This is a genomic window from Mycobacterium numidiamassiliense (genome assembly GCF_900157365.1).
Lineage (GTDB): Bacteria > Actinomycetota > Actinomycetes > Mycobacteriales > Mycobacteriaceae > Mycobacterium > Mycobacterium numidiamassiliense.
In genome coordinates this window covers 455969-511101 of the sequence record NZ_FUEZ01000004.1, presented here as the reverse complement: position 1 = coordinate 511101, position 55133 = coordinate 455969, and the positions used below count along the sequence as shown (strand labels likewise).

The 55133-nt window shown below is 66.6% G+C and carries 62 protein-coding genes and 1 tRNA gene (2 of these 63 running past the window's edge); 31 read left to right on the top strand and 32 right to left on the bottom strand.

Annotated elements, in window-relative coordinates; all coding sequences use genetic code 11:
- A protein-coding gene (acs, locus tag MNAB215_RS10870) for an acetate--CoA ligase (RefSeq protein ID WP_077078874.1) crosses the window boundary here: on the top strand, positions 1–383 show its 3' end. 1591 nt of this gene lie to the left of the window's left edge; 383 of the gene's 1974 nt are visible here — the last part of the coding sequence; its start codon lies beyond the left edge, outside the window; the stop codon is at positions 381–383.
- Positions 384–394: 11 nt separating this feature from the next.
- On the opposite strand, the gene MNAB215_RS10865 is transcribed toward acs, so the two are convergent.
- Entirely contained in the window at positions 395–1090 is a 696-nt protein-coding gene (locus tag MNAB215_RS10865; RefSeq protein WP_077078873.1) for a chymotrypsin family serine protease, read from the bottom strand.
- 186 nt (positions 1091–1276) lie between these two features.
- On the opposite strand from MNAB215_RS10865, the gene MNAB215_RS10860 reads away from it, so the two are divergent.
- Positions 1277–1801: a phage holin family protein gene (locus MNAB215_RS10860; protein WP_077081918.1), complete on the top strand. Its 525-nt coding sequence runs from the start codon at positions 1277–1279 to the stop codon at positions 1799–1801.
- Positions 1802–2761 carry an alpha/beta fold hydrolase gene (locus tag MNAB215_RS10855; RefSeq protein WP_077078872.1) on the top strand — a complete coding sequence of 320 codons (960 nt, stop codon included), beginning with the start codon at positions 1802–1804 and terminating at the stop codon, positions 2759–2761.
- Here the strand turns inward: MNAB215_RS10855 and marP are convergent.
- The 4 genes from marP to nth are packed head-to-tail and all read right to left on the bottom strand — an operon-like array spanning position 2754 to position 6118.
- Positions 2754–3947 (bottom strand): acid resistance serine protease MarP, encoded by a 1194-nt coding sequence (marP, locus tag MNAB215_RS10850; RefSeq protein WP_108637746.1) that lies wholly within the window; start codon positions 3945–3947, stop codon positions 2754–2756. The genes MNAB215_RS10855 and marP overlap by 8 nt on opposite strands.
- Before the next feature lie 5 nt (positions 3948–3952).
- Complete coding sequence (locus tag MNAB215_RS10845; RefSeq protein WP_077078870.1) at positions 3953–4729, bottom strand: NUDIX hydrolase; 777 nt, start codon at positions 4727–4729, stop codon at positions 3953–3955.
- 55 nt (positions 4730–4784) lie between these two features.
- Positions 4785–5420 carry a TlpA family protein disulfide reductase gene (locus tag MNAB215_RS10840; protein ID WP_077078869.1) on the bottom strand — a complete coding sequence of 212 codons (636 nt, stop codon included), beginning with the start codon at positions 5418–5420 and terminating at the stop codon, positions 4785–4787.
- 17 nt (positions 5421–5437) lie between these two features.
- A complete protein-coding gene (gene nth, locus MNAB215_RS10835; RefSeq protein ID WP_108637608.1) occupies positions 5438–6118 on the bottom strand; it encodes an endonuclease III in 681 nt (226 codons plus the stop codon).
- 161 nt (positions 6119–6279) lie between these two features.
- On the opposite strand from nth, the gene MNAB215_RS10830 reads away from it, so the two are divergent.
- Entirely contained in the window at positions 6280–6690 is a 411-nt protein-coding gene (locus tag MNAB215_RS10830; protein ID WP_077078867.1) for a hypothetical protein, read from the top strand.
- Positions 6691–6787: 97 nt separating this feature from the next.
- Positions 6788–7462, top strand: coding sequence for a cAMP-activated global transcriptional regulator CRP (crp, locus tag MNAB215_RS10825; RefSeq protein ID WP_044508824.1), 675 nt, complete (start codon positions 6788–6790; stop codon positions 7460–7462).
- Positions 7463–7618: 156 nt separating this feature from the next.
- On the opposite strand, the gene MNAB215_RS10820 is transcribed toward crp, so the two are convergent.
- Genes MNAB215_RS10820 through sp36 form a run of 3 tightly spaced genes read right to left on the bottom strand, consistent with a single transcriptional unit; the run spans position 7619 to position 9046 of the window.
- On the bottom strand, positions 7619–8410 hold the full coding sequence (locus MNAB215_RS10820; protein ID WP_077078866.1) for an MBL fold metallo-hydrolase: 792 nt from the start codon (positions 8408–8410) through the stop codon (positions 7619–7621).
- Positions 8411–8415: 5 nt separating this feature from the next.
- The gene (locus MNAB215_RS10815; RefSeq protein WP_077078865.1) at positions 8416–8871 is read right to left on the bottom strand and encodes a RidA family protein; all 456 of its coding nucleotides are present in this window, start codon (positions 8869–8871) and stop codon (positions 8416–8418) included.
- 13 nt (positions 8872–8884) lie between these two features.
- Positions 8885–9046, bottom strand: coding sequence for a Sp36 family protein (sp36, locus tag MNAB215_RS10810; RefSeq protein WP_005138621.1), 162 nt, complete (start codon positions 9044–9046; stop codon positions 8885–8887).
- Between the two features lie 130 nt (positions 9047–9176).
- Between sp36 and bagA the strand changes: the two genes are divergently transcribed.
- Together bagA and bagB are read left to right on the top strand one after the other, a co-directional pair.
- Positions 9177–10199 (top strand): ATPase BagA, encoded by a 1023-nt coding sequence (gene bagA, locus MNAB215_RS10805; RefSeq protein ID WP_077078864.1) that lies wholly within the window; start codon positions 9177–9179, stop codon positions 10197–10199.
- On the top strand, positions 10196–11353 hold the full coding sequence (gene bagB, locus MNAB215_RS10800) for an ATPase BagB (RefSeq protein ID WP_077078863.1): 1158 nt from the start codon (positions 10196–10198) through the stop codon (positions 11351–11353). The genes bagA and bagB overlap by 4 nt, the downstream gene beginning before the upstream one ends.
- 285 nt (positions 11354–11638) lie before the next feature.
- On the opposite strand, the gene MNAB215_RS10795 is transcribed toward bagB, so the two are convergent.
- On the bottom strand, positions 11639–11989 hold the full coding sequence (locus MNAB215_RS10795; RefSeq protein WP_077078862.1) for a WhiB family transcriptional regulator: 351 nt from the start codon (positions 11987–11989) through the stop codon (positions 11639–11641).
- 386 nt (positions 11990–12375) lie between these two features.
- Here MNAB215_RS10795 and ponA2 point away from each other — a divergent pair, with 386 nt between their 5' ends.
- From ponA2 to MNAB215_RS10770, 5 genes are all read left to right on the top strand, one after another.
- Positions 12376–14802: a transglycosylase/D,D-transpeptidase PonA2 gene (gene ponA2, locus MNAB215_RS10790; RefSeq protein ID WP_077078861.1), complete on the top strand. Its 2427-nt coding sequence runs from the start codon at positions 12376–12378 to the stop codon at positions 14800–14802.
- Positions 14803–14857: 55 nt separating this feature from the next.
- Entirely contained in the window at positions 14858–15817 is a 960-nt protein-coding gene (locus MNAB215_RS10785; RefSeq protein WP_077078860.1) for a metallophosphoesterase, read from the top strand.
- On the top strand, positions 15814–16920 hold the full coding sequence (gene cds1, locus MNAB215_RS10780) for an L-cysteine desulfhydrase Cds1 (protein ID WP_077078859.1): 1107 nt from the start codon (positions 15814–15816) through the stop codon (positions 16918–16920). The genes MNAB215_RS10785 and cds1 overlap by 4 nt, the downstream gene beginning before the upstream one ends.
- A 60-nt stretch (positions 16921–16980) precedes the next feature.
- A tRNA-Pro gene (locus MNAB215_RS10775) sits at positions 16981–17057 on the top strand.
- A 416-nt stretch (positions 17058–17473) separates the two neighbouring features.
- A complete protein-coding gene (locus MNAB215_RS10770) occupies positions 17474–17935 on the top strand; it encodes a hypothetical protein (RefSeq protein WP_077078858.1) in 462 nt (153 codons plus the stop codon).
- A 1-nt stretch (position 17936) separates the two neighbouring features.
- Here the strand turns inward: MNAB215_RS10770 and MNAB215_RS10765 are convergent, their stop codons facing one another.
- From MNAB215_RS10765 to MNAB215_RS10755, 3 genes are read right to left on the bottom strand one after another with little or no spacing between them, the layout of a single operon-like run.
- Positions 17937–19307 (bottom strand): cytochrome P450, encoded by a 1371-nt coding sequence (locus tag MNAB215_RS10765; protein ID WP_108637607.1) that lies wholly within the window; start codon positions 19305–19307, stop codon positions 17937–17939.
- Positions 19298–19678: a thiol-disulfide oxidoreductase DCC family protein gene (locus MNAB215_RS10760; protein ID WP_077078857.1), complete on the bottom strand. Its 381-nt coding sequence runs from the start codon at positions 19676–19678 to the stop codon at positions 19298–19300. The genes MNAB215_RS10765 and MNAB215_RS10760 overlap by 10 nt, the downstream gene beginning before the upstream one ends.
- Before the next feature lie 49 nt (positions 19679–19727).
- Positions 19728–20030 carry a DUF4193 domain-containing protein gene (locus tag MNAB215_RS10755; protein ID WP_077078856.1) on the bottom strand — a complete coding sequence of 101 codons (303 nt, stop codon included), beginning with the start codon at positions 20028–20030 and terminating at the stop codon, positions 19728–19730.
- Between the two features lie 194 nt (positions 20031–20224).
- Here MNAB215_RS10755 and MNAB215_RS10750 point away from each other — a divergent pair, with 194 nt between their 5' ends.
- Positions 20225–20899: an HAD family hydrolase gene (locus MNAB215_RS10750; protein ID WP_077078855.1), complete on the top strand. Its 675-nt coding sequence runs from the start codon at positions 20225–20227 to the stop codon at positions 20897–20899.
- A 14-nt stretch (positions 20900–20913) separates the two neighbouring features.
- Here MNAB215_RS10750 and MNAB215_RS10745 read toward each other — a convergent pair whose 3' ends face one another.
- Positions 20914–21417 (bottom strand): DUF6328 family protein, encoded by a 504-nt coding sequence (locus MNAB215_RS10745; RefSeq protein ID WP_077081916.1) that lies wholly within the window; start codon positions 21415–21417, stop codon positions 20914–20916.
- 95 nt (positions 21418–21512) lie between these two features.
- Positions 21513–21881, bottom strand: coding sequence for an STAS domain-containing protein (locus tag MNAB215_RS10740; RefSeq protein ID WP_245830247.1), 369 nt, complete (start codon positions 21879–21881; stop codon positions 21513–21515).
- A gap of 152 nt (positions 21882–22033) precedes the next feature.
- Here MNAB215_RS10740 and MNAB215_RS10735 point away from each other — a divergent pair, with 152 nt between their 5' ends.
- The 6 genes from MNAB215_RS10735 (at position 22034) to MNAB215_RS10710 (ending at position 27684) form a co-directional block, all read left to right on the top strand.
- On the top strand, positions 22034–22945 hold the full coding sequence (locus MNAB215_RS10735) for an STAS domain-containing protein (RefSeq protein ID WP_077078853.1): 912 nt from the start codon (positions 22034–22036) through the stop codon (positions 22943–22945).
- A 22-nt stretch (positions 22946–22967) separates the two neighbouring features.
- Positions 22968–23357, top strand: a complete 390-nt coding sequence (locus MNAB215_RS10730; RefSeq protein WP_077078852.1) for an STAS domain-containing protein — start codon at positions 22968–22970, stop codon at positions 23355–23357.
- The gene (locus MNAB215_RS10725; RefSeq protein WP_077078851.1) at positions 23347–23757 is read left to right on the top strand and encodes an ATP-binding protein; all 411 of its coding nucleotides are present in this window, start codon (positions 23347–23349) and stop codon (positions 23755–23757) included. Before MNAB215_RS10730 ends, MNAB215_RS10725 begins: the two co-directional genes overlap by 11 nt.
- Before the next feature lie 2 nt (positions 23758–23759).
- Positions 23760–24386: a SpoIIE family protein phosphatase gene (locus MNAB215_RS10720; protein ID WP_077081915.1), complete on the top strand. Its 627-nt coding sequence runs from the start codon at positions 23760–23762 to the stop codon at positions 24384–24386.
- A complete protein-coding gene (locus MNAB215_RS10715) occupies positions 24383–26608 on the top strand; it encodes a SpoIIE family protein phosphatase (protein WP_077078850.1) in 2226 nt (741 codons plus the stop codon). The genes MNAB215_RS10720 and MNAB215_RS10715 overlap by 4 nt, the downstream gene beginning before the upstream one ends.
- A 116-nt stretch (positions 26609–26724) precedes the next feature.
- Positions 26725–27684 (top strand): iron-containing redox enzyme family protein, encoded by a 960-nt coding sequence (locus MNAB215_RS10710; protein ID WP_425436438.1) that lies wholly within the window; start codon positions 26725–26727, stop codon positions 27682–27684.
- On the opposite strand, the gene MNAB215_RS10705 is transcribed toward MNAB215_RS10710, so the two are convergent.
- Genes MNAB215_RS10705 through MNAB215_RS10685 form a run of 5 tightly spaced genes read right to left on the bottom strand, consistent with a single transcriptional unit; the run spans position 27632 to position 30672 of the window.
- A complete protein-coding gene (locus MNAB215_RS10705) occupies positions 27632–27886 on the bottom strand; it encodes a CDGSH iron-sulfur domain-containing protein (protein WP_077078848.1) in 255 nt (84 codons plus the stop codon). The two genes, MNAB215_RS10710 and MNAB215_RS10705, sit on opposite strands and share 53 nt — an antisense overlap.
- Positions 27883–28539, bottom strand: coding sequence for a HemK2/MTQ2 family protein methyltransferase (locus tag MNAB215_RS10700; RefSeq protein ID WP_077078847.1), 657 nt, complete (start codon positions 28537–28539; stop codon positions 27883–27885). The genes MNAB215_RS10705 and MNAB215_RS10700 overlap by 4 nt, the downstream gene beginning before the upstream one ends.
- Positions 28540–28594: 55 nt before the next feature.
- The gene (locus MNAB215_RS10695) at positions 28595–29149 is read right to left on the bottom strand and encodes a type 1 glutamine amidotransferase domain-containing protein (protein ID WP_077078846.1); all 555 of its coding nucleotides are present in this window, start codon (positions 29147–29149) and stop codon (positions 28595–28597) included.
- Between the two features lie 32 nt (positions 29150–29181).
- The gene (locus MNAB215_RS10690; RefSeq protein ID WP_077078845.1) at positions 29182–30168 is read right to left on the bottom strand and encodes an LLM class F420-dependent oxidoreductase; all 987 of its coding nucleotides are present in this window, start codon (positions 30166–30168) and stop codon (positions 29182–29184) included.
- A 39-nt stretch (positions 30169–30207) separates the two neighbouring features.
- Positions 30208–30672 carry a GatB/YqeY domain-containing protein gene (locus MNAB215_RS10685; protein WP_077078844.1) on the bottom strand — a complete coding sequence of 155 codons (465 nt, stop codon included), beginning with the start codon at positions 30670–30672 and terminating at the stop codon, positions 30208–30210.
- Between the two features lie 65 nt (positions 30673–30737).
- Here MNAB215_RS10685 and MNAB215_RS10680 point away from each other — a divergent pair, with 65 nt between their 5' ends.
- From MNAB215_RS10680 to MNAB215_RS10660, 5 genes are read left to right on the top strand one after another with little or no spacing between them, the layout of a single operon-like run.
- On the top strand, positions 30738–32006 hold the full coding sequence (locus MNAB215_RS10680) for a DUF7847 domain-containing protein (protein WP_165691634.1): 1269 nt from the start codon (positions 30738–30740) through the stop codon (positions 32004–32006).
- Between the two features lie 13 nt (positions 32007–32019).
- Positions 32020–32673: a DUF4129 domain-containing protein gene (locus MNAB215_RS10675; RefSeq protein ID WP_077078843.1), complete on the top strand. Its 654-nt coding sequence runs from the start codon at positions 32020–32022 to the stop codon at positions 32671–32673.
- Positions 32655–33824, top strand: coding sequence for a DUF4350 domain-containing protein (locus MNAB215_RS10670; protein ID WP_077078842.1), 1170 nt, complete (start codon positions 32655–32657; stop codon positions 33822–33824). The genes MNAB215_RS10675 and MNAB215_RS10670 overlap by 19 nt, the downstream gene beginning before the upstream one ends.
- Positions 33821–34798 carry an AAA family ATPase gene (locus MNAB215_RS10665; RefSeq protein WP_077078841.1) on the top strand — a complete coding sequence of 326 codons (978 nt, stop codon included), beginning with the start codon at positions 33821–33823 and terminating at the stop codon, positions 34796–34798. Before MNAB215_RS10670 ends, MNAB215_RS10665 begins: the two co-directional genes overlap by 4 nt.
- Positions 34798–36132, top strand: a complete 1335-nt coding sequence (locus MNAB215_RS10660) for a DUF58 domain-containing protein (protein ID WP_077078840.1) — start codon at positions 34798–34800, stop codon at positions 36130–36132. Before MNAB215_RS10665 ends, MNAB215_RS10660 begins: the two co-directional genes overlap by 1 nt.
- Before the next feature lie 13 nt (positions 36133–36145).
- Here MNAB215_RS10660 and MNAB215_RS10655 read toward each other — a convergent pair whose 3' ends face one another.
- Positions 36146–37147, bottom strand: a complete 1002-nt coding sequence (locus MNAB215_RS10655) for a stage II sporulation protein M (protein WP_077078839.1) — start codon at positions 37145–37147, stop codon at positions 36146–36148.
- A gap of 77 nt (positions 37148–37224) precedes the next feature.
- Here MNAB215_RS10655 and MNAB215_RS10650 point away from each other — a divergent pair, with 77 nt between their 5' ends.
- The gene (locus MNAB215_RS10650) at positions 37225–38109 is read left to right on the top strand and encodes an RDD family protein (protein ID WP_077078838.1); all 885 of its coding nucleotides are present in this window, start codon (positions 37225–37227) and stop codon (positions 38107–38109) included.
- Positions 38110–38120: 11 nt separating this feature from the next.
- Here the strand turns inward: MNAB215_RS10650 and MNAB215_RS10645 are convergent, their stop codons facing one another.
- Positions 38121–38513: a hypothetical protein gene (locus tag MNAB215_RS10645; RefSeq protein ID WP_077078837.1), complete on the bottom strand. Its 393-nt coding sequence runs from the start codon at positions 38511–38513 to the stop codon at positions 38121–38123.
- A 183-nt stretch (positions 38514–38696) separates the two neighbouring features.
- On the opposite strand from MNAB215_RS10645, the gene MNAB215_RS10640 reads away from it, so the two are divergent.
- Entirely contained in the window at positions 38697–39416 is a 720-nt protein-coding gene (locus MNAB215_RS10640; RefSeq protein WP_077078836.1) for a PadR family transcriptional regulator, read from the top strand.
- Between the two features lie 47 nt (positions 39417–39463).
- Here MNAB215_RS10640 and glpK read toward each other — a convergent pair whose 3' ends face one another.
- Positions 39464–41026: a glycerol kinase GlpK gene (glpK, locus tag MNAB215_RS10635; protein WP_165691564.1), complete on the bottom strand. Its 1563-nt coding sequence runs from the start codon at positions 41024–41026 to the stop codon at positions 39464–39466.
- Between the two features lie 93 nt (positions 41027–41119).
- On the opposite strand from glpK, the gene MNAB215_RS10630 reads away from it, so the two are divergent.
- The gene (locus tag MNAB215_RS10630; protein WP_077078834.1) at positions 41120–42592 is read left to right on the top strand and encodes a glutamate-cysteine ligase family protein; all 1473 of its coding nucleotides are present in this window, start codon (positions 41120–41122) and stop codon (positions 42590–42592) included.
- Positions 42593–42611: 19 nt separating this feature from the next.
- Complete coding sequence (locus tag MNAB215_RS10625; protein WP_077078833.1) at positions 42612–43292, top strand: class I SAM-dependent methyltransferase; 681 nt, start codon at positions 42612–42614, stop codon at positions 43290–43292.
- 31 nt (positions 43293–43323) lie between these two features.
- On the opposite strand, the gene egtE is transcribed toward MNAB215_RS10625, so the two are convergent.
- From egtE to MNAB215_RS10575, 10 genes are all read right to left on the bottom strand, one after another.
- The gene (gene egtE / locus MNAB215_RS10620; protein WP_077078832.1) at positions 43324–44466 is read right to left on the bottom strand and encodes an ergothioneine biosynthesis PLP-dependent enzyme EgtE; all 1143 of its coding nucleotides are present in this window, start codon (positions 44464–44466) and stop codon (positions 43324–43326) included.
- Positions 44463–45428, bottom strand: coding sequence for an L-histidine N(alpha)-methyltransferase (gene egtD, locus MNAB215_RS10615; RefSeq protein WP_077078831.1), 966 nt, complete (start codon positions 45426–45428; stop codon positions 44463–44465). The genes egtE and egtD overlap by 4 nt, the downstream gene beginning before the upstream one ends.
- Positions 45429–45442: 14 nt before the next feature.
- Positions 45443–46126: an ergothioneine biosynthesis protein EgtC gene (gene egtC / locus MNAB215_RS10610; protein WP_077078830.1), complete on the bottom strand. Its 684-nt coding sequence runs from the start codon at positions 46124–46126 to the stop codon at positions 45443–45445.
- Positions 46126–47436 (bottom strand): ergothioneine biosynthesis protein EgtB, encoded by a 1311-nt coding sequence (gene egtB / locus MNAB215_RS10605; RefSeq protein WP_077078829.1) that lies wholly within the window; start codon positions 47434–47436, stop codon positions 46126–46128. Before egtB ends, egtC begins: the two co-directional genes overlap by 1 nt.
- Complete coding sequence (gene egtA / locus MNAB215_RS10600) at positions 47433–48722, bottom strand: ergothioneine biosynthesis glutamate--cysteine ligase EgtA (protein ID WP_077078828.1); 1290 nt, start codon at positions 48720–48722, stop codon at positions 47433–47435. Before egtA ends, egtB begins: the two co-directional genes overlap by 4 nt.
- Positions 48723–48893: 171 nt before the next feature.
- Entirely contained in the window at positions 48894–49541 is a 648-nt protein-coding gene (locus MNAB215_RS10595) for a sensor domain-containing protein (RefSeq protein ID WP_077078827.1), read from the bottom strand.
- 20 nt (positions 49542–49561) lie between these two features.
- On the bottom strand, positions 49562–49993 hold the full coding sequence (locus MNAB215_RS10590) for an organic hydroperoxide resistance protein (protein WP_077078826.1): 432 nt from the start codon (positions 49991–49993) through the stop codon (positions 49562–49564).
- 50 nt (positions 49994–50043) lie between these two features.
- Positions 50044–51492: a catalase gene (locus MNAB215_RS10585; RefSeq protein ID WP_077078825.1), complete on the bottom strand. Its 1449-nt coding sequence runs from the start codon at positions 51490–51492 to the stop codon at positions 50044–50046.
- A 133-nt stretch (positions 51493–51625) separates the two neighbouring features.
- Positions 51626–52156, bottom strand: coding sequence for a hypothetical protein (locus tag MNAB215_RS10580; RefSeq protein WP_077078824.1), 531 nt, complete (start codon positions 52154–52156; stop codon positions 51626–51628).
- 228 nt (positions 52157–52384) lie between these two features.
- A complete protein-coding gene (locus MNAB215_RS10575; protein WP_077078823.1) occupies positions 52385–52768 on the bottom strand; it encodes a hypothetical protein in 384 nt (127 codons plus the stop codon).
- Between the two features lie 430 nt (positions 52769–53198).
- Here MNAB215_RS10575 and MNAB215_RS30505 point away from each other — a divergent pair, with 430 nt between their 5' ends.
- The 3 genes from MNAB215_RS30505 to MNAB215_RS10565 form a co-directional block, all read left to right on the top strand.
- On the top strand, positions 53199–53321 hold the full coding sequence (locus tag MNAB215_RS30505; RefSeq protein WP_281253309.1) for a hypothetical protein: 123 nt from the start codon (positions 53199–53201) through the stop codon (positions 53319–53321).
- A 1-nt stretch (position 53322) separates the two neighbouring features.
- The gene (locus MNAB215_RS10570) at positions 53323–54450 is read left to right on the top strand and encodes a polyprenyl synthetase family protein (RefSeq protein ID WP_077078822.1); all 1128 of its coding nucleotides are present in this window, start codon (positions 53323–53325) and stop codon (positions 54448–54450) included.
- 149 nt (positions 54451–54599) lie between these two features.
- A protein-coding gene (locus MNAB215_RS10565; RefSeq protein WP_077078821.1) for an MMPL family transporter crosses the window boundary here: on the top strand, positions 54600–55133 show its beginning. 1725 nt of this gene lie beyond the right edge of the window; the window shows 534 of its 2259 coding nt (coding positions 1–534); its start codon is at positions 54600–54602; the stop codon falls past the right edge of the window.

Sequence of the window (55133 nt, the reverse complement as noted above, 5' to 3'; positions counted from 1 at the left end):
ACGACGTGATGAACGTGTCCGGGCATCGGCTTTCGAGCGCCGAGCTGGAGTCGGCGCTCGTCGGTCACTCCGGAGTGGCCGAGGCCGCAGTGGTCGCAAAGAAAGATGAGACCACGGGCCAAGCCATCTGCGCGTTCGTCGTAATGTGCGCCGAGTACGACGTGCACGACGGCACCGTCGACGAGTTGCGCGGTCACGTGGCCGTGGAGATCTCACCGATCGCCAAGCCACGCGAGATCCACGTCGTGCCGGAGCTGCCCAAGACCCGCAGCGGCAAGATCATGCGCAGGCTGCTGCGCGACGTCGCCGAAAAGCGGGAGCTGGGCGACACGTCGACGCTGCTGGACCCCACCGTGTTCGACGCGATCCGCGCCGCCCAATAGCGCCGGGCGGGTCAGGCCGGCACCGGGACGAAACCCGCACCCGGACGATGCTTGGCATTGATGTCGGCCAGGATGGCGGGAAACGACATCACCACCGCCGGAGTGTGCAGCGGGATGTACTTGATGACGCAGGTCGGCAGGTTGTCGCTGAACGCGCCGTGGATCATGCCGACCAGCAGATTGTCGACCGTTACCGGCCCGCCCGAGTCACCCGGCCGGCCGCAGACCTGCATGACGAGCGTGCCGGGGTCCTGGCCCATCCCCCAGGTGACGCCGCAGGAGTTGCCGGTGGTGCGACCCTGCTTGCAGGCGATCTGGCCGAACACCGGATTCGGGCCGACGCCGTTGATCAGGAAGCCGTTGTAGTTGGCCACCGGCGCGACCTTGGCGGGGTCGAACTTGATCACCGCGTAGTCGAGGGCGTCGTTGCCGGCGACCATGACACCGAGTTGCCCTCGGCCTTCGGCGGCCTCGGCGGCGATCTGCGCCCCGGGTCCCCCGCAGTGTGCGGAGGTGAAGCCGATCAGTTCACCAGCGGCATCGGAGCCGATGGTCGTCAGCGTGCACATCGTGTCGCCGTTGATGACGATGCCGGCCCCGCCGCCCATCGGCACCCTGTCGTCGGCGCCAGCTTTGCCGGGCAAACCCTGCACACCCAGCAGGACCGCCACCAGCCCCGCCACCAACCAGCGTCGCGCCTCGCGCAAAGCGAAACTCCTGTCAGCGGAATGTCGGAGCAACAGGAGCGCCAGTCTAAAGGATCACCAGAGCCCTTCTGGTGCTGTGCAAATAGCGTCAGCCGAAGAAAACGGACAAAAAGGCTGGCCTCGTCTGACATTGCACCGCATGGCAACATGAACCGCGACGACAGCGAACCCGAGAGGACCGCGCCTGTGAGCAAAGTGGACCGCACCAACGGTGTGCCCAGCACGCTGACCACGATTCCGTTGGCAGACCCGCAGGCCGGGCCCGCTGAGCCGTCGATCGGGAACCTGATCAAAGACGCGACCACCCAGATGTCGACCCTGGTGCGCGCCGAGGTCGAACTTGCCCGCGCCGAAATCACCCGCGACGTCAAGAAGGGCCTGACCGGCAGCGTCTACTTCATCGCCGCGCTGGTCGTGCTGTTCTACTCCACCTTCTTTTTCTTCTTCTTCCTCGCCGAGCTGCTCGACACATGGCTGTGGCGCTGGGTCGCGTTCCTGATCGTGTTCGCGATCATGGTCGTGGTCGGGGCGGTGCTGGGGCTCTTGGGCTTCTTGAAGGTGCGCCGCATCCGGGGACCGCGGGAGACCATCGAGTCGGTCAAGGAAACCCGGACCGCGCTCACCCCGGGTCACGACAGGGCCGCAGTACCCAAGCTCACGGCGCCGCAGAGCGCCCCCGACGCTCCCGCCACCGATCCGTCAGGTTGGTAGATGTCAGCACCGGACCCGTCGGTCACCCGCATCGACGGGCCGTGGCGGCATTTGCACGTGCATGCCAACGGCATCCGATTCCACGTCGTCGAGGCACTGTCCCAGGACGCAACCGCACCGGCCACGTCACGGCCGCTGGTCATGCTGCTGCACGGCTTCGGCTCCTTCTGGTGGACCTGGCGCCATCAGCTGCGCGGGCTGACCGGTGCGCGCGTGGTCGCCGTCGATCGGCGCGGCTATGGCGGCAGTGACAAGCCGCCCCGCGGCTACGACGCCTGGACCATGGCCGGCGACACGGCCGGACTCATTCGCGCCCTTGGGCATTCGTCGGCGACGCTGATCGGCCACGCCGACGGCGGGCTGGCCTGCTGGACCGCGGCGCTGCTGCATTCCCGGCTGGTCGCGGGCATCGCCCTGATCAGCTCTCCCCACCCGGCCGCCCTACGACGCTCCGCGCTGCTGCGTCGCGACCAGGGTTACGCGCTGCTGCCGAACCTGCTGCGCTACCAAATGCCGCTGTGGCCGGAGCGCCTGCTGACCCGGGATAACGGGGCCGAGATCGAGCACCTGGTCAGCAGCCGCAGCAGCGCCAAATGGGTTGCCTCCGAGGACTTTTCGCAAACCATCGGCTACCTGCGGACGGCGATCCAGGTCCCGGGTGCGGCGCACTGCGCGCTGGAATACCAGCGCTGGGCGGTGCGCAGCCAGCTGCGCGGCGAGGGTCGGCGTTACATCAAGTCGATGTCTCAACAACTCGGCATGCCCCTGCTGCACCTGCGCGGCGACGCCGACCCCTATGTGCTGGCCGACCCGGTCGATCACAGTCAGCGGTATGCGCCGCAGGGCCGTTACCTATCCATCACCGGCGCAGGACATTTCAGCCACGAAGAGGCGCCCGACGAAGTCAACCGGCTGCTGACGAGGTTCCTCGAGCAGGTGCACGGACCCCGCGTCAGCTGACGCAGGCCCCGGTGCCCACCTGCTGGGTGTCACCGATCCGGGAAAGCTGGCCGGACACCTCGCCGGCGGTCAACACGAAACCGGTATCGGGATCGTCGACGGCAGCGCCGAAGACCACCCCGAGCACATGGCCGCTCATGTCGATCAGCGGTCCGCCCGAATTGCCTTGCTCCACATTGGCTCTGATGGTGTAGACGTCGCGGGTGACCGGCGCCGGATCCCGGTAGATGTCGGGTCCGCTGAGTTTGATCGCCTCGCGGATCCTGGCCGGTGTCGCGGTGAAATTGCCGCCGCCGGGATAACCCAGGACGACGACATCGGCGGCGGATTTCGCCTCGTTCTCGGCGAAGGCCAGCGGCTGCGGCGGCAGATTGGGGACGGCGAGAATCGCGATGTCGACCGACGGGTCATAGGACACCACGGTCGCGTCGAGCGGGTTGCCGCTGGCGTACACCTGCACGCTGCTGGACCCGGCCACCACGTGTGCGTTGGTCATCACCCGGTCGGGCGCGATCACGAATCCGCTGCCCTCCAACACCTTTTGGCAACTGGGCGCTACGCTGCGCACTTTGACGACACTGGGTGCGACGGACATCACGACGGGGTTGGTGGCCAGGGCCGGGTCGGGCGAGGCGACGGGAATCACCGGAGTGCGGCTGAAGGGTTCCAGCACGGCCGGCAGCCCGGAAGTGTTCAGCAGCGCCGAGAGTCGCTTGGGGACCGTCTTCAGCCAGGGCGGTGCGACTTCGTTGACCCGGGCCAGCACCTGCGAACCCCGAACTGCCGCAGCCAATTCGGGCTGATCCTTCGACTGCGTCAACGGCGTCGCGAGCAACCACGCCGCGGTCAGCACCACGACGAGCTGAACGCCCACACCGATCACCGAGTCGATGGTTCGGATGGTGCGGCTGTGGATCGCGCCGCGCACGGCCCGCCCCAGCACCACGCCGGCGACCTCGCCAACGACGACCAGCGCCAGAATCAGGAATAGCGCGGTGAACAGCTTGGCGCGCGGCGCGGCGATGTGGCTGACGATGTGTGGCGCCAGCAGCACTCCCGCTATCGCGCCGAGCAGCACGCCGATGAACGAGAACAGCGAACCCACTGCGCCCGAACGCCAACCCGAGATCGCCGCGATGAATGCGACGGCCAGCACCGCGACATCCAGCCACTGAGACGGAGTCATCGAGTTCATCGTGCGCCACCGTGCTCCCCGACCAGCGTCATCGCGTCGTCCAGCTCGCGCAGGTCGCTGGTGTCCCACGGCTTTGCCCAGCCGGCGACGTCGAGCACCGCAGAAATCACCTGGCCAGTGAATCCCCAAACCAACATCTGATTCAACAGAAACGCCGGGCCGGCCCAACGCCGCCCGAGATCGCCGCGGTACACCATCAGGCGGTTGTCCGGATTGATGAAGGCGCGCACCGGAACCCGCGACACGATCGCCGTCTCGGCCTCGTTGACGACGGCCACCGGCCCGGGATCCGGCGAATACGCCAATACCGGGACGACCTCGAACTGCGATGGCGCGATGAAGGTCCGCTCCATGACGACCAACGGGTGCAGCCGGTTGACGTCGATCCCGGTCTCTTCCTGCGCTTCCCGCAACGCGGTGGCAACGGGCCCGTCGTCGGTGGGGTCGGATGCGCCGCCGGGAAACGCCGCCTGGCCCGCGTGGTGACGCAGCGACGACGCGCGCACGGTGAGCAATAGGTCGGCCTCGTCGGGAACGCCGGCGTCGGCCGGCCCGGACTCCGGGCCCGAAAACAGCACCAGCACAGCGGCCTCCCGCTCTTCGGCCACTCCTTTGGCGCTGCTCAGCATCTCGAGCACGTCCGGCGGTAGTCGGCGCCGTAGCGCCTCGGGGATCTGACTCACGTTGTCCACCAACGGACGCAGCCACGACGGGCTGGCGTCAGGCGTCAGAGGAACCGTTCCCCGCGCGCGGGCGGTACCCCCAGCACTCACCGGCGCCTCCTTGTCGGGCCCAACTACTCAGCCTGTTTCGGGCCGCCGAGCTCGCTCATACGTCGTTTCCGACCGCCGCGGCGATCTCGTCGGCACTCGCGAAATCACGCAGCAGCGTCTGCGCAACGCTACCGTCCGACCGCAGGACCACCGTCGCGGGCACCACATTTGCCACCCGCAATGCCGACGCGATCAGACGGCGGCCGTCCTGCAGGGTGGGCAGCCGAACGCCCAGCTCCGCCAGCCGAAGCAACGCGGCCGCTTCGTTCTCGTCTTGATGCACGGTCACCACCAACACGTCGGGCCCGACCCGGCGCTGATACTCGGCCATCGCGGGTAATTCGGCCGTGCACGGCGCACACCAATAGGCCCACAGGTTCAAGACCACGCGCCGCCCGGCCAGCGCCGGGGCGACATCGACGGTCGATCCGTCGGCGGCGCAGTCCACCAGCACACCGCGCAGAGCCGCCGGGCCGGGGCCGCTGCCGGCGGTTGGGCAGGGCGACAGCCTCGCCCGCTCCCGCGGCCCGGCGAGCGCGGCCGGCGTGTCGGCGTCCCGATGTTGACGGGCGTTCGTGGGCCCGGTGTCGGCGGACTGCGAGGAGCCGTCGCGCAACTGCAACACCAACGCCACCGCGAGCACTGCCACCACCGCCAGGATCGCGATGGTCCAGCGGGCTCTTCGAGTCACCCTCGCCCGACCCGGCGCTACAGCCCGGCCAAAGCCAGCAGGTGCTCGGTTTCGGGGCCCTGCACGAGCGGCGCGGCAAGCAGCGGGTCGGTGGGACCGAGGCCATAGGACGGGCAGTCCTTGGCCAGTAGGCAGACACCGCACGCGGGTTTACGGGAGTGACACACCCGGCGGCCATGAAAAATCACTCGATGGCTCAGCAGCGTCCACTCTTTGCGTTCGATCAGCTCGCCGACGGCGTGCTCCACCTTGACCGGATCCTCGTCCTCGGTCCAGCGCCAGCGGCGCACCAGCCGTCCAAAATGGGTATCGACCGTGATTCCGGGGATGCCGAAGGCGTTCCCCAAGACGACGTTTGCCGTCTTGCGTCCCACCCCGGGCAGCGTCACGAGTTCATCCATGGTCGAGGGCACCTCGCCGCCGAATCGTTCGACCAGGGCTTGCCCCAGGCCGATCAGCGAGCTCGCCTTGTTGCGAAAGAATCCGGTGGGGCGGATCAGCTCTTCCAGTTCGGCGCGATCCGCTTGCGCATAATCCAGCGCCGAGGTGTAGCGCACAAACAACGCCGGCGTCGTCAGATTCACCCGTTTATCGGTGCTTTGTGCCGAAAGAATGGTGGCCACCGTCAGTTCCAGCGGGGTCCTGAAATCCAGCTCGCAGTGCGCGTCTGGAAAAGCCTGCGCCAGTGTGCGATTCATGCGCCGTGCGCGACGCACCAATCCGGCATGAGTTTCGGATGCCCAGCGCCGCGCAAGTGCGGGATCGGGCTTGGCCGGCGCCGATCTAGCGCGTCCAGACGCCTTTGCCGCTGTCACCTACGACAGAGTACTGATTTCGTGACCTCGCTGAGACCTTGGGCATGTTTACTCTCCTTGTGTCATGGTTGCTGGTAGCCCTCATACCCGGGCTACTCATGCTTGCGGCGCTGGGCCTGGGCCGGCTCGAATCCGAGCTTGCCCGTGAGTCGGTCACGGCGGCCGATGTCGACGAGTTTCTCGAGCATGCGCAGGCCGTCGATATGCGGACGCTGGCCAGAGAAGGCATTACCGAGGCGCTGGAATACCTGCATCAACGCCAGGCCCAGCAACTCGCCGCCGCCCCGCCGCCCCGGGTGCTGACCGGACGGCATCACGCCGAGTCGGTGTTTGCCATCGGCCTCGCCGACCCCGCTACGGGCAGACTGATGCCGATGCAAGTACACGCGCATTCGCGCGTCAATCCGCAATACAATCCGCAATATGGGGCGACTAGACACGTCAATCGTGTGTAGCGTTGGCACGTTGGACAACATTGGCCTACCTCTATGCTCACTAATGGCTAAGCGGTTGGCCTGCCATATCACATCGTTGGAAAGCTGAAGAGGCAACGTGGACGAGATCCTGGCTAGAGCAGGAATCTTCCAGGGGGTTGAACCCGGTGCAGTCGCAGCACTGACCAAGCAACTACAACCCGTCGACTTCCCCCGGGGACACACCGTTTTCGCGGAAGGGGAGCCGGGCGACCGGCTCTACATCATCGTCTCGGGAAAGGTGAAGATCGGCAGGCGATCACCCGACGGCCGGGAGAACCTGCTGACGATCATGGGCCCGTCCGACATGTTCGGCGAGTTGTCGATCTTCGACCCTGGGCCACGGACGTCCAGCGCCACCACCATCACCGAGGTGCGCGCGGTGTCGATGGACCGCGACGCGCTGCGGGCCTGGATCGCCGACCGCCCCGAGATTGCCGAGCAACTGTTGCGGGTGTTGGCCCGCCGGCTGCGGCGGACCAACAACAACCTGGCCGACCTCATCTTCACCGATGTGCCCGGCCGGGTCGCCAAGCAACTGTTGCAGCTCGCTCAGCGGTTCGGCACGCAGGAGGGCGGCGCCATGCGGGTCACCCACGACCTGACCCAAGAGGAGATCGCCCAGCTGGTGGGCGCTTCCCGGGAAACCGTGAACAAGGCGCTGGCCGATTTCGCCCACCGCGGCTGGATCCGGCTCGAAGGCAAGAGCGTGCTGATCTCGGACTCCGAAAGGCTGGCGCGCCGGGCGCGATAGGCACGGCTGATGCAGTCACACCAGTCACGTGGGTACCGCCGCGGCTCCCATCATCCGGCCCGAGAACGTGATATCGCCTGCGCTATCACGTTTCAGAACCGCCTCGCGCTTCCAAACCCGGGGCCTATGTGGCAGTTGTGACTCGCGCGATCACCGCTAGCGGCGCAGGTAATCCAGCTGCGCCTGCACGGACCACTCGGCCGCGTCCCACAATTTCTCGTCGACGTCGGTGTAGACGTGTTCGACGATCTGGCGCGCGGTCGCGTCGTCGCCAAGCTCTGCCAACGCGGCACACACCTGGTCCAGGCGTTGCTGGCGATGCGTCAAGTACTCGGAGACAACGGCTTCCAGGTCGGCCAGATCCGGCCCGTGCCCGGGCAACACCGTGCGACGGCCCAAGCCGCCCAGCCGCCGCAGCGATTCCAGGTAGTCGGCCAGGTTGCCGTCTTCGTTGTCGATGACGGTGGTGCCCCGCCCCAACACTGTGTCCGCGGTCAGCACGGCGTCCTCTAGAACGAAGGACATCGAGTCTGCGGTGTGGCCGGGTGTCGCCATCACCTTGATTTTCAGGCCCGCGGCATCGATCACCTCGCCGTCGATCAATTCGCCGCCGAGCCCGCGCAAAAAGCCGCTGCCCGCCGAGCGCACCGTCGCCCCGGTCAGGTCGACCAGCTTGTCGATGCCATCGGTGTGGTCGCTGTGCCGATGGCTGATCAGCACCAGCGCGATGCGGCCCAGCGCGGCGACGCGCGCGATGTGCTCGTCGTCGTCGGGCCCGGGGTCGATGATCACCAGCTCGTCGCTGCGCGGGCCCCGCAGCACCCAGGTGTTGGTGCCCTCCAGGGTCAGCCACCCGGGGTTGTCGGCCAGCAGGACCGAGGCCGTCTCGGTAACCGCCCGCAACCTGCCGTATGCGGGATGGGTCGACGACTCCGCAGCCTCACTCACGGTCGTCAGCCGACCTCCACGATCAGCTCGACTTCCACAGGTGCGTCAAGTGGGAGCTCGGAGACCCCGACCGCCGAACGCGCGTGGGTGCCGTTGTCGCCGAACACTTCAGCGAGAAGGTCGGAAGCACCGTTGATGACGCCGGGCTGTCCATTGAAGCCCGGAGCGGAGGCGACGAACCCGACGACCTTGACCACTTGAGTCACCGAGTCGATCCCCACCAGGGAATGGACTGCCGCTAACGCGTTGAGCGCGCAGAGCCGCGCGAGCGCGTTGCCCTCCTCGGGGCTGACCTCGGCGCCGACCTTGCCGGTGCCGGCCAGCTTGCCGCTCTCCATCGGCAGCTGCCCCGCCGTGTAGACCAGGTTGCCGGTGCGCTTTGCCGGAAGGTAGGAAGCCAGCGGCGCAACAACCTGCGGAAGCGAAATACCGATCGCCTCGAGCCGGGCTGACGCAGTCATGGATGCGGGCTCCCTACTTCGGGCGCTTCAGGTAGGCCACGTGCTGCTCGCCGGTGGGCCCGGGCAGCACCGCCACCAGCTCCCAGCCGTCGGCACCCCATTGGTCGAGGATCTGTTTGGTGGCGTGCGTCAGCAGGGGAACCGTGGCGTACTCCCACGTGGTCGGTTGGCTCATGCCGCGAGCTTATCGGTCGCTGCAGAACGCTGAGGCACGGCTCTGACCAACCCGGTGGCCAGCTCATTGGCCGTGTCGCAGGTACTCCACCCGATTTGCGGGGGCCGCGAAGCACTGGGGCTAGCATGCGATGGTGGCAACCATATCGAGCGGCGGTAGCTCCGTCGGCTGGCCGGCACGTCTGTCGAAGGCCCGCGTGCATTTCGTGACTGGCAAAGGCGGCACCGGTAAGTCGACGATCGCGGCCGCGCTGGCCCTCACCCTGGCCGCGGGGGGCCGCAAAGTCCTGCTCGTCGAAGTCGAGGGGCGCCAAGGCATCGCGCAGCTCTTCGACGTTCCGCCGCTCCCCTATGAAGAAGTCAAGATCGCGACCGCCGAGCGGGGCGGCCAGGTCAATGCTCTGGCCATCGACATCGAGGCCGCGTTCCTGGAATACCTCGACATGTTCTACAACCTCGGTCTCGCCGGCCGCGCGATGCGCCGCATTGGCGCGGTCGAGTTCGCCACGACGATCGCGCCCGGCCTGCGCGACGTGCTGCTCACCGGCAAGATCAAGGAGGCGGCGGTGCGCCTCGACAAGAACAAGCTCCCGGTTTATGACGCAATTGTCGTCGATTCCCCACCGACGGGCCGGATCTCACGCTTCCTGGACACAACGAAGGCAGTATCCGACTTGGCCAAGGGCGGGCCGGTGCACTCGCAGGCCGACGGCGTGGTGAAGTTGCTGCACTCCGACCAGACCGCCATTCACCTGGTGACCCTGTTGGAGACGCTGCCGATACAGGAGACGCTGGAAGCCATCGAGGAACTTTCCGAGCTGGAGCTGCCGATCGGCAGCGTGATCGTGAATCGCAACATCCCGTCGTATCTGGAACCCGGCGATCTGGCCAAGGCCGCCGAGGGCGATGTCGACGCGGACTCGGTGCGGGCCGGGTTGAAGATGGCCGGAATCGAGCTCGACGACGCCGACTTCGCCGGCCTGCTCACCGAGACCATCCAGCATGCCACCCGCATCACCGCACGGGCAGAGAGCGCGCAACAGCTCGACGCGCTCAAGGTGCCGCGGCTGGAGCTGCCCACCATCTCCGACGGCGTCGACCTAGGCAGCCTCTACGAACTGTCGGAATCTCTTGCGCAGCAAGGAGTTCGATGAGCGTCACACCGACATTACTTGACATGGCTGCGATCTTGGCCGACAGATCCAACCGGGTCGTGGTCTGCTGCGGCGCCGGCGGCGTCGGCAAGACCACCACTGCGGCCGCGATGGCGCTGCGAGCGGCCGAATATGGCCGCACCGTCTGCGTTTTGACGATCGACCCGGCCAAGCGACTGGCTCAAGCGCTGGGCGTCAACGACCTCGGCAACACCCCGCAACGGGTCCCGCTAGCACCCGAGGTGCCCGGCGAGTTGCACGCCATGATGCTGGATATGCGTCGCACGTTCGATGAAATGGTGCTGCAATACTCCGGCCCGGAGCGGGCACAGGCGCTGCTGAACAACCAGTTCTACCAAACGGTCGCCACGTCGCTCGCCGGGACGCAGGAGTACATGGCGATGGAGAAACTCGGCCAGCTCCTGGCGCAGGACCGCTGGGATTTGATCGTGGTGGACACGCCCCCGTCGCGCAACGCGCTGGACTTCCTGGACGCGCCAAAACGCTTGGGCAGCTTCATGGATAGCCGACTGTGGCGGCTGCTACTCGCGCCGGGCCGGGGGATCGGGCGATTGGTCACCGGCGCAATGGGTTTGGCCATGAAGGCGCTGTCGACCATCATGGGCTCGCAACTGCTCGGTGACATCGGATCTTTCGTGCAATCACTGGAGGCCACGTTCGGCGGTTGGCGCGAGAAGGCCGACCGCACCTATTCACTGCTGAAACGGCGCGGTACCCAGTTCGTGGTGGTGTCGGCGGCCGAGCCCGACGCATTGCGTGAGGCGTCGTTCTTCGTCGACCGGCTGTCGCAGGAGAGCATGCCGCTGGCGGGGCTCATCCTGAACCGCACCCACCCGATGCTGTGCTCGCTACCGGTCGAGCGCGCGGTCGACGGAGGCGAAACGCTGGGGGCCGACGCAGACTCCGAGGCCGCGGCGCTGGCCGCGGCGGTGCTGCAGATCCATGCCGACCGCGGTCAGACCGCCAAGCGGGAGGTGCGGCTGCTGTCCCGCTTCACCGGAGCCAACCCGCATGTGCCGGTCCTCGGGGTGCCGTCGCTGCCGTTCGATGTTTCGGACCTGGAGGCTTTGAGTGCACTGGCCGACCAGATCACCGCGGTCGGCGACGATGCGGCTCGCGCGGCAGGCGACTAACAAAGCCCCCAGCCCGGGCCCGGTCGGCGACGACGCGGCCCGCGCAGTAGGCAGCCGAAAAACCGCTGCCTAACCCGCATCTCGGTAACGAACCCGTTCTCGGCCGCGAATTCCTATCCAGTACAAGGCAGTCGGGCTCGCCCGTTTTATTAGGCACCGTTCAGCGCGGGGCCGTGACGGCCTGCGCTGTAACAGAATCGTAATGATGAAGAGCGACCGGCCGGAGCGCCTCGCGCCGCAGACCGACCTACCGCAACCGTGCGGTAGATGCGGTCCTGACGGGAGCTAGCTGACGCCGCGGTTCCTGCGCTTGTCGAAGAAGTCCGACCACGACACGACGTCAGGGTGCTGCTTCAGCAGGGCCCTGCGCTGGCGCTCGGTCATACCGCCCCAAACGCCGAACTCGACCTTGTTATCCAGCGCGTCCGCCCCGCATTCCTGCATCACCGGGCAATGGCGGCAGATGACGGCCGCCTTACGCTGGGCAGCGCCCCGGACGAACAATTCGTCGGGGTCAGTGGTCCGGCATAACGCCTGGGAAACCCAGGCAATCCGCTCTTCTGCGTCAACACTGCGGAGCACCCCCTGTGCAGCCGAAATGTTCGTCCGACGAGCAACCGATCGTGTAACTGACACGAGCTGTTCCCTTCCTCCCGGTCGCGGCTTGGCGACCGCCCTCCTCGGGTACAAACCCTCGTTTGCGATCCACGCCACACTGTGCAGATCCGTGTTACCTGAATCTCACCGTCTGTATAAGTTAGGTGGTCAGGTGGCAATTGCGCAACAGTCTCATAACGCTTTTTTTGGGACGCGCGTCCCGTCTCGTACATCAGCGTAAGACCAGACGTCTCGTTGAGTAACCAATTTAGGTGGCGGAAGAGTAAAACGAGCACGAACAACGCGGCCGAAAACGACAAATTTGCTGGTCACGAGGGCCGTGACGGCTACGGTCACCGCGTCTTGATCCGAGCTGGTAAAACGACGGCGCAGCCTGCCAATGGCGGGCCGCTACTGTAGTACGCATGTCAGACCGCCCGCCGGCAGTCCTCACGGTCCTCAAATTGGCCGGATGCTGCCTGTTGGCCAGTGTGGTCGCGACGGCGATGTTGTTCCCGTTCGCGGGTGGGCTGGGGCTGATGTCCAACCGCGCGTCCGAAGTCGTCGCCAACGGGTCGGCCCAGCTTCTCGAGGCTCAGGTGCCCGCGGTGTCGACGATGGTCGACTCGAAGGGCAACGTCATCGCGTGGCTGTATGAGCAGCGTCGGTTCGAGGTTCCCGGCGACAAAATCGCCAACACCATGAAGCTGGCGATCGTCTCGATCGAAGACAAGCGATTCGCCTACCACAACGGGGTGGACTGGAAGGGCACGCTGACCGGGCTGGCCGGCTACGCGTCCGGTGATGTGGACACCCGCGGCGGTTCGACGATCGAACAGCAGTACGTGAAGAACTATCAGCTGTTGGTCACCGCCAAGACCGACGCCGAAAAACACGCGGCCGTCGAGACCACGCCCGCACGCAAGCTGCGCGAGATCCGGATGGCGCTCACGCTCGACAAGACCTTCACCAAACCGGAGATCCTGACCCGCTATCTGAACCTGGTCTCGTTCGGCAACGGCTCGTTCGGCGTCCAGGACGCCGCGCAGACCTACTTCGGCATCAACGCATCGGACCTGAATTGGCAGCAGGCGGCGCTGCTGGCCGGCATGGTGCAGTCGACCAGCGCGCTCAACCCGTACACCAACCCGGACGGCGCGCTGGCCCGGCGCAACCTGGTGCTGGACACCATGATCGACAACCTGCCCCAGGAGGCCGACGCCCTGCGCGCCGCCAAGACAACGCCGCTGGGGATCTTGCCGCAGCCCAACGAGTTGCCACGCGGCTGCATCGCGGCAGGCGACCGCGCCTTTTTCTGCGACTACGTGCAGTCCTACTTGTCCCGGGCGGGGATCAGTAAGGAACAGGTGTCCAGGGGTGGCTACCTCATCCGCACGACGCTGGACCCGGACGTCCAGATCCCGGTCAAGACGGCCATCGACAAATTCGCCAGTCCGAGCCTCCCAGGCATCTCGAGCGTGATGAGCGTGATCAAGCCGGGCAAGGATTCGCACAAGGTGATGGCGATGGCCAGCAACCGCACCTACGGGCTGGACATCGACGCCGGCCAGACGATGCGCCCGCAGCCGTTCTCACTCGTCGGCGACGGCGCGGGATCGGTGTTCAAGATCTTCACCACGGCCGCCGCCCTGGACATGGGCATGGGCACCAACGCCACGCTCGAGGTGCCATCGCGGTTCCAGGCCAAGGGCCTGGGCTCGGGCGGGGCCAAAGGATGCCCCAAGGACACCTGGTGTGTGATCAACGCCGGTAACTACCGGGGTTCAATGAACGTGACCGATGCGTTGGCCACCTCGCCCAACACCGCATTCGCCAAGCTGATCTCCCAGGTCGGCGTGACGCGCACGGTCGACATGGCGGTCAAGCTCGGGCTGCGGTCCTATGCCGACCCGGGGACCGCGCGCGACTACAACCCGGATAGCAACGAAAGCCTGGCCGACTTCGTCAAGCGGCAGAACCTCGGGTCGTTCACCCTGGGCCCCATCGAGGTGAATGCCCTGGAGCTGTCGAACGTCGCGGCCACGCTGGCCTCCGGCGGCACGTGGTGCCCGCCGAATCCGATCGACAAGCTGATCGACCGCAACGGCAACGAGGTCGCGGTGACGACCGAGACCTGCGATCAGGTGGTGCCCGAGGGGCTGGCCAACACCCTCGCCAACGCGATGAGCAAGGACGCCAGCGGCGGCGGCACGGCGGCGGGCTCGGCCGGGGCCGCGGGCTGGGACCTGCCGGTGTCGGGTAAGACCGGCACCACCGAGGCCCACCGCTCCTCCGGCTTCGTCGGCTTCACCAAGTACTACGCGGCGGCGAACTACATCTACGACGACTCGACCACCCCGACGGATTTGTGCTCGTCACCGCTGCGCCATTGCGGCGAGGGTGACTTGTACGGCGGTAACGAGCCGGCGCGCACCTGGTTCACCGCGATGAAGCCGATCGCGACCGCGTTCGGACCGGTGCAGATGCCGCCGACCGACCCTCGCTACGTGGACGGATCACCGGCGGGCCGGGGGCCCAGCGTTGCCGGTCTCGACCTGGACGCGGCGCGCGCCCGCCTCAAGGGTGCGGGCTTCCAGGTCGCCGACCAACCGAACGCCGTCAACAGCACCGCCAAGGCCGGCGAAGTGGTCGGAACGATGCCGACCGGGCAAACAATCCCGGGTTCGATCATCACGATCCAAACCAGTAACGGCATCCCGCCCGCTCCGCCGCCACCGCCGGACGGAGTGCCACCGCCGATCGGATCGCAGGTCGTCGAAATTCCGGGCCTGCCGCCGATCACCATTCCCTTGCTGGCTCCACCACCGCCGCCGCCGGGCGGCCCGCCGTAAGAACGCGGGGGCGCGAGAGGCGTCCTGAGTCTTCAACCGGCAGTACGCTGCATGCATGGCTGATGTTCTGCCCACCCTGATACGAGCCGGCGCCGTCGCGCTCGGTTCTGCCGTCGCCGGCGTCGGTTATGCGGCGGTCGTTGAGCGCAACGCATTCGTCCTGCGCGAGATCACCATGCCCGTGCTGACCCCGGGTTCCACCCCGCTTCGAGTGCTCCACATCAGCGATCTCCACATGCTGCCCAACCAACGCCGCAAACAGGCCTGGCTGCGCGAGCTGGCCGGCTGGGAGCCCGACCTGGTCGTCAACACCGGCGACAACCTGGCCCATCCCAAGGCGGTGCCCGCGGTCGTCCAGACGTTGGGCGATCTGCTTTCGCGGCCGGGTGTGTTCGTCTTCGGCAGCAACGACTACTTCGGGCCGCGGGTGAAAAACCCGTTGAACTACGTCACCAATCCGTCGCATCGCGTCCGCGGTGAGCCGCTGCCCTGGCAGGACCTGCGGGCGGCATTCACCGAACGCGGCTGGCTCGACCTCACCCACACTCGTCGCGAGTTCGAGGTGGCCGGCCTGCACATCGCCGCCGCCGGAGTGGACGACCCGCATATCGATCGGGACCGCTATGACGCCATCGCCGGCCCGGCCAGCCCGGCGGCCAACCTGCGGCTGGGCCTGACGCACTCCCCGGAGCCACGGGTGCTGGATCGCTTCGCCGCCGACGGCTACCAGCTGGTGATGGCCGGCCACACGCACGGCGGGCAGTTGTGCCTACCGTTCTACGGCGCCCTGGTGACCAACTGCGGTCTGGACCGCACCCGGGCGAAGGGGCCGTCGCGCTGGGGCGCCAACATGGCCTTGCACGTCTCCGCGGGGCTGGGCACTTCGCCGTTCGCGCCGGTGCGTTTCTGCTGCCGCCCCGAGGCGACGCTGCTGACGTTGATAGCCGCCCCGATGGGTGGGCGAGACTCCGCCATCGAGTTGGGCCGCTCGCAGCCAACTGCCTCGGTGCGGTGAGCGATCGAACCCCGATCGCGGACCGCAGCCTGTCAAGGAGCTGGACCGACGACGCAATTCGGCTGATCGAGGCCGACACCCGGCGCAGCGCCGACACACACCTGCTGCGTTATCCGTTGCCGTCGGCGTGGGGTGCGGACGTCGGCAGCGCGCTCTACCTCAAGGACGAGACGACGCATATCACCGGCAGCCTCAAGCACCGGCTGGCGCGCTCGCTGTTCTTGTATGCACTGTGCAACGGATGGATCGGCGAGGGCACCACGGTCGTCGAGGCGTCGTCGGGTTCCACGGCGATATCCGAGGCGTACTTCGCGTCGCTGCTTGGCCTGCCGTTCATCGCCGTGGTTCCGGCGACCACCAGCTCGTCGAAGGTGGCGCTCATCGAATCCCAAGGCGGCCGTTGCCATTTCGTACAGAACTCGAGTGAGGTGTATGCCGAAGCCGAGCGCTTGGCGCGAGAGACCGGCGGGCACTATCTCGACCAGTTCACCAACGCCGAGCGTGCCACCGATTGGCGTGGCAACAACAACATCGCCGAGTCGATCTTCGCCCAGATGCAAGACGAGCAGTATCCCGTCCCCGAGTGGATCGTGGTGGGCGCCGGCACCGGTGGGACCAGCGCGACCATCGGGCGCTATATCCGCTACCGGCGACACGCGACCCGGCTGTGCGTGGTGGATCCGGAGAATTCGGCATTCTTTCCCTCGTACGCCGAAGGTCGCGACGACATTGTCATGGCCGCGTCATCACGAATCGAAGGCATCGGTCGGCCGCGCGTCGAGCCGTCGTTTCTGCCCGACGTGGTCGACCGCATGGTCTCGGTGCCCGACGCCGCGTCGATCGCGGCCGCGCGGCATGTCAGCACCGTGCTGGGACGCCGGGTGGGGCCGTCGACGGGCACCAACGTGTGGGGCGCCTTCGGCCTGCTGGCCGAGATGGCCGCGGCGGGCCGTCACGGCTCGGTGGTCACACTGCTCGCGGACAGCGGCGACCGCTACTCCGACAGCTACTTCAGCGACGAGTGGGTCAACGAGCAGGGGTTCGATCTCACCGGCCCGGCGCGGGCGCTGGTCGAATTCGAGCAAGACTGCACCTGGAGCTAGACATTGGCCTGCGGTTTGGCACCTTAATGGCCCGGTGCGATAGGCTGTCGAAGCTTCAGGCGGGGTGTGGCGCAGCTTGGTAGCGCGCTTCGTTCGGGACGAAGAGGCCGTGGGTTCAAATCCCGCCACCCCGACCATTGTCACAGCTGGTATCCGGTCAGCGAATCAACTGCCCGCCGGGTAGACCGGCACACCGCGAGAATCTTGCAGAAACGCGCGCAGCGCGCCGGATATGCGGACGCGACCAAGTCCGGACGCGACGTGCGGGCGACCGTCGCTCGCCTCGGGTGATCGGCTGAGTGACGTGGTGACGGCTTGCGGTTCCATCGCGGCCTCCGGTAGCCAAATCGCACGCTTGGTATCGATACCGTCAGCGTGCGGCCCACGCCTGGAGGGATTCTCAACGGTTTCGCAATGAGCGCGTTTCTGGTCGAGTCGCTGCGGCAGGTACCCGGCGTTAGACTTTGCTGGCATGGCGCTGGTGAGACCATCCTCCGAAGAGAGGGGCCCCGATGGGGCGCGCCGAGATGACTTTCCCCATCACCCAACTCTGGTGGAAATCGCGCAGCGGCAGCGGGAGATTGAGGCCTGGGAGACGTTGAACGCCGACGGTTACCGGTTCGCCAAATCGGGCGCCATTGTGGCCTTTGTGGTGACCGCCGTTGCGGTGTTTCTCACCGTCACCCCGGTGCCCCCGAACTGGCCGTGGAACGTTCCCATGTCCATACTGGCCATCTTCGCGGCGGTCGCGATGGTGGTATGTGGCCTGCTGTGGCTCGATCAGCCCCGCGTCGGCCCCCGCCCCGAGTTGCTGGGGATCGTGCCGTTCTCCCGGGCCGAAAACCTGCATCTGATGGGCGAGCAGGCGATCGAGCCCTACTACGCCTCGTGTCCCTGCCCCGGATGCGGCGACGAATGTACGCATTTGCTCCGCAGAACCGCCGATGACGAGCCGCAATGGGCGGCCGTCACCCGGCACTGCCGAGTATGCGAGCGGGAGTGGGCGCAAGCCTGAATTATATTGGTAGGCAGCGTGTCTCGCGCGGCCGGAATCGCACCCGGGTTCCGTGGGCAGGTGCCAGCATTATCGAGCGCCGCACGATCTTTTCAGGCCTTTCGTCGACGGCGCTGAATTCGCCTTCTCGCAGTAGGACATGCGTGACGGTGATCAGCTCGCGCATGGAGAAGCTGGCGCCCAGGCAGCGTTTGATGCCGCCGCCGAATGGAACCCACGCATACGTCTGCGGTCGCGTGCCCAGGAATCGCTCGGGCCGAAACTCATTCGGATGCTCGTACATGCGTGCGTCGCGGTTGATGGCAATGATGTGGACGACGATTCGGGTGCCGGCGTCGACGCGGTAGCCGCCAATGGGAAACGGTTGAGCGGCAACGCGAGCGGTGAAGGGCGCGGGCGGACGTATCCGTAGGGTCTCGTTGATCACCGCGGTGGTGAACTCTTCGCCCCCGCTCCTGGCTTCGGCTTGCACCCGTCGTAACGCGTCGGGATCGTGCAGCAGCAGGTCGAAGGCCCATGCCAGGGTGGTCGCGGTGGTTTCGTGGCCGGCCAGCATCAGGGTGATCAGGTCGTCGCGAATCTCGTTGTCCGACAGTGGCTCTCCGTCGTCGCCGCGCGCGCACATGAGCAGGGCCAGAACATCGAGTTGCCGGGTCAGATCCGGATCATTTCGGCGCTGCGCGATCAGCGGCATCACGACGGCGTCTATCGCCCTGTTGGCCCGTGCCCGCTGCGGCCAGACCCGCAGTGCGCCCGCGCGGCGCAGTGCGTATCGGACGGTCAGCTGCTCGGAAACCCCGAGGTTCAACAGCCTTTCGAATGGCTGGCCCAATCGGCGCACCTCGTCGGGATCATCGACGCCGAAGATGACCTTGACGATGATGTCCAGCGTCAAAGAGCGTGCGGCCGTGAGCATTTCGAACGGGCGGTCGACGGGCCAGCTGCGCGTCGCCATGCGCGCAGAGTTCTCCATGATCGGCACGTAACTGCTCAACGCGGCGCCGTGTAGCGCAGGTGTCAAGAGTCGGCGCCGCCGAAGGTGCTCGGGCTCCTCCTGGACGAACATCGATCTGGACCCGTAGATCGCGGCCGCGGGTCCCACGCCCTCCCCGCCGAGCAGGACATCGGGCGCAGCGGTGAAGACCTGCTTTACCAACTCTGGATCGGACACGATCGCGACGTTGCCCAGACTGAGAATGGGCATCGTCATTATCGGTCCGTACCGGCGTATCAACCGCAGCATTCGACGCTCGCCACCCACCAGATAGGCCAGCGCATACGCCGCGGCGAAAGCTACCCGAAACGGGCGCGGAGCGGGCAAACCGGGTGGCCGGCGTACGGCATTGCGGTCGGCCGGGGCGATTACGCGCACCGCTCAGGCTGCGCCTCGCAGAGCGGTGTCACGCCGCGAAAGTGGTATCGGTGCGTCGCCACCCAGCGGTAGACGACGTTCTGCAGCCAACCAACGCCGGGAATTCGATAGATCCACAACGGCAATCGGGTGCCCAGCGCCGCGGACAACGCGGCATTCATCGCGAGGGCACCGGCGAAGATCTCCCCGGAAGAGTCCAGCCACCACGCCGACTCGGAAAACCGGCCGTCGGTGCTCCGGAGCAGCTCGGCGATCGCGGGTGTCTGGAACGGTTCGATTCGTAGCTGGCCCGTCCGATCCCACCGGGCCAGCCGGTTGACCGCCCGGGTGCACATGCCGCATCGGCCGTCGAACGCCAAAATGCCGGGCATACCGAGATTTTACGTCCGCACTGCCGGCTACGGCTATCGCCGGTTTCGGTTACGCGCAGTCAGCGCACACCGCCAGCCCAGAGCCAGTGGTGCGCATGCGGCTGCGGTGCTGCACCAGGAAGCAGCTCGAGCAGGTGAACTCGTCGGAGCGCTGCGGGATCACCGTCACGGACAGTTCTTCGCCGGACAAATCGGCATCGGGCGCCTCGAAAAAGATGACCTCACTGGGATCTTCGTCGGTGACCGCCGCGGTCGCGCTGGGCAGGTTGGATGCCAGCTCCCGTATCACGGACGGGTCGGAGACCTCGGGGTCGGGCGCGCGGCGTGCGTCGTAATCAGTTGCGGTCGCCATGGGTGTTCCTCCCTACTCGGTACCGGGTTGACGCACTTCCCTGTACTCACCCGTGGCAGAGTCGATACCCCGTTCGGGTACGCCCTACACGCGTTGAATTAATAAGATTGCGTGTCCGACAATTCTCGTCATCTGGGCCGTCGCTCGCCCGGATAAAACGTGTCAGCCGGCGCCGGGCCGGGTATGTCCCATCGATGAATTCCCCAGCGGTGTTGTTCGACGTCGACGGGACGCTGGTGGACTCCACCTACCTGCACGTCTACGCGTGGCAGTGCGCCTTTGATGACGTGGGCGTGCCAATTTCGGCCTGGCAGTTGCACCGTTGCATCGGCATGGACGGCTCAATGCTGGTGCGCACGCTGTCCCACGACGCGCCATCCGAAGTGCAGGACCGGCTCAGCGATGCCCACGGCCACTACTACCGCGAAGTCTCATCACGGCTGGCTCCACTGCCCGGTGCACGGGAATTGCTGCACCGCGTAGCCGATTTGGGTCTACAGGTCGTCCTGGCCAGCTCGGCACCCGACGACGAACTCGACACCCTGCGCAAGGTGCTCAGTTGCGACGACGTCATTGCCGAAACCACGTCATCGCGTGACGTCGACACCGCCAAACCGGATCCCGGAATCGTGCAGGTCGCGCTGGACCGAGCCGGTGTCACTGCCGAACAAGCCGTGTTTGTCGGCGATGCCGTGTGGGACGCGCAGGCCGCCGCCTCGGCGGGGTTGCCGTGCATCGGGCTCCTGAGCGGCGGCATCTCCGCGGCTGAGTTGGCGGCAGCAGGTGCGGCACCGATCTTCGCCGACCCGCAGGATCTCCTCGATCATCTGGATTCCACCCGGATCGCGGCACTGACGACCCGGCGCTGACTCGTTTCGCGGCTCTACTCGACGCGGCTGCCGCGCAGCTTCAGCGGCAGGATCAGCCAGAACACCGTGAACAGCAGGAGCGCACACGCCCCGGCGGCCAGGCCGGCATGCCGGCCGGAAACCGCCGCGAAAATGATGACCGTCATCCCGCTCATCGCGAATCCCAGCAGCGCCAGCCCGGTAAAGGCGCACCGGTGTGCCGCCAACACCACCACCTGCAGCAGATGGCGCCGGAACAGCATTCGGTGCATGGCCACCGGCGCGATGAGCAGCACCGTCGCGGCCACCGAGCATCCCACCGTCGCGAGGTAAACCATTCGCATGGGCTGGCTGAGGATGTCGAAACGCTGCTGAAACGGCAGGGTCAGTAAGAACCCGGTGAGCAGTTGCACCCCGGTCTGCACCACGCGCAGCTCTTGCAAAAGGCTGTTCCAGTTGCGGTCCAGCCGTTCGATCTCGGTTTCGCCGCGTTCGGCGCGATCCCATTGCTGGTCGTCTTGCGGATGATCGACATCCATGGCCGTGATCATCGCACCGCGGCCGGGGGTAATCCCCGAGGCACGGCCTTTCGCTCACGACCTGACGTAACTCGGGCAGGTCATGCCGGCCGGGCCTAGCGGTTGAGCTTGCCGTCCCGGACGCCGGTCAACGCGTCGTCCAACGTCGGGTACAACGGGAACGTCTTGTCCAAACCGGTCAGGTGAATGGGGCGTCGTGTCGCCGGTCCACGCGCGACCACTCCGAACTCAGTCGTTTCACCGAGCTTCTCGTAGGTCGCCGCGAGAATTTTCAGCCCGACCGAGCCGAGAAACTCCACCCCAGACAGATCGATGACCAGCGCCGTCGGCCCTTCGGCAACCACCGCACTGATCGCTTGCTCGAGGGCGGGTGCGGTGACCAAGTCGATTTCACCGCTGACACTGACCACGGACACCCCATCGTGGTCCGCAACCAACGTGGTAATCGAATCAGGAGCTGACAATGGCGATCCTTCGTCTGGGCCTTAAGTGTGGTGCAAGCCTAACCTGCCTGGCGAACTGCGAGAAGAAGAAGACCTCAACACCTGCCTCGCGACAAGCCAGGCTAGTCTCCCCGTAGAACGTGCGCACTGCGACGCGGCACTCGGGAGGCCAAATGTCAGATTCGCCGTCAGACTTCATCGGCACCGGCACTACGACTCAGACGACTCAGACGACCAGCATCTCCAGTGAAGGTCTGCTGCCCCAGCTCGTCCAGCACCTGCGCCAGAACCGGACCGTTTTGCGCGAAGAGTGGGCCCGCCGGATCACCGAGGCCGAACTGCTGACGGCGATGACCCCCGAAGAGCTGTTCTCCGAAGCCACAGCGGTCTATGACAACTACGTCGAGGTGCTCGAGACCGGTAGCGTCGAGGCCCTGCAGGCGTATGCACGGGATCTGTCGGAACGCATCATCCCGCGAGGCGTAGAGACGGACGAGGTGCTCGGCATCGTGCTGCTGCTGCGCGACGTGCTCGCGCGCTCGTTGTTCGAGAAGTATCAGACCGACTTCGAGATGCTCAACCGGGTTTTGGACGCCTACGAGCCGGCCGCCAACCGCATCGCCAACACCGTGGGCGTCAGCTTCGTCCAGGAACGCGAGCGCATCATCCGCCAGCAGCAGGAGGCCATCCGCGAGCTGTCGACGCCGGTGCTGCAGGTGCGTGAACAGCTGCTGATTCTGCCGATCATCGGTGTGCTGGACAGCCAACGGGCCCGCCAGGTTACCGAACAGCTGCTGCGGGCCATCCGCGCGAACCGCGCGAAAGTGGTGGTCATCGACATCACCGGTGTGCCGACCATCGACTCCACGGTGGCTAACCACCTGGTGCAGACAGTTGATGCGTCCGGCCTGATGGGCGCGAGCGTGATCATCACCGGCTTGTCGTCGGAAATCGCCCTGACGCTGGTAACTATCGGACTGGACCTTTCGAAGATGAACGCCGTCGGTGACTTGCAGGGTGGCATCGAGGAAGCCGAGCGCCTGCTGGGCTACGAGGTCACGCGCACCGGCGAGCAGACCGGGTGAAGACAACTAGCACGGGCCCCGTATGCCAGTACCGATCCTGAAACAGGGCGCGATCCTTATCGCGACGGTGCAGGCCGCGCTCTCCGACTCCGACACCGAACGACTGCGCTACGACCTCATGGAGCAGGTCAGCCGCTTCCGTGCGCAGGGCATCATTGTCGACGTCACCGCCATCGACGTGATGGATTCCTTTGCGGCCCGCTCACTGCGGACCATCGCGCACATGACGCGGCTACGCGGAGCGCACACCGTCATCGTCGGGTTGCAGCCGGAGGTGGCCTTTGCGATGGTCCAACTCGGGCTGGCGTTCGACGACATGCACACCGCGCTGGATCTCGAAGAAGGCCTTGCCCTGCTGAATCGCCAGGGTGGACCGGGCAAATCAACGATCGGGCGCGACGGTGGCGTGTGACATCGTCGTCGACATCAAAAACCCCGACGACATCGTCAAAGCCCGCAAAGCCGGGCACCAGCTCGCCCTAGAGCTCGGATTCTCGCTGACCGACGTCACCATGATCGCCACCGCGATCTCCGAGATCGCGCGAAACATCACCAGCTACGCGGGCCGCGGTGCGGTACAGGTCGCGGTGGCCGAGCGCGAGGGCCGCAAGGCGTTGGTGGTCCGCGCCGAAGACGACGGCCCGGGCATCGCCGACATCGAACGGGCGATGGAGGACGGCTACACGACCGGTCGCGGACTGGGCCTGGGCTTGCCAGGTGCGCGACGTTTGATGGACCGGTTGATCGTGGAATCGTCGCTGGGCCACGGAACCGTTGTCGAAATGTGGAAATGGGTTCCGGCCCGTAAATGATCGTGCGTGCGAATGGCCGGCTTGGCCCGATCGAATGGGCGACCGCGGGTCGTCCGTTACCCGGCGAGCGCGAATGCGGTGATCAGCCGCTCGCGATCGGCATCGACTGCGACGCCGCCCTGTTCGGTGTGATCGACGGTCTCGGACACGGGCCGGAGGCGGCGGCCGCAGCCGTGCGCGCCGTCGAGACGCTGCAACGGGCGGCGGGCGAACGGATCGAGGTGTTGGTACAGCTCTGCCATCGCGTGCTGACCGGAACCCGGGGAGTCGCGATGACGCTGGCACGGGTGGACTTCGAGAGCCACACCCTGAGCTGGACCGGGGTCGGCAACGTCAGCGCAGACCTGGTCGTCAAGGACGTGACGGGCATTCACATCCGATCGAGCGTGCGGCTGGCCGCTGGCATAGTCGGCTACCGGATTCCGGAAATCCGTCCGGCGCAAGTTGTTTCGCTTCGCGCTGGCGATCTGATCGTGATCACCACCGACGGCATCGACGAGGACCACCTCGACCACATCGACTTCGCCACGCCCGCCACGGCGATCGCCGAAGAAATGCTAGCCAAGCACGCCAAGGAATCCGACGACGCCATGGTGCTCGCCGCACGTCACCGAGGAACATTGAAATGACCGGCACGGCGGATTTTCGCGCTCAGTATGTCGTTGCGCTCCGGAACTACCTGGCCGCACGCGACGAGGACAGCCTGGGCATCGCCCACGAGCTCGGGCGCCAGGCGCTGCAGGACCAAGTCAGCATGCTCGACATCGTCGAACAGCACGTCCAACTGGTCCTCGAGGTGTCGAAGGACGTCCACACCGACGCACCGGTCGCACTGGAATTCCTGTTGCAGACACTTGCCCCACTGGACGTCGCGACCCGCGGATTTCTCGACGGCACCAAACGCTACGCCGAACAACGGGCCCGCGCCGAAGGCCTCGCCGACCGCGACAAATTCCGTACCGCCCTGGTGAATTCGTTGCAGGAAGGATTTTTCGTCGCCGACCATGCGGGCTCGGTGATCGAGATGAACAAGGCCTTCATCGATATCCTCGGCTATCCCGAAGAGGATTTACCGTATCGCTGGCCGCACCCGTGGTTGGTCGACAAGCAGACCGCGCAGCAACAACAATCCCGAGCCCGCAGCAGCGGCGGCGCCGAATACGAGACCCCGATCCGGCATCGCGACGGCCATCTCGCGTGGGTGACGGTGACCATCAACGCGGTTAAGGAAAACGACAGCGACCGCCAGGTCTATGTCGGGACGATTCGCGACATCACTGCCGAACGGGCTTTTGCCGCAAGGGAATCCGCGGTGCTGCGGCTGGCTACTGCCGTGGCGGTGGCCAAAAGTGTGGCCGAGCTGCTCGCGATCACCCTCGACGAGTGCCGGACGGCCGCCGATGTGCAACGCGTGGTGGCCGTCTCGTGGCCGAGCGGTGAGGGCGAACCGACCGTCCAGGTGGCGGGCGAGCCCGCGGTATCGACGTGGCGTGATCTGGATCCGTGGTTGCGCAACACCTTTTCCGACGCGCGACACCAGCTGCCGCTGACGGCCAAGACCGTCGAGCGGCCGGGCAGTCCGGGCAAGGCACAGGGATTGGTCGCGGTGCTCTCCGGGAGCGGGGACCTCGCGTTGTGGCTGGAGCTGAAAACGCCGCGCTGGATCAGCTCAGAGGATCGGCTGTTGGTCACGGTGCTGATCGGGCACCTGAGCCTGGCCATGCAGCACGTTCGCCAGTTCGAGAGCGCCAGGGAGACGTCGCTGACCTTGCAGCGCGCCATGCTGCCGCCCGTGGAACCTCCCTCCGGGTTTGCGGTGCGCTACGAGCCCGCCGTCCCGCCGCTGGAGATCGGCGGCGACTGGTATGACGTGCTGCCGATTGGCGACCAGCGGATCGGGATCGTCGTCGGCGACTGCGTGGGCCGCGGTCTGCCGGCGGCGGCGATCATGGGTCAGCTGCGCAGCTCGGCGCGAGCGCTGCTGATCAACGGCGCCGAACCCGCACGCCTGCTCGAGCAACTCGACTCGGCCGCCTCGCTCATTCCAAATGCCTACTGCACCACGGTATTTCTTGCGGTGCTGGATACCGATACGGGGACCTTGCACTACAGCAATGCCGGTCATATGCCCGCCATCATCGCCAGCCCCGAGTCCAGCACGTCGCAGCTCAACGACGCCCTGTCGGTTCCGCTCGCGGTCCGCCGCGACCAACCCCGCCCGCAGGCCTCCTGCGTGCTGGCGTTCGGATCGACGCTGATGCTGTTCACCGACGGCCTGGTCGAACGTAAGCATGAGTCGATCGACGACGGAATCGACCGCGCGGGAGCGGTTTTAGTGGAGACGTCGCAGTTGCCCCTGAGCGGCATCGCGGATGTGATGTTGCGCGAGCTGTCCCCGGCGGCTGGGTACGACGACGACGTCGCAATGGTGTTCTACCGTCGCCAGCGACCGCCGCTGCGGATCGAAAGTGCCGCCGCCGCTGATGAATTGGCAGACGTCCGGCATCGGCTTGCCGACTGGCTACGCGAAGCTGACGTCCCAGGTACCGCGATCGACGACATCGTGCTGGTCATCAACGAGGCCTGCACCAATTGCGTCGAGCACGCCTACCGCGGACACGACGTCGGTACCATGCTGCTCGAGGTGAAAATCGTCGACGCCGAGATCCAGGCGCGGATCACCGACTCCGGTTCCTGGAAGACGCCCAAGATCAACCCCGGCAACAGCGGGCGGGGTCTGGTGCTGATGCGGATCCTCAGCAACACGATGGAGATCACCAGCAGCCCGACCGGGACGACGATCGAGATCACCTTCCGGCCGCCGGCCGGGGCCGAGCCGGTCGAGGACTGATACTCCCAGCGGCGTTCCACAGTTTGCCTTGCCCCCATCGTGGTAAGTACTCAGACGTGACACGTACATCGATCACGGTTGAACCCCGTCTACCAGCGGCACAAGGACCGCTGTCGATGGCTGTGCGTCGCGCCTTGGCCGGGCCGCCGTCACACGAGCAGCTCGCTAGTGTCGTCGCATCCGTGCGTGACTCGGATCCTTATGGGCTGGACCTGCAGCTCGCCTTGTGCATGTGCTACGAGCTGCACTACCGCGGATTCGCGGGGGTGGACCCGACCTGGGAGTGGAACCCCGAACTGCTGCGCCTGCGCGCCGAACTCGAGCGTGCATTTTTGGCGGGGGTGCGCCGCGACGTCGGTCCCATCGAACCCGACCACACCTCGGCACGGGAAATGGACGCGATCTCCATCGAACCGGTGGACGGCGCCGGCCCGTCCTATCACCTCCGCGATCGGGGAACCTGGCCGCAAATGCGCGAATACTTCGTGCACAGATCCCTGTATCACCTCAAAGAGGGTGATCCGCACGCCTGGGCGATTCCGCGGCTGACGGGCGGCGCGAAGGCCGCGTTTGTGGCGATCGAATTCGACGAGTACGGCGCGGGCCAACCCCAGCGGCTGCATCAGCAGCTCTTCGCCGATCTGCTGGAAGCGGCAAATCTGGACTCGAGCTATCTCGGCTACCTTGACGCGGTCCCCGCCGAGGCGCTGGCGGCGGTGAATTTGATGTCGATGTTCGGCCTGCACCGGCGGCTGCGAGGCGCCGCGATCGGCCACTTCGCGTCGACGGAAATCACCTCACCGCCGGGCTCGCAGCGGATGGTTCAGGCCCTGCATCGGCTGGGCGCACCGATGGCCTGCGTCGCGTTCTACGGCGAGCACGTCGAGGCCGACGCGGTGCACGAACAGGTGGTGCGCCTCGACGTGGTCGGCGACCTGGTTGCCCACGAACCGAAGCTGGATCACGATGTGGTGTTCGGGATTCGGGCGCACGCGGTGGTCGAAAATCGCTTGGCGGACAAGATCATGGGGTGTTGGAACCTGGATCAGCCGTCGTTGCGGGTGCCGTTGAGTTAGCTTCTGGGGCAACAGCTTCAGCAACGCGGCAGCGCCGGTGGCTGGTGTCGCAGAGGGGGTATTGCTTACTTCGCCCGCAGCCGCAGATGGCCACCATGAAGCGGTCGGACTCTACGACCCGGCCGTCGGGCACCTCGATGCGCACCGGACCCGGTATCAGCACGGGACCTTTGGGTATCACGCGTACCCGCATACCCGTCATGGCTTGTCCGCCCGGATTACCACTAGTTCTTCCTCGCGGCATCCGCTCCGCAGCAGGCCGATCTGCTCCAGCCACCGTGCCCGTGCCGATAGCACTGGGCCAAATGGAATCCACTGAGAAGCAACGACTTCCGCGGACAGCCCGGTGGATCGCAGCGTGTCGAGCGAACGTCGAGTACCGGCGAAGGCCGACTGCACCAACAGCAGAGAACCGCCGTCGCACAGCAGCTTTGACACCGATGCGCACAGCGGATCCAGCACCATTCGGCCGTCGGGGCCGGCGTTGAACGCCCACGATGGCCCTGCGCCGGGTGGGATCATCTCGACGTCGCCGTCGGCCGGGGTGGGCACGTACGGCGGATTGGACACGACGACGTCGAACGGTGCGCTGTCGAATGCATCCGTCCACGACCCTTCCCGCACGTCAACGTCCACTCCGGCACGGGCCACGTTGGCGCGTGAACACCGCACGGCATGCGCGCAAATGTCGAAGGCAGTGACATCGGCGCAACCCATTTCGGCGGCGGCGATCGCAACGAACCCGCTGCCGGTGCATAGGTCGAGCACCCGGCGATGCCGGATCAGCCCGCTGAGTCGCATCGACTCGACGAGCAAGCGCGAATCGTCTTGCGGCTGGTACACCTCGATCGTCATGCCTTGAATAATCCCCAAAGGCCGTTCACTCAAACGAGACTGACGATTCTGGCTGCTAATTCGCGGCGATGCCGGCCAATTGCGCGATGATCGTGGAGCAAAAAGCGGACAGATCCGCCGGCGAGCGACTGGTGATCAGATTGCCGTCGACGACGACTTCCTCGTCGACGACATGAGCACCAGCATTGCGCAGGTCGGTGCGAATGCTCGGATACGAGGTGAGTGCGCGTCCGGCCGCCACACCGGCCTCCACCAGCGTCCACGGGCCATGGCAGATCGCGGCCACCGGCTTCCCGGATTCGACGAATTCACGGACGAACGACACGGCCGAGGAGTCGTTGCGCAGTTTGTCCGGGTTGACCGTGCCGCCGGGCAGGACCAGGCCGTCGAACTCCGACACCGACGCGTCCGACACCGCGCGGTCGACCGCAAACGTTCCCGCCGGTTCGAGATCGTGTTCCCGCGCCTGGATTTCGCCGGTTTGCAGCGAAAGAACCTCGGTTCGGGCGCCCGCCTTTTCCAGGGCGGCGCGCGGCTGCTCGAGTTCAACTTTCTCAACGCCATCGGCAGCCAAAATGGCTATTGTCTTGCCTTCCAATTTCTTCGACATCACAGTCTCCTTATGCCGATCGTTACGTGTGGTCAGGAGGCGGCCGCGCGCAACGCTTTGAGTAACGGTTCCGCGGCCTCGGCGAGAAACAGTTCTTGCTGCTCGTCGCCGATCTGGATCAACGCGACATCGGTGAATCCGGCCTCCCAGTAGGGACGGACCGCCTCCACGATCGCGTCCAGGTCCGGGCCACACGGAATGCTCGCGGCGACGTCTTCGGGGCGCACGTACTGCGTCGCGCCCGCGAAGCCTGCCGGCGTCGGCAGGTCGGCATTGACCGACCAGCCGCCGCCGAACCACCGGAATTGGTCGTGCGCGCGTTCGATCGCGGTATCGCGGTCGGGATCCCAGCACACCGGTATCTGCCCGATAACCCGTCCGCCTTCGGCGCCGTTAGCGGCCTGACGAGCGCCGTGCCAGGCATCGACCAAGCCTTTGTCGGGCTGCACCGCGACCAGATGGTCGGCGAGCTTGGCGAACTTCTCGACGGCCTTCTGCCCGCCTACCGCCAGCGCGATCCCGACCGCAACCTCGGGTACGTCCCACAGTCGCGCGGAATCCACCTGGAAAAAGTCGCCGCGCCAGTTCACCAACCTGCCACCGAACAGCTCACGGATGATCTTGATGGCCTCGCGCAGCATGTCTTGCCGTTGCGCGATGGCCGGCCAGCCCTTGCCGACGACGTGTTCGTTGAGGTTCTCGCCACTGCCCAGCCCGAGGGTGAACCGTCCGTCGGACAGAATCTGCACGGTGGCCGCCTGCTGCGCCACGACGGCCGGGTGATACCGCATCGTCGGGCAGGTCACATAGGTGTACAAATCCACCTGTTCGGTCGCGTGGGCCACCGCGCCCAGCACCGCCCACGCGTTGGGGGCATGGCCCTGGGACGTCAGCCACGGCGAGAAGTGGTCGCTGCAGACCTCAAAGTCGAATCCGTGCTCCTCGGCCGAAACCGCATACCGGACAAGGTCTTTGGGTCCGCTCTGCTCGGTCATCAAGGTGTAGCCGAACCTGGTCATACGCCACCGGTTACCCCGGAGTCACAGCGACAAACTCTCCTACAGCCGTTCTTTGACGGCCGCGGAGAGCCGTGCGCCGTCGGCCTTTCCGGCCGCGATCGCGGTCGCCGCCTTCATGACCTGCCCCATCTGCCTGATCCCGGGGCGTTCCCCGATCTCCTCGGCCACCTGGGCGATGGCGGTGTCGACGACGTCGGCCACCTCGGCCTCGGTCAGCGGGGTGGGCAGGTATTCGTCGATGATTCGCGCCTCGGCGTGCTCGGTGGCGGCCAGTTCCCCGCGGCCGTTCTGCGTATAGATCTCGGCCGACTCGGCGCGCTTGCGGGCTTCTTTGGCCAGCACCTTGAGGGTTTCGTCGTCGGAGAGCTCTTTGGCCTGCTTGCCGGAGACTTCCTCGGTCTGGATCGCGGCCAGCAGCATGCGCAGGGTCGCCGTCCGCAACTTATCCTGGGCCTTCATCGCCTGTGTCAGGTCCGCCCGGATCCGGGATTTGAGTTCCGCCATGCTTGAGACGCTACGCGTCCCGGCGCGCCGCAGACTGCGCAGGCCAGCGGGCGCGGGACGCGGACCTGCGGAAGATTGTGAAATGCCCCGACCGTCGACAGGATGGAGTCCATGACCTACGACGACGGTTGCTGGCAACGGTGAGCGTGCCGCCGCCCGGCTATCCGCAACCCGGGTATGGCCCACCGCCGGCTTACGGGGGCCCACCGCCCTATGGCCCACCCGGCTACGGCGTGCGACCCTACGGCCAGCCCGGGTACGGGCCGCCGCCGTACGGCCCACCCGGCTATGGCCCGCCGCCCGGTTACGGCCCGCCACCTGGGTATGGCGCGCCACCGGGCTACGGCCCCGGCCCGGTTCCCGGAGCGCTCAAACCCGGGATCATCCCGTTGCGGCCATTGACCCTGAGCGAGATCTTCAACGGTTCCGTCGGCTACATCCGCACGAATCCGAAGGCGACGCTGGGACTGACCGCGATGGTGGTTGTGGTCATGCAGATCATTTCGCTGGCCGCCACAGTGGGACCGCTGGCCTCCTACGAGAGGGTCTCGATCGATCAGCCGGACACGCCCCACTTTGGCGTGATGGGCGCCTGGCTGGCATCGGTGGCCGGCGGCCTGCTGGTCACCTGGCTGGGCAGCATGTTGCTGTCCGGCATGCTCACCGTCATCGTCGGTCGGGCGGTGTTCGGGTCGTCGATCAGCATCGGCGAGACCTGGGCCAAGATTCGTGGCAGGCTGCTCCCCCTGCTCGGCTTGGCAGCTGTGGAAGCAGCGGTGCTGGGGGCCCTGGTCGGACTCGTGGTGGTGTTCGTCGCCGTGGTGGCGGCGCTGGGCAATGGCGTCGCCGCGGTGCTGCTGGGTATTCCGTTGGTGCTGGCCGTGATCGCGGTAGCGGTGTACCTGTACACGGTGGTGTTGTTCGCGCCCGTACTGATCGTGCTCGAGAGGCTGTCCGTGATCGATGCGATCACCAGATCTTTCTCGCTGGTGCGCAACGGCTTCTGGCGGGTGCTCGGCATCCGGGTGCTGACGTACATCGTCGCGAGCGTCGTCTCCGGCGCGGTCGCGGCACCGTTCAGCATCGTCAGCCAGGTGATGATGGTCGGCGGGGTGTCCACTGGAGCTCTGCTGGCCGGCACCACGATTGCGGCCATCGGTGGCGCGATCGGTCAGATCATCACCGCGCCGTTCAACGCCGGCGTGATCGTGCTGCTCTACACCGACCGGCGCATGCGGGCCGAGGCTTTCGACCTGGTCCTGCAAAGCGGCGCCGCCGGCGGATCCTATGCGGGCACGTCCACCGACAACCTCTGGCTGACCCGGCCGGCGTGAGGATCAGCTGACAGTGCCTTCTATCGACATCGACCGCGATGCCGCGCACCAGGCCGCACAGGCCGAGCTCGACAAGCCGGTCTATACCAAGGCTTCTGCGGGACAGCAATTCGTCGACTGGATCAACGAATTGCTGTACCGGATGATTCAGCAGACCGCGTCGATACCCGGCGGATGGTTCACCACCACCGTCTTGCTGATCCTGCTCGTGATCGCGGTGATCGCCGTTGTCCATCTCGCGCGACGAACCATGCGCACCAGGCGTGGCGGCGACTACGTATTGTTCGAGGCCGCGCAGCTCACCGCGGCCCAGCATCGCGCGACCGCTGAAGACTATGCCGCGGAAGGAAATTGGACAGCCGCGATCCGGCACCGGTTGCGCGCGGTGGCCCGCCAGCTGGAGGAGACCGGCGTACTCGGGCCCGCACCCGGACGCACCGCCAACGAGCTGGCCGCCGACGCCGGCGCCGCCCTGCCGCATCTGGCGGGCGAATTATCGCAGGCGGCAACGGCATTCAACGACGTCACCTACGGGGAACAGGCCGGGACCCAGTCCGCCTATCGGATGATCGCCGATCTCGACGACCACCTGCGCTTCCGGGCACCCGCGGCGGCCTCGGCGGGCGGCCATACCGCGGCGGTCGATTCATGGGCACGGGTCCGCTGATGACGACCACCGGTGCACATCCGGAGGCGACGGCGAGTGGACCGGCGAGCCGATGGCGTTCGTGGCGCCTGGCGATACTGCTGCTTGTCGTGCTCGCGGTGGTCGCGGGGATCGGCGCGTACTTGACCACACCGCGGCTCGGTGACCGGATGGATCCGGAGTCCACCCAGCCCGACGGCGCGCATGCTCTGGTGACGCTGCTACGCCAGGGCGGTGTCGAGGTGGTGGCGGCCGATACCATCTCCGACGTCGAACACGCTGCCCGTGCCGACACGCTGATCCTGGTGGCGCAGAGTCAGTATCTGACCGACGACACACTCCTGGACCGGCTCGCCAAGGCGCCCGGAGATCTGCTGCTCGTCGAACCGACGGCGCGAACCCGCGAGGCGCTGATGCCGGGTATGCGCATCTCGCCGGCCAGCAACTTCGATAGCGACCCGAATTGCACGCTGCGAGAAGCGACTCGGGCCGGCTCGGTACGGTTTGGGCCCAGCAACACCTACCACAGCACCGACAGCCGGACCGTGACCAGTTGCTACGACGGGGTGCTGATCCGATATCGCGACGGTGGGCGGACGATCACCGTGGTCGGCAGCACCGACTTCATGACCAACGACGGCCTGCTACAGGCGGGCAATGCGGCGCTGGCGATGAACCTCGCGGGTGACCGGCCCCGCGTCATCTGGTATGCCCCGCACCGCGTCGAGGGTGAAACATCCTCTGCGTCAACGATTACGGACCTGATTCCGGACAACGTCGTGTGGGTGGTCTGGCAGCTGTGGCTGGTCGTATTACTGATTGCGCTGTGGAAGGGCCGCCGGCCCGGCCCGCTGGTCGCCGAGCAGCTGCCCGTCGTGGTGCGCGCCTCGGAGACCGTGGAGGGCCGCGGCCGCCTGTACCGATCCCGCCGGGCCCGCGACCGTGCCGCCGACGCGTTGCGCACCGCCACACTGCAGAGACTGCTGCCCCGGCTCGGCCTGGGCCCGCAGGCGCAGCCACAGGCGGTGGTGGCGACGGTGGCCAGGCGCAGCGGTGCCGACGCCGGATTCGTTTCCTACCATCTGTTCGGGCCGCCCCCGGCCACCGACAACGACCTACTCCAGCTTGCCCGTGCGCTCGACGACATCGAAAGGCAGGTCACACACTCGTGACTCAACCGTCCCCGGACTCCACCGCTGTTGCCGAATCGGCGCGAGATGCCCTGCTGGCCTTGCGCGGCGAGCTCGCCAAGGCCGTCGTCGGACAGGAAGGGGTGGTCAGCGGCCTGGTGATCGCCCTGCTCTGCCGCGGCCACGTGCTGCTGGAAGGCGTTCCGGGAGTGGCGAAGACGTTGTTGGTCCGGGCGCTGGCCGCCGCACTGCAACTGGAATTCAAGCGGGTGCAGTTCACCCCTGACCTGATGCCCGGCGATGTCACCGGTTCGCTGGTGTACGACACGCACAGCGCCGCCTTCACGTTTCGGCCCGGCCCGGTATTCACCAATCTCCTGCTGGCCGACGAGATCAACCGCACCCCACCCAAAACGCAGGCCGCGCTGCTTGAAGCGATGGAGGAGCGTCAGGTCACCGTGGACGGCGAAGCCAGAGCGCTACCCGACCCTTTCATCGTCGCCGCAACCCAGAACCCGATCGAATACGAGGGCACCTACCAGTTACCCGAAGCCCAGCTGGACCGCTTTCTGCTGAAGCTGAATGTGGCGCTGCCGCACCGTGATTCGGAGATCGCCATCCTCAGCCGGCACGCGCACGGCTTCGATCCCCGCGATCTGTCCGCCATCGCGCCGGTGGCCGGCCCCGCCGAACTGGCGGCCGGTCGCCAAGCCGTGCAACGGGTATTGATCGCCGACGAGATCCTGGGCTACATCGTCGACATCGTCGGGGCCACCCGCTCCTCGCCTGCGCTGCAACTCGGTGTGTCCCCACGCGGAGCGACTGCCCTGCTCGGCACCGCCCGGTCGTGGGCATGGCTGTCCGGGCGTAACTACGTCACCCCCGACGACGTGAAGGCCATGGCGCGGCCGACGTTGCGGCACCGGGTGATGCTGCGGCCCGAAGCCGAACTCGAGGGCGCCACGACCGACGGTGTGCTGGAGGGGATTCTCGCTTCGGTTCCGGTGCCCCGCTAGTGGTCCTGACTGGGCGCACCGGCCTGCTGGCGCTGATCTGCGTCCTGCCGATCGCGCTATCGCCTTGGCCGGCAAAGGCTTTCGTCACGCTGTTGGTGGCGCTGACGGTGGTGGTGACGATCGACATCGCGCTCGCAGCCGGCACCCGCAGACTGCGCTGTACCCGTTCGCCCGATACCTCCGTCCGGCTCGGCCAGCAGCTCGAGGCGACCCTGTTGATCCACAACGACGGCGGCCGCCGTTTTCGCGGCCAGATCCGCGATGCCTGGCCACCCAGCGCGCGTGCCGAACCCCGGATTCACGCGGTCAACCTCGCGGCCGGACAGCAACACCAAATCCGGACGCTCCTGCGACCGGTCCGCCGGGGCGACCAGCGGGCGGCGGTGGTCACGGCCCGATCGATCGGGCCGCTCGGACTGGCCGGGCGGCAGAGTTCGCAACCGGTGCCCGGGCAGGTCCGGGTGCTGCCGCCGTTCCTGTCCCGCAAGCATCTGCCGTCGCGGCTCGCCAAACTGCGCGAGATCGATGGGTTGCTGCCGACGCTGATCCGGGGCCAGGGCACCGAATTCGATTCGCTGCGTGAGTATGTCGTCGGCGACGATGTGCGCTCGATCGACTGGCGGGCAAGCGCGCGGCGCGCGGACGTCATGGTCCGCACCTGGCGGCCCGAACGCGACCGGCGAGTGGTGCTGGTGCTCGACACCGGACGCATGGCAGCGGGTCGGGTCGGTGTCGATCCGACTTCTATCCGCGCCGAGGCCGATCCCGCGGGGTGGCCTCGACTGGACTGGTCGATGGACGCCGCGCTGCTGCTGGCCGCGCTCGCATCCCGGGCCGGCGACCATGTCGACTTCCTTGCCCACGACCGGGTGACCCGGGCCGCCGTGTTCGGCGCGTCGCGCACCGAACTGCTCGCCCAGCTGGTCGAGGCGATGGCGCCGCTGCAACCGACGCTGGTCGAATCCGATTGGCGGGCAATGGTTGCCGCCATTGCCCGGCGCACCCGGCGACGGTCGCTGGTGGTGCTGTTGACTGATCTGAACGCCACCGCGCTCGACGAGGGCCTGCTGCCGGTACTACCGCAGCTGTCCGCCAAGCACCACGTGATGCTGGCCGCGGTGGCCGATCCGCGTGTCGACCAGATGGCCGCCGGGCGCTCGGATGCGGCCGCCGTGTACGACGCCGCGGCCGCCGAGCGATCCCGCAATGACCGCACCGCAATTGCGGCCCGGCTGCGGCGCAGCGGAGTGGACGTGGTCGACGCCCTGCCGACCGAAATTGCGCCCGCCCTGGCCGACCGGTACCTGGCAATGAAAGCGACTGGCCGGCTTTAACTTTCCGTTCCGCTCACCGTGTCGGTATGACGTCGGGCGCTTCGTCGATGTCGCCGGTCTCGCCCGCCTTCGCGGCACGGCGGCCGAAATACACGATGTAGGACAAGAAAGCCGCCTCGGCGACGATGCCGATACCGACCCGCACGAAGGTCGGCACCGGCGCCGGGGTCACCAGCGCCTCGATCAGCCCCGAGACCAGCAGCACGCCCACCAGTCCCACCGCGACCGACACGACGGCCCGGCCTTGTTCGGCGAGCACCTGACCGCGGGGCCGGTCGCCGGGCGATACCACCGACCACCCCAGCCGCATCCCCGATGCGCCGGCCAGGAACACCGCCGTCAGCTCCAGCAGCCCGTGGGGCAGCAGCAGGCCCAGCAGGATGCCGCCCTTGCCGGCGTGGAACATCAGGCCGGCAATCAAGCCCAGGTTGGCGGCGTTTTCGAACAGCACGAACGGAATCGGGATGCCCAGCAACACCGAGAGCGCGATGCATTGCGCGGCCAGCCACGAGTTGTTCACCCAGACCTGCAGGGCGAACGCCGCGGCCGGGTGTTCGCTGTAGTAGGACGAGACGTCGTGGTTCACCAATTGGTCGATATCACTTGGTGTTCCGACAGCGGCCTGCACCTCGGGGTTGCCGGCGACCCAGCACGCAATAACCACCGCGACGGCGAAAAACGCCACCGCCGTACCCAGCCACCACCGCCAGCTGCGATAGGCGACCACCGGGAACGACACCGTCCAGAACCGGGTGAACGCACTGCTCACCGGCGCGTGCGCACCGGTCACCGCGGACCGGGCCCGCGCGACCAGACTGGAAAGCCGTCCGACCATCAGCGAATCCGACCCGAACGTGCTTGCGGAGCGCAGCGTGGATAAATGGGTCGACGCCCGCTGATAGAGCTCCACGAGTTCGTCGACCTCGGCGCCGGTCAACGACCTGCGCTTCTTGATCAACTGCTCCAGCCGGTCCCAGGTAGCGCGATGGGCCAGCACGAATGCGTCGACGTCCACCCTGGGCAGCCTAATCGCAGTTTTCGCCCGGCCGGATGCGGTCGGTGACACCCGCACAACCTGTACCGTTCGGTGTTATGTCGGAGGTGGTGACCGGGGACGCCGTGGTGCTCGACGTGCAGGTCGCCCAGTTGCCGGTGCGGGCGGTGAGCGCGCTAATCGACATCTCAGTGATCTTCATCTGCTACGTGCTGGCCCTGATGGTCTGGGCGGCGGCGCTGACCCAGTTCGACAGCGCGCTGAGCACGGCCGTGCTGATCATCTTCACGGTGCTGTTCATGGTCGGGTATCCGTTGATCTTCGAAACCGCCACGCGGGGACGGTCGGTGGGCAAGATCGTCATGGGCCTGCGGGTGGTTTCCGACGACGGCGGGCCAGAACGTTTCCGGCAGGCCCTGTTTCGCGCACTCGCGTCGGTCATCGAGATCTGGATGTTCCTGGGCAGCCCCGCCGTCATCAGCAGCATCTTGTCGCCGAAGGCCAAGCGCATCGGCGACATCTTCGCCGGCACCATCGTCGTCAGCGAACGCGCACCCCGGCTGGGGCCGCCGCCGATGATGCCACCCGCACTGGCGTGGTGGGCGTCGTCGCTGCAGCTGTCCGGCCTGGACGCCGGCCAAGCCGAAGTCGCGCGCCAATTCCTCTCCCGCGCACCGCAACTCGATCGCCGCGTACGTCAGCAGATGGCGTACCGGATTGCCGGCGACGTGGTATCCCGGATCGCACCGCCCCCACCGCCCGGTGTTCCGCCGGAGTTGGTGCTCGCCGCGGTCCTCGCCGAACGGCATCGCAGAGAGCTGGCGCGGCTTCGCCCGCCCACGCCGATGGGGCCATGGCCGACGGCACCCACCCCCTGGGCGGTCGGGCCGCAATTCGGTGGTCAGCCCGTCCCGTGGCCCGAGCAGCCGCCTGGGTGGCCGCCGCAGAATCAGCAGTACGGCGGCTTTTCGCCGCCGCACTAGGTCCGCAGCGGCTAGCCGGCGACGCTGGCCGCCATGACGACGACGTCGGCGACCAACAGCGCCCAGCCGAGCAGCGGAACCACGATGCCCTTGCGGCGCTTGGCCGTGAAGAACGAAATGACGATCACGACGAAGGCCACCAGCGGCGCGCCGTAGAACGCGACGCCGAAATCGATTCCCCCATTTCCCAGGTTGGGGCAGTCGTGATCTGCGCAACCGTCGGTACTCATGACGGCGCCGAGGGCGAACAACATCACGATCGCGGAGGCCGGCACCGTCGAGAGCGCCACCCCCCAGTTGACCCACGGCCACATCTGCACGTTGCGGCTGGTTTGGAGCGGCGCCGGGTCCGTTGAGCTGCGAGTTTTGGGCTCAAACGTCACGTTGGACTTATCAGCGTTCATCGCCTTTTCTTTACCCGTCGTCCGCCGGAAACAAACCGGCCGCCGCGCCTGCCGCTACCGCAGGTCAGCCCCACCAGTTCGCCAGGATTGGAATAGACCGTTGCATCGCGATCGTTTTCGATATATCGTGATATTCCGAAGCGCCCATCCGGGGCGCTCTCCCAAAAACGTAAGGACTACACAATGAGCAACCCATTCACTCCACCTGCCAGCCCGTTTGGCGGACGGCCCGGTTTCGGACTCGGTTTCGGACCCGGCCCCGCCGCGCAACGTCGCGCCCTGCACGGCGCCAAGCGGCACGCCCGTCGGGAATTCTTCGAACAGCTCCGCGAGCACGGCGGCGACCAGGGCTTCGGTCCCGGATTCGGCCCTGGCTTCGGCCCAGGCTTTGGCCCGGGCTTCGGTCCCGGTTTCGGCTTCGGCCCGGGCGGCCGGCGCGGCGGATTCCGCCGCGGCGGACCTAACCGCGGAAAGCGCGGCGACGTGCGGGCGGCCATCCTGACGCTGCTTGCCGAGCAGCCGATGCACGGCTACGAGATGATCCAGCAGATCGCCGAGCGCAGCAACGGGCTGTGGAAGCCGAGCCCCGGTTCGGTCTACCCGACCCTGCAGCTGCTCGACGACGAAGGCCTGATCACCGCCAGCCAATCCGAGGGCAACAAAAAGCTTTTCGAGCTGACCGAGGAGGGCCGCGCCGCGGCCGAGAAGATCGAGACCCCGCCGTGGGATGAGATCACCGAAGGCGCCGACCCCGGGCAGGTCAACCTGCGCGCGGCCGTCGGCCAATTGTTCGGCGCGGTAGCGCAATCCGCGCACACCGCCACCGCCGAACAGCAGCAGCGCATTGTCGACATCGTCAACAACGCGCGTCGCGAGATCTACGGCATCCTCGGCGAGGACTGATCGCCACTGAAATGCCCGCCGGCACAACGTTGCCGGCGGGCATTTCGCTACGAGACGTCCACCCAGTCCAGGGTCCGCAGCACCGCCTTACGCCAGCCCGCATATCCCGCTGCCCGCTTGTCCTCGCTCCACGTCGGCGTCCATCTCTTGTCTTCCTGCCAGTTCGCCCGCAGGTCGGATGGGTCGGCCCAGAACCCGACGGCCAGCCCGGCCGCGTAGGCGGCACCCAGCGCGGTGGTCTCGGCGACCACCGGCCGCACCACGTCCACACCCAGTACGTCGGCCTGAATCTGCATGCATAGTTCGTTGTTGGTGATGCCGCCGTCGACCTTCAGGACCTCAAGGCGCACACCGGAATCCGCGGCCATGGCGTCCACCACATCGCGACTCTGGTAGCAGATCGCCTCCAGGGTCGCCCGGGCCAGGTGCGCGTTGTTGTTGAATCGGGATAGCCCGACGATCGCGCCACGGGCATCCGATCGCCAGTAGGGCGCGAACAATCCGGAGAACGCCGGTACGAAATACACCCCGCCATTGTCGTCGACTTGGCTTGCCAGCCACTCACTTTGGGCCGCACCGCTGATGATGCCCAGCTGATCGCGCAGCCACTGGACCGCCGAGCCGGTCACCGCTATCGAACCCTCAAGCGCATAAACGGGTTTGGCATCGCCGAACTGATAGCACACGGTGGTCAGCAGGCCGTTGTCCGACCGCACGATCGACTCCCCTGTGTTGAGCAGCAGGAAATTGCCGGTGCCGTAGGTGTTTTTCGCCTCGCCCGCGGAAAGACACACCTGACCGACCATCGCCGCGTGTTGATCACCGAGCACACCGGTGATCGGCACCTCGCCGCCCAACGGTCCGCTGCCCACGGTGATACCAAAGGGCTCCCGCGGCGATGACGACGCGATCGCAGGCAGCATCTCGCGCGGAATGGAAAAGAACGACAGCAGCTCGTCGTCCCAGTCGAGTGTCTCGAGGTTCATCAACATCGTCCGGCTGGCGTTGGTCACGTCGGTGACATGCACGCCATCCCGCGGGCCGCCGGTGAGATTCCACAGCACCCAGCTGTCGGGTGTGCCGAACAAGGCATCGCCGCTCTCGGCCGCCGCGCGCACGCCGTCGACGTTCTCCAGGATCCACTGCAGCTTCCCGCCGGAGAAATACGTGGCCGGCGGCAGGCCGGCCTTGCGGCGGATCACGTCACCGCGACCATCGCGCTCCAGCGCTGTCGCGATCCGGTCGGTACGGGTGTCCTGCCAGACGATGGCATTGCAGTAAGGCCGCCCAGTGTGCCGATTCCACACCAGCGTGGTCTCGCGTTGATTCGTGATTCCCAGCGCAGCAATGTCTTTCACCGAAAAGCTGACCGAATTCAGCACGGACATCAGCACCGAGCAGGTGCGCTCCCAAATCTCGATCGGATTGTGCTCGACCCAGCCGGCGCGGGGCAAGATCTGCTCATGTTCGAGTTGGTGGCGGGCAACCTCGGTGCCGTCGTGATCGAAGATCATGCAGCGAGTACTGGTGGTGCCCTGGTCGATGGCGGCGATGAACTCGGGCGACTCGGCCAATTGCGCTCCTGAAGGTGGTGAGCTGTGACACTTCATCGTCCATGATGGTGTACCCAGTTACCAGACTCCCGGCCGCTGTTCGGACCGTCACTCTTGCGTTACCGGCGGTAAACCTGTTGCATCGGCGTTGTGGGCGAAGAGGTCAAGCGCACCACGTATGACCGCGCACACCGGCGGGAGTACCGGCGCAAGGTGCAGTTGTGTCTGGACGTCTTCGAGACGATGCTCGCCGAGTCTCGCTTCGATTCCGACCGGCCGCTCACCGGCATGGAGATCGAATGCAACCTCGTCGACGCCGACTATCAGCCCGCGATGTCGAACCGGTTGGTCCTGGAAGCGATCGCGGATCCGGCCTTCCAGACCGAATTAGGCGCCTACAACATCGAATTCAACGTGCCACCCCGGCCGCTGCCGGGCCACACCGGCCTGGACCTGGAAGAAGAGGTGCGGGCCAGCCTCAACGACGCCGAGACCAAGGCCAGCTCGGGCGGGGCCCACATCGTCATGATCGGCATCCTGCCCACGCTGATGCCCGAACATCTCGACGACGGGTGGATGAGCGAGTCGGTACGGTACGCGGCCCTCAACGATTCGATCTTCAATGCCCGCGGTGAGGACATCCCCATTCACATCTCCGGGCCGGAGCCGCTGAGCTGGCAGGCCGCTACCATCGCGCCCGAATCCGCCTGCACCAGTATGCAATTGCATTTGCAAGTGTCCCCGGATGACTTCGCCCCGAACTGGAACGCGGCCCAGGCGATCGCCGGTCCGCAGCTGGCGCTCGGCGCCAATTCGCCCTACTTCTTCGGCCACCAGCTGTGGATGGAAACCCGTATCGAATTGTTCGCGCAGTCCACCGACACCCGGCCGGAGGAGCTGCAGAGCCAGGGCGTGCGTCCGCGGGTGTGGTTCGGCGAGCGCTGGATCACCTCGATCCTCGACTTGTTCCAGGAAAACATCCGCTACTTTCCGTCGCTGCTGCCCGAGTTGTCCGACGAGGATCCGGTTGCCGAGCTGAATGCCGGACGCACCCCGCAGCTCGCGGAACTACGCCTGCACAACGGCACCGTGTACCGCTGGAACCGGCCGGTCTACGACGTTCTCGACGGGCGCCCGCATCTGCGGCTGGAGAACCGGGTCTTGCCGGCCGGGCCCACCGTCATCGACATGCTGGCGAACTCGGCCTTCTATTACGGCATGCTGCGCAGCCTGTCGGCCGCAGAGACCCCGATCTGGAAGGAGATGAGTTTCGCTGCAGCACAACGCAATTTCCTTGAGGGTGCGCAGGCCGGCATGGACGCCCGGCTGCACTGGCCCGATCAGGGCGAGGTGCCGGCGCGGCAATTGATACTCGATACCCTGCTGCCGCTCGCCCACGAAGGGCTGCGCAGCTGGGGCGTCGACACCGAGGTGCGCGAGCGGTTCCTGGGTGTCATCGAGGGCCGCGCCCGCAGCGGGCGCAATGGAGCCAGCTGGCAGATCGCGACGGTCCGCCGGCTGCAGGACGGCGGGATGAGCCGGCCCGCGGCGCTGGCCGAAATGCTGCGCCGGTACTGCGAACACATGCACGCCAACGAGCCGGTGCATACCTGGCCGGCCTAGTCGCGAGTACGTTGGAACCATGTCATCTGAAGTCATGGACTGGGACGAAGCTTACCGCGAGCAGGGCGAATTCGAAGGTCCGCCGCCGTGGAATATCGGTGAGCCGCAACCGGAGTTGGCCGCGTTGATCGCGGCAGGCAAGTTCCGCAGCGACGTGCTGGACGCGGGGTGCGGTGTCGCAGAGCTGTCGTTGACGCTGGCCGCGCAGGGCTACACGGTGGTCGGCATCGACCTCACCCCGACCGCCGTCGCCGCGGCGACCAAGGCCGCCGCCGAACGCGGCCTGACGACGGCCAGCTTCGCGCAGGCCGATATCACCTCGCTCACCGGCTACGACGGACGGTTCAACACGGTGGCCGACAGCACGCTGTTCCACTCGATACCGGTCGAGGGCCGCGACGGCTATTTGAGCTCGATCCACCGTGCGGCGGCCCCGGGCGCCAGCTATTTCGTGCTGGTGTTCGCCAAGGGTGCCTTCCCCGAGGAGTGGCAGCAGCGGCCCAATCAGGTCGCAGAGGACGAATTGCGCACCGCGGTGAGCAAATACTGGGAGATCGACGAGATTCGGCCCGCCTACATCCACGCGAACATTCCCGCGGAAAGTCAGCAAGGAGAGAACCCGATGCCGCCGCACGACCGCGACGACAAGGGCCGGATGAAGCTGCCCGCGTTCCTGTTGACGGCGCACAAGGCCGACTGACGAATCGAGCGAGCCTGTAGACGGTGCCTGCTTAGGCCACCGCGGCCGTCGCGGCGATCAGCGCCTCGGCGAAACTCTCCAGGTCGGCGGTGGTGGTGTCGGCGTGCGGCGAGATGCGCAGCCTCGGCGCGGAGAGCTCCAGCGGCGCCCGTGGCACCCCCACATAGGTCGTCAGAATCCGCCGTTCGGCCAGCAGCCAGGCCCGCACCGCCTGCGGGTCCGCATCATCGAGTGACGCCAGGGTGGTGATCGCGCTGGGTTCTTCGGCCTCTTCGACCACCGCCCATCCCGGCACGTCGGCCAGCAACGAACGACTGATGCTGCCCAGCTCGGCCAGCCGTGCCCGCACCGCATCCGGCCCCAATGCCAGATGTTCACCCAACGCCACCGAAAAGCCCACGCGCGCAGCGATATTGGCCTCACCGAATTCAAGTTGCTGGGCGACCGTCGACTGCGGGGCCCAGTCGGGTGGGGCCAGCCGGGGCGACAACCGCTCCATCAGATCGGGGCGCACCGCAAGGACGCCCACCCCGCGCGGCCCGGCGATCCATTTGCGCGAGGTGGAATAGGTGACGTCGGCGCCCGCCGCGCAGTCCACCTGTCCCAAAGCCTGGGCGGCGTCGACCACCAACGGCAGTCCCAACTCGGAACAGAGCCGGGCGATCATCGCCACCGGTTGCACGACACCGGTGTGGCTGGCGACCGCCGTGAGGTGGACGAAGTCGGGCGGGTCGGTCTGCAGCGCCAGCGCCGCATCGTCGAGGGCAACCCGGCCGTCGTCAAGGGTCGGCAGCAACTGGCGGTCGAATCCGTGGGCCAGCAGCATGGCCAGGTTGGGGCCGTACTCGCCGGGTAGGCAGGCCACCGTCTTGTGCTCGGCCGGCCAGCCGCCGAGGAGTAGATCCAGGGCGTTCAGCGCACCGGTGGTGAACACGACCTCGGCGTCGGGCATGCCCGCCAGCGCGGCGAAGCCGGCCCGGCCGGCGTCGAGCGCGGGTGCGGCGGCCTCGGCCGCGACATACCCGCCGACCTCAGCCTCGTATCGGGCATGTTGGGCGGCGGCGGCGATCACCGACAAGCTCTGGCGCGAACATGCCGCACTGTCCAGATGCAACCCAGCGACCGGCGGGCGCGCCTCCCGCCACCGGTCAGCGAGTGAATCGCTGTCGGTCACTTGAGCGCCAACGACAGCCCAAAATCGCCGGCGCTGTCCGTCCACCACTGCTCACGGCGCAGTCCTGCGTCGGCCAGTTCGGCGTTCACCCCGTCCGGGCGGAACTTGCAGGACACCTCGGTGAGCATTTCCTCGCCGGCGGCAAAGTCGACGGTCAGCTCGAGCGCGTTGATCCGCACCCGCTGAGCCTTCTGGGACCGCAGCCACATCTCGATGCGTTCCTCGTCGCTGTTCCAACGGGCCACGTGTTGGTAGGCATCGACGTCGAAATCGGCGTCGAGTTCACGGTTGATCACTGCGAGCACATTGCGATTGAAGCGGGCCGTCACGCCGGCGGCATCGTCGTAGGCGCGCACCAGCCGGCCAGTGTCCTTGACCAGGTCGGTGCCCAGCAGCAGGCTGTCCCCCGGCTGCATCACCGCGGACAGGGCCGCCAGGAACTCGGCGCGAGGACCGGGTGTGAGGTTGCCGATCGTCGAGCCGAGGAAGACGAACAGACGCCGGCCGCCGCTCGGGATCTGGGCCAAATGCTCCTCGAAATCGCCGCAGACGGCCTTGATCTCGACATCGGGGTACTCGCCCTGGATCGCGTTCGCGGTCGACTGCAGCATGCTCGCGTCGACATCGAAAGGCACGAACCCGCGCAGCGATCCGCGGTCGCGCAGCGCGTTCAGCAGCTGGCGGGTCTTCTCCGATGTCCCGGCCCCCAGCTCGACGAGGGTGTCGGCCTGGCTGGCCGATGCGACGTCGGCCGACCGCGCCCGCAGGATCTCGGCTTCGGCGCGGGTGGGATAGTACTCCGGCAACCGGGTGATCTGGTCGAACAGATCACTACCCACGGAATCGTAGAACCACTTGGGCGGCAACGACTTCGGGGCCGACTGCAGGCCGTCGAACACATCGCGGCGCAACGCCCGGTGGGCGGAGTCGGCGGCGAGGTGGTTAGACAGCGTCAGCGTCATGAAGTTCCTTTCGGTCAGTCGAGCGCGGTGAGCGTGACATCGGTTGCGGTGACTTCGACGAGGTGACGATCCGGTATGTCCTCCCATGCGGAGTCGTCGTCATAGGGCTCGCTTGCCAGGACCACGCCGTCGTCGCGGCGCAGGATCGACAGGGTGTCGCCCCACGTTGTGGCGAGCATGCGAGAGCCGTCGGCAACCAAGATGTTCAGTCTCGCGTCTCCATCGAGTGCACCGATCTGCGCGATGGTTTCACCCACTGCATCCGGCCCGAGCGCGAAAATGGTGGCCGCCAGTACCGCACTGTCGCAGACGGATTCGGCCGTCGACGTCAATGGCAGCACGGTTCGATCAACAATTCCGTTGTGCGACAACAACCATTGGCCGTCGGTAAAGGGCGCCGTGGCGCTGACGTCGATCGGCATGCCGGCGGTCGCCGAACGCACCGCCGCCACCACACAGTGGCTGCGTAGCGCCGGCGCGACCGATTCGAACGACGTGTCGCCCCAGATCGGCGCCGAGCTCCGCCAGCGACGGGGCACCCCTTCGTCGAAAAATCCCGCGCCCCAACCGTCGGCGTTCATCAGGCCGTGCTTTTGCTGACGCGGGGCGTAGGACTGCACACGCAGGCCGAACGGTGGATCCAGGATCAGCGAAGACACGCTGGTCTGCGCGCCGAGCCAGCCGAGGTGACGGCACATCAGGCGGAGTCTTTAGCGTCGGGGACGTCCCAGGCCAGCCGGACGCCGGAGAAGATCTGGCGGCGGTACGGGTGATCCCAGTTGCGGAAACTGGGCCGCAGGATGGCCGATTCGACCGCCCACGACCCGCCTCGCAGGACCCGGTAGTCACCGTCGAAAAACGGCTCGGAGTAACGCTCGTAGATCATCGGGACGAACCCCGGCCACGGCCGCAGCGGCGAGCTGGTCCACTCCCACACGTCGCCGAGCATCTGTTCGACCCCGTAGGCCGAGGCGCCGGCGGGATACGCGCCGGCGGGTGCCGGACGCAGGGACGTGCCGCCCAGGTTGACGAGATCGTCCGACGGGTCCTGCGCGCCCCACGGGTAGCGGCGCCGGGTGTTGGTCGCCGGGTCCCAGGCACAGGCCTTCTCCCATTCGACTTCGGTGGGCAGCCGCGCACCGGCCCATGCCGCGTACGCCTCGGCCTCGAAATAGCTGATGTGCTGCACGGATTCGTCGGCGGGGATGTCTTCGATGTGGCCGAACCGGCTCCGGGTACGGGCGTCGGAGCTCCAGAACTGCGGTGCGGTCAGGCCCGCGCTCACCCGATGCTCCCAGCCGCGGGGTGACCACCAGCGCGACTCGGTGTAGCCGCCGTCGTCGATGAAATGCTGCCATTCGCCGTTGGTGACCGGGACCCGGCCGATCCCGAACGTGGGCACGTCGACGACGTGGGCGGGCCGCTCGTTGTCCAACGAATACGGTTCGGTGGCGGCGTCGACGCCCAGGACGAACGGACCGCCGGGCACCAGCACCGAGGTTCCGGCTATGCCCGCCCGGCCGGCGGGCAGCTCGCCGGGATCGCGCAGCAGCGCCGCGCCGGTGCGCAGGTTCAACGCCTGCAGCATGGTTTCGTCGTGCTGGTTCTCGTGGCTGACCACCATGCCGTACACGAAGGCCGCGCGGTCACCGGCCGGGCTGTCGGGCAGCGCATCCAGCGCATCCAGTGCAGCGGAACGCACCGTGCGGCAATATGAGCGGGCTTCGTCCGGGGACAGCAACGGCAGATCGACGCGACTGGCGCGCGAGTGCACGAACGCGTCGTACAGGCCATCGATCGAGGGCGGCAACATACCCGGCCGGGCCGGGTCTCCGCGGCGCAGCAGCCACAGCTCTTCCTGTTGGCCGATGTGCGCCAGGTCCCATACGAGTGGGCTCATCAAGGGGTGGTACTGGCGGCGCAGCTCGGCATCGTCGAAATCGACCAGCCGCAGCGTGCGCGAACGCGCCCGGTCCAGATCGCCGGCGAGTTTTTCCCTGGAAGTCACAGGCCCCCTTGCGCCAACTGCGACACCGTTGCCGCGATGCCGTGGTCGACCACCTGATCGGCGAACTCGTCACCCGGACATCGGCCCTGCGCCACGTTGTCGAGCAACCGCTGCATGGCGTCGGTCAGTTCCGCCGGCGTCCGCTCCGCCGCGATGGCAACGCAGCGGTTGGCGGCCGCAAGCAACCGCCGATCGCGCAGCCCGAGCCGGGCCGCGGTGTCCCAGGCGGTGGCCACCGGTTCGACGACCTCGGCGGCGCGATCGGCGGCCACCGGGTCGTCAAGCAGGGTCACCAGGGTGAACGCCACTGCGGACCACAGGTCGTCCGGCACGCTGTCGAGGTAGCGAATTTCCAGCCACCGCCTGGGGCGTACCGGCGGGAACAGTGTGGTCAGGTGATAGTCCAGGTCGGCGACGGTGGGACGGCGCCCGCCGAGCAACTCCCGGCCTTCCACCCAGTCGGTGAAGGGCACCCAATGGGTGACCGGCACGGCCTCCGGGTTGTTCACCAGCATCACCGGCGCCTTGAGCGCGTAGCGCGCCCAGTCGGTGCCCGGCTCGTCGCCGCTGGCGCCCAGGATCGGTCCGCAGCGTGCCGAGTCCATCGCGCCCCACACCCGCTGCCGCGTCGAGACCCAGCCGGTGAATTCGCCGCCCAACAAAGGAGAGTTGGCCGCGATCGCGATCATCGTCGGCCCGAGGGCATGGGCCAGCCGTACCCGCGCCGCCCACCCGGACTGCGGGCCCGCGTCCACGTTGCCCTGACCCGCGGCGGTCGACGTCATCACCCCCGCGCCCGCCTCACCGGAGTGGCTGGCCGCGAAGAACCGCTCCATGGCACGGTAACGGGCGCCCGGGTTGACCCGCTTAGGTGACCGCAGCGGATCGGCGCCCAGAAAGACCAGTCCCAGCCCGACGTCCGCGAACGCTTTACGCAACACCGCCTGGTCACGGTTCATCGCGTCGATGGCCGCGACCACGCCGTCCCGGGGCGGACCGGACAATTCGACGGCGCCGCCGGGCTCGACGGTGACCGCGCTGCCGCATGGCAGTGGGGGTAGCAACTCAATGACGTCGGTGATCTCAGTCCAGCTCGGCCTGCGGCGCGGGTCGAGCGGGTCGAAGCAATGCGCCTCAACCTCCAGACCGACGCGACCCAGCGGGCCATCAACCAAGCAACCGTCGGCGATGTATTGCGCAGCCGCCGAGGAATCAGCCATTTCGGCTTCGAGAAGGCGGGCGGCATCCGGCTGTGAGGTCGCGGCAGTGATAGCGGCCAGCGTCATATCACGATCCCTCCGGGCCCGACCAAAGCCTGAACGGTGCAGGACGGGCGCCATGTTGGGCAGCTACCGGAACGATAACCGCCATCAGTTCATCATGCAGATGGCACCGACATATTCCCGTTCCCGCAGGTCCTCCCGATCTGGCTGTCACGAATACCCACATCCGCCGCGCTACTGCCCCAGTGCGTTCTGCATTGCCCCGGCCAGCACGTTGACCGCGGGTCCGGCATTGCCAGACTGGCAAACCTTGGCCTGTAGCAACACGTTTTCACGCAGCCGGGTTTGATTGAAGCAACGACGATCGGTGCCCGCTTCCTGCTTGGTCCAGTTCTCGTCAGTACCCGTCGCCGGCCCCCCGGCAAACGACCACACCTGGGTAGACCCGTTCTCCAGGTGCATCGCGGTGGTCTGACCCGAGCACCCCGCGGTTCGGTCGACCACCCGGTGGAAGGCCCGGGCCGCGGCGTCGGGGGTGGCAAACACCCCGATGGCCTGCTTGACCAAGTGGGTCTGATCGCTGGCCGAGGTCTGGCTGACGGCTCCGTTGAACGACGCCAGGTCGGGGTCGTTGTACACCTCCGGCAGCCCGATGTCCGCCCAGTTGTTGCAGTCGGCGAGGTCGACGAAAAATCCCTGAAAGGGTTCGGTGAACACTGATTCCCAGCCCATCGGTCCACCGACGATGTTGCCGACCGACCCCTTGCCGAGGACCGCGTAGGACACCACCCCGGGATCCGACGGATGGGCGGCGGCGACCGGCATCGCCGATGCGGTCCCGACGGCCATACCGACCGTCACCGCCGCGACGGAGATTCGCATCGCTGGATTCAACTGCCCGGCTAGACCTTGACCGAGATGTCCACGTCGATGTTGCCCCGGGTGGCTTTCGAATACGGGCACACCTCGTGAGCGGCTTCCACCAGATCGCTCGCGTCGCTCTGGTCGAGACCGGGCAGGTAGCCGACGATCTTGGCGGTGATCCCGAACCCGCCGTCGGAGGAGTCTTGTCCGATCCCGATCTGGACGGTCACGGTGGTGGCGTCATCGAGCTTGACCTTCGCTTTGCCGGCGACCAGGCGCAGCGCGCTGAGGAAGCAGCCGGCGTACCCCGCGGAGAACAGCTGCTCAGGGTTGGTGCCTTCGCCACTGCCACCCAGCGCCTTTGGCGGCCGGGTGTCGAGGTCGATGCGGCCGTCGTCCGACTTCACGTGGCCGTCGCGCCCGCCCCCGGTTGCTGTGGATTCCGCGGTGTAAACGACTTCAATGGTCATGAGTCTCGATCATGCCAGGGCGTTGCGCGGCGGCGAAGATCGAATTTCTACTACCCCAGCTTCGATCGCACACCTTCTTCGACCTTTTTGCCGAGGTCGGGGTCGACGTTGCTCCAGTATTCGAATACCCGTGACAGCACCGGCTCTTTGACACCCTTCGACACGTGACCAATGATGTTGTGCGCCAACCTATCCCGCGCTTCGTCGTCGAGGACCTCGCGGACCAGGGTACCGGCCTGGCCCCAGTCGTCATCGTCGGCGCGCAAGGTGTACGCGGCGCGGACCATCTGCCCGTCGGCCACCCACCCCACCTCGGCCGCGCGCGCAGGGTCGGCGTGCGGGCCGCCGTAGGAGTTCGGCGCATAGACGGGATCGGAGGCGTTCTTCATCCGCATCGCCCCGTCCTTGGAGTAACTGTTCACCTCCACGTGCGGCGTATTGACCGGGATCTGCCGGTAGTTGGCGCCCAGCCGCGCGCGGTGCGCATCCGAGTAGGAAAATCCGCGGGCCAGCAGCATCTTGTCCGGGCTCAGCCCGGTGCCGGGCACCGTGTTGTTCGGCTCGAAGGCGGCCTGCTCGATCTCGGTGTGGTAGTCGGTGACGTTGCGGTCCAGGGTCATCTTGCCGACATCGATCAGCGGGTAGTCGCCGTGCGGCCACACCTTGGTCAGGTCGAACGGGTTGAACCGATAGGTCTTGGCTTCCTCGAACGGCATGATCTGCATCTTCAGCGTCCAGCTCGGGTGATCCCCACGCTCGATCGCCTCGTACAGGTCACGCTGGTGGTAATCGCCATCCTCACCGGCCAGCCGGTCGGCGTCTTCCTGGGTCAGGTAGTCGATGCCCTGATCGCTGATGAAGTGATACTTCACCCAGAAGATCTCACCGGCCGCGTTGATCCAGCTGTAGGTGTGGCTGCTGTAGCCGTTCATGTGACGCCAGTTCTTGGGGATGCCGCGGTCCCCCATCAGCCAGGTCACCTGATGCGCGGATTCGGGAACCAGGCTCCAGAAGTCCCACTGCATGTTGTGGTCGCGCAAATTCGTTGCGGCCATGCGCTTTTGGGACCGGATGAAGTGCTGGAACTTCATCGGGTCTCGCATGAAGAAGACTGGCGTGTTATTGCCGACCATGTCGAAGTTGCCCTCCGACGTGTAGAACCTGAGCGCGAAGCCGCGCGGGTCGCGCCAGGTGTCTGGGCTGCCGCGTTCGCCGGCCACGGTGGAGAACCTGGCCAGCATCTCGGTCTTGGTGCCCGGCTGGAACACCGCGGCCCGGGTGTACTTGCTGACGTCGTTGGTCACTTCGAAGTGGCCGAAGGCGCCCCCACCTTTTGCGTGCGGCTGGCGCTCCGGGATCCGTTCCCGGTTGAACTGCGCCATCTGCTCGATGAGGTAGTGATCCTGCAGCAGGATCGGACCGTCGGGACCGATCGTCAGTGACCGTTCGTCGCTGGGCGCGGCGATACCGGCGTCGTTCGTGGTGAAGCGCTCTGTCATGTGGCCGTCTCCTCGTTAACTGGGCTGATCTCACGTACTCCGAAGGCCGTGTGTCGAATACCCAAACCGGCTAGCCCGAACCGCTCGATCAGAACCGGTGTCAACGGGTTTGAGGAGCAGTCGCTAGCTCCGGCTAGGGCCGCGGACCCGGGCTCGGACTTGAGCTCGGCGGCGTCGAAGCGGGGCCCCCGCCACCGAACGGGCCCGCAACCGGCCCACCCGGACCACCCGGGCCGAACGCCGGTGGGAAGCCCGGACCGGGGCCACCGGGGAACGGAGGGGCAAACCCGGGGCCAGGTCCGAACACCCACGGAGGCGGACCGCCGGGACCACCCGGGCCGCCGGGACCGCCGTACTGCCACGGGCCGGGACCGCCGGGACCACCCGGACCGCCGGGCCCCATCATGCCGGGGTGGTGGTGATGGCAGTGGTGGTAATGCCCGAAGACGATTGCTCCGGAGAAGAACACGACCGACAGGATGAAGACGATGCCCGCGACGATGACCACCCACGCCGCGGCCACATACAGTTTGGGCGGCTTGACGGGCTCCGGCGGCAGCGGTGCTGGCGGCGGCCCCACCCGCGGTGGCGGTGTCGGTGGTGGCGGCGGCGGAGCGGCGGCAGCGGAAGTCGGCTGGGTTGAGGATTCAGGGGTTTCACTCATGCCTTGAATACTGCCCCCGTCGGCAACCATGTAACAGGCCCGGGAAAACAAAGTTGCTGTGAATTAACCCAATTGGGTTCCAAGTGCGGCTTGTCGCGAAATGACTGGTAGCCCGGCGCTCGGGGGGTGAGCGCCGGGCTACTTTCTTGTCGAGTTAGTGGCCCCCCGGGGTCCTCCTATTGCCCCGTGAGCATCTGAACTGTTGGTTGTCCTACACCGGCCCTGCGGCTAGTGCGAGGGAGCGACCGACGACGGGATCTGGCTGGGTCCGGGAGCGGGAGCCGACGCGGGTCCACCCTGCGGAGCGCCCTGTTGGACGGGCGGCGGGCCCCATTGGCCGCCGGGACCACCCGGGCCACCCATCGGGTGATGGTGCGCGAACGCCGCGTGGTGCTTGTGGTGGTGGTGATGACCGCCGCCATGATGCCCGAGCGCCATTCCGGCGAAGAAGATGATGGAGACGATGAACACGATGCCGGCGACGATGGCAACCCAGGCCGCGGCTAAGAAGACCTTGGGGGTCTTGTGGACGTATGGTGCGGGCTCAGCGGCCGGCACCGGGGCGGTGGCGGTCGAGGACCGCACAGTTGGGGTTTCAGATGTTTCACTCATGAGACACATGATGCGGGGGTAAACAGTAGTTGCCGCTATGCGTTGGTTAAGTGCCAGCTATGAGCTAAAACCCATTCCTAGCTGGCAAAACCAGTTCGCCGGTCGCTATCCGGCTGGAACGGGTTGACCGCCAATTACCTGCGTTGACGCAGGCAAGCTGTGGTCGGCTTCGCTGCGGCTGCTCTGCGGACGACTTGCAGTGTCCCAAACGACCGCAGACTCGGGCGTCCCCGGTGACAAGGGGGCCGGTTGGGCGCCGCAGCCGCTGCTATTCCTTCAAGGTCGATCGCGAGGACTGAGGCCTGGGTAGGTCGTGCCTGAAATTCGTGGCTATCTCCACCCATCCGTTACTGGACTGGCGCCGAATAACGGGCGGCAACGTCGAGCATGACGGCATCGCGCCGTCTGTAACCCCGAGGAGTCAAGGTCCATGAACGTTCAGAACGAGACAGTGAAGGCGACCGGTCGTGCGGCGACCGCGACGGTGGCTCCGCCCGTGGGCACCGCAGCGAGCGCCGCGGCGGATCCGGCGGCCAACCTCACCACGTTCTGAGATGACTGCCTTGTCATCGCCGGCCGGTACGCATTCGCCGCAGCTAACGGCAGGCTCCCAGTCGGGCACTGTCGGCGACGATGCTTGGCGATCCAACGTGCGGCGTGCCGTGCTGGACGAGGTGGCGGACTTCGTCGGAACGCGCTGCTCCGTTGAGCTCAACGGGGCAGGTCTCGACGCCGCCGGCAACACACTGGTGGAGTTTGTCTCCGGCGGCAAATGTTTACGGTCTGCCTTCATGTACGTGGGCTGGTTGTGTGGCGCTGAGCCGAGCAACGCGGCCCTGCGGGCCGCGGCCAGTTTGGAATTGCTGCACGCCTTCGCGCTCCTACAAGACGACGTGATGGACCAGTCGTCGAAGCGGCGGGGTCGCCCAGCGGCCCATGTCCAGCTGACCCAGTCGTACCGCGAACGCGGGTTGTCCGGCTCGGCCGAGCGTTTCGGCGAATCAGCGGCCATCCTGCTGGGTGATCTCTGCCTGATTTGGGCCGAGCAGATGTTGCGCGAGAGCGGGGTCGAAGGCCGCCGTCTGCAGCAACTATGGCCGCGCTACGACGCCATGCGCATCGAACTGGCGGTGGGCCAATTCGCCGACCTGGCAAGCGATGTCCGCGACCTGCCGCCGCTGGACGCGGTACTGGACGTGGCGCGGCGCAAGTCGGGCAATTACACGGTGCGCCGGCCGTTGGAAATCGGCGCTGCGATGGCTGGCTGCGACGATCGCGCGGTATCTCAGCTGGGACGCTACGGTGCCGCTGTCGGGGAAGCCTTCCAGCTTCGCGACGACATGCTAGGAGTCTTCGGCTCGTCGGCCAACACGGGCAAACCCAGTGGCGGGGATCTGCTCGAACGCAAGGCGACCAGTGTTGTGGTGATGGCCTACCAGATGGCGGACGCGCCGACCCGCCGTCAGCTTGTCGAACTGATGAACAGCGAAGACCTCGACGACGACATGCTTGACCGCTTCAGGACGTTGATCGTCGCCACAGGTGCTGCGCAGAGCATCGAGGACATGATTGACCACCGTGTCGAATACGCACGAAATAGTCTGGACGACAAGGTGATTGACGATTCTTCTCGCGCTGCGCTAGGCAACATGGCGGCCGCCTGCGTGGAGCGCTCCGCGTGAGATCGAGGAGCTGATGCGGACCACCCGAGCACGTGGTGGTGATCCGCGCTGGATCAGCGGGTGTGTCGGCGGCACTGCATCTGCCCGGCCGTGGCCGCACATTCACGGGGTTTCACCACTAGCCGCAGATCACCACAGAGGACGGTCACATGCTAACGAGACTGGCCCGCATCGCCATCGCCGCGCCGCGACGGGTCATCGCGGTCGCAATCCTCGTCATGGTCGGCACGGCCATCTTCGGCATCCCCGCCGCGAATAGTCTGTCTGGCGGCGGGCTTGTCGATCGGACTTCCGAATCCGCCCACGCGGCAGCAGTCCTCGCCGAAAAGCTCAATCGGGGAGACATGGAGATCGTGCTGCTGGTGAGTTCGGAGGGCGGTGCCGAAGACGGCCCCGCACGGGCCGTCGGCACCGACATCGTGCGACAGCTTGCCCAATCACCGTTCGTGGCGCAGGTGGCGTCGCCGTGGGACACGCCGCAAGCGGCCCCGGGCATGCTCAGCGTCGACGGGAAGTCGGCGATGATTCTCGCCACGCTCAATGGCGATGAAAACAGCGCACCCAAGCATGCCCAATCACTGGCGGACCGCCTCGCGCGTGACCACGACGGGGTCACGGTGCGAGCGGGCGGGACTGCGATGGTCTATTCACAAGTCAACCATCAGACCGAAAAAGACTTGCTA

Bases quoted from the DNA above. Each gene is read 5' to 3' on its own strand.
- egtD (WP_077078831.1), bottom strand. From the start codon at position 45,428: ATGACGCTGACGCTGTCTAACCACCTCGCCGCCGACTCCGCCCACCGG.
- MNAB215_RS10855 (WP_077078872.1), top strand. From the start codon at position 1,802: ATGTCAGCACCGGACCCGTCGGTCACCCGCATCGACGGGCCGTGGCGG.
- MNAB215_RS10650 (WP_077078838.1), top strand. From the start codon at position 37,225: ATGTCGGAGGTGGTGACCGGGGACGCCGTGGTGCTCGACGTGCAGGTC.
- MNAB215_RS10745 (WP_077081916.1), bottom strand. From the start codon at position 21,417: ATGGATGTCGATCATCCGCAAGACGACCAGCAATGGGATCGCGCCGAA.
- bagB (WP_077078863.1), top strand. From the start codon at position 10,196: ATGAGCGTCACACCGACATTACTTGACATGGCTGCGATCTTGGCCGAC.
- MNAB215_RS10645 (WP_077078837.1), bottom strand. From the start codon at position 38,513: ATGAACGCTGATAAGTCCAACGTGACGTTTGAGCCCAAAACTCGCAGC.
- MNAB215_RS10585 (WP_077078825.1), bottom strand. From the start codon at position 51,492: ATGACAGAGCGCTTCACCACGAACGACGCCGGTATCGCCGCGCCCAGC.
- MNAB215_RS10730 (WP_077078852.1), top strand. From the start codon at position 22,968: ATGCCAGTACCGATCCTGAAACAGGGCGCGATCCTTATCGCGACGGTG.
- MNAB215_RS10710 (WP_425436438.1), top strand. From the start codon at position 26,725: ATGGCTGTGCGTCGCGCCTTGGCCGGGCCGCCGTCACACGAGCAGCTC.
- MNAB215_RS10700 (WP_077078847.1), bottom strand. From the start codon at position 28,539: ATGACGATCGAGGTGTACCAGCCGCAAGACGATTCGCGCTTGCTCGTC.
- marP (WP_108637746.1), bottom strand. From the start codon at position 3,947: ATGACTCCGTCTCAGTGGCTGGATGTCGCGGTGCTGGCCGTCGCATTC.
- ponA2 (WP_077078861.1), top strand. From the start codon at position 12,376: ATGTCAGACCGCCCGCCGGCAGTCCTCACGGTCCTCAAATTGGCCGGA.
- MNAB215_RS10685 (WP_077078844.1), bottom strand. From the start codon at position 30,672: ATGGCGGAACTCAAATCCCGGATCCGGGCGGACCTGACACAGGCGATG.
- MNAB215_RS10750 (WP_077078855.1), top strand. From the start codon at position 20,225: ATGAATTCCCCAGCGGTGTTGTTCGACGTCGACGGGACGCTGGTGGAC.
- MNAB215_RS10755 (WP_077078856.1), bottom strand. From the start codon at position 20,030: ATGGCGACCGCAACTGATTACGACGCACGCCGCGCGCCCGACCCCGAG.
- sp36 (WP_005138621.1), bottom strand. From the start codon at position 9,046: ATGAGCCAACCGACCACGTGGGAGTACGCCACGGTTCCCCTGCTGACG.
- bagA (WP_077078864.1), top strand. From the start codon at position 9,177: ATGGTGGCAACCATATCGAGCGGCGGTAGCTCCGTCGGCTGGCCGGCA.
- MNAB215_RS10715 (WP_077078850.1), top strand. From the start codon at position 24,383: ATGACCGGCACGGCGGATTTTCGCGCTCAGTATGTCGTTGCGCTCCGG.
- MNAB215_RS10695 (WP_077078846.1), bottom strand. From the start codon at position 29,149: ATGTCGAAGAAATTGGAAGGCAAGACAATAGCCATTTTGGCTGCCGAT.
- MNAB215_RS10595 (WP_077078827.1), bottom strand. From the start codon at position 49,541: ATGCGAATCTCCGTCGCGGCGGTGACGGTCGGTATGGCCGTCGGGACC.
- egtA (WP_077078828.1), bottom strand. From the start codon at position 48,722: ATGACGCTGGCCGCTATCACTGCCGCGACCTCACAGCCGGATGCCGCC.
- MNAB215_RS10785 (WP_077078860.1), top strand. From the start codon at position 14,858: ATGGCTGATGTTCTGCCCACCCTGATACGAGCCGGCGCCGTCGCGCTC.
- MNAB215_RS10735 (WP_077078853.1), top strand. From the start codon at position 22,034: ATGTCAGATTCGCCGTCAGACTTCATCGGCACCGGCACTACGACTCAG.
- MNAB215_RS10575 (WP_077078823.1), bottom strand. From the start codon at position 52,768: ATGAGTGAAACATCTGAAACCCCAACTGTGCGGTCCTCGACCGCCACC.
- MNAB215_RS30505 (WP_281253309.1), top strand. From the start codon at position 53,199: ATGAACGTTCAGAACGAGACAGTGAAGGCGACCGGTCGTGCGGCGACC.
- MNAB215_RS10830 (WP_077078867.1), top strand. From the start codon at position 6,280: ATGTTTACTCTCCTTGTGTCATGGTTGCTGGTAGCCCTCATACCCGGG.
- MNAB215_RS10705 (WP_077078848.1), bottom strand. From the start codon at position 27,886: ATGACGGGTATGCGGGTACGCGTGATACCCAAAGGTCCCGTGCTGATA.
- MNAB215_RS10570 (WP_077078822.1), top strand. From the start codon at position 53,323: ATGACTGCCTTGTCATCGCCGGCCGGTACGCATTCGCCGCAGCTAACG.
- MNAB215_RS10580 (WP_077078824.1), bottom strand. From the start codon at position 52,156: ATGAGTGAAACCCCTGAATCCTCAACCCAGCCGACTTCCGCTGCCGCC.
- MNAB215_RS10670 (WP_077078842.1), top strand. From the start codon at position 32,655: ATGGGCACGGGTCCGCTGATGACGACCACCGGTGCACATCCGGAGGCG.
- MNAB215_RS10690 (WP_077078845.1), bottom strand. From the start codon at position 30,168: ATGACCAGGTTCGGCTACACCTTGATGACCGAGCAGAGCGGACCCAAA.
- glpK (WP_165691564.1), bottom strand. From the start codon at position 41,026: ATGAAGTGTCACAGCTCACCACCTTCAGGAGCGCAATTGGCCGAGTCG.
- MNAB215_RS10640 (WP_077078836.1), top strand. From the start codon at position 38,697: ATGAGCAACCCATTCACTCCACCTGCCAGCCCGTTTGGCGGACGGCCC.
- MNAB215_RS10625 (WP_077078833.1), top strand. From the start codon at position 42,612: ATGTCATCTGAAGTCATGGACTGGGACGAAGCTTACCGCGAGCAGGGC.
- nth (WP_108637608.1), bottom strand. From the start codon at position 6,118: ATGAATCGCACACTGGCGCAGGCTTTTCCAGACGCGCACTGCGAGCTG.
- MNAB215_RS10815 (WP_077078865.1), bottom strand. From the start codon at position 8,871: ATGACTGCGTCAGCCCGGCTCGAGGCGATCGGTATTTCGCTTCCGCAG.
- MNAB215_RS10590 (WP_077078826.1), bottom strand. From the start codon at position 49,993: ATGACCATTGAAGTCGTTTACACCGCGGAATCCACAGCAACCGGGGGC.
- egtC (WP_077078830.1), bottom strand. From the start codon at position 46,126: ATGTGCCGTCACCTCGGCTGGCTCGGCGCGCAGACCAGCGTGTCTTCG.
- MNAB215_RS10760 (WP_077078857.1), bottom strand. From the start codon at position 19,678: ATGCCCGGCATTTTGGCGTTCGACGGCCGATGCGGCATGTGCACCCGG.